The organism is Pantoea sp. AN62 (genome assembly GCF_050432985.1).
Lineage (GTDB): Bacteria > Pseudomonadota > Gammaproteobacteria > Enterobacterales > Enterobacteriaceae > Pantoea > Pantoea brenneri.
Map to the genome: position 1 here is coordinate 1 of NZ_JBNPYB010000016.1, position 57,671 is coordinate 57,671.

Genomic DNA, 57,671 nt, shown 5'->3' on the forward strand with positions numbered 1-57,671 from the left:
GGATATTACAGCCAGCTCAGACCCCATCAATATAATGGTGGTTTGACGCCGAATGAATCAGAAAGATTGTTCTGGAAAAACTCTAAAGCCGTGGCCAGTTTTTGTTGACCACTACAATACTGACTGATTCAAATCCAAAAGACACTGCAGGGTTCCTGTTCATGTGGACATTACCTGCATTCTTCTTACTCCTTACGGCATATGTGTCGTACACACACAAAAGAGCAAACGCCTCAACTATCGACCTGCTGAACGTCAATGACAACAGATTGTGGAGCCATGAATTTCAGGACATCAAAATGACCATTGATACGAATCGTGAGCTTTTGACGCTTGAAGCTGGTAAGCGCAAGAAAGCTTACAAGTTTAGTGACGTCAAAGGCTGGCGATATCACTTAGCCGTTGGAGGTGAAATCGTAGCTTTTCGATTTAGTCGGTATGGCAGGAGCTAAAGGTCAAAACAACCTTACCCGCCTTAAAAATTTCGAAAACTCAGGGTTCTTTATCCAAGTGAAAGATATTGAATGCCCGGAATGGCAGATCAAATTTCACCCCCGTAAAGGCCGGTTTCACCATAAACGCGGGATCCGTGATACGGAAATGCAATTAAAGCAGTGGCGTGAAATTTTTGATCAGACACTCAACAAAACCACAGCAACACAATAATTATCAATATCAAATAAGGGATTAAGAAATGAATAAAATTTCAACAATTGTAGTTCTGTCTTTGTCAGTTTTGCTCACTGGTTGCGACAGCAAACCCTCTTCTTCCGAAATCCAGAAAGCTATGCAGGACAACATTGACCATACAAACCAGCAAGCCAAGCAACGTTTCGGTGAGAACAGCAAAGACATGCTCACGACTCTGAACAAAGCTGAGAAGGTTTCCTGTAAGGAATCAGAGGCCAAAGGTACATACATCTGCAAAGTAAATACCGATATAACACTACCCTTCATGGGCGAAAAGCAAACCGTAGCTGAATTCAAATTTACGAAGAGTGATGGAAACTGGAAAGTATCACCTTAATTGAATCCAATAATTAACAAGCTCATTTTTCAACGAAATTTCAATGCACATATTTTATGCGCAAGTGTTAGCACCAGGGAACCATTCAAAAAAAAACCAGAAGCCTTTCAAAGGTCTGTTCGGTTTGTATAGGGCTTAGGTAATGATTTACAATCATACTATCGTAAGACAAATGAATGACGCTTATTATGAACAAAATGCAAATCGAAGAAATGCTTGTAAAAGAGGGGTTTATACCAAAAGAAGTCTCTGTGATACGTCAGCATGCTGAGAAAGACGGTTATCCTTATCCCTGGCTCCTTTCACAGTTAAAGAAAAGATTCATAGTTGCAATGATATTAATAGCAATCCTTCTCGCAGGACTCATTTATACCATTCGCAGTGGTACACAAGAAAACATTGTATCTTATTCGATAACTCTGTTAGCAGGCTTCACAATTCTGTATGCTTTTATTCCTTTGAAGCCTGCATACAAAGCATTTAAACTTTTGAGAAAACACTCTCATGTTTTATAAAATCGCTAATGAATATTTTCATTTATTTAATCGAAGAATCGCACTACCTCTTCCCCCTACAGCAATACATTCACCACTAAAGACATCTATATAATATTTAATTGGATTAGGCATGTTTTCCATCATCCATGGAAGATCTTCAGAAAACTTCAAATCTGAGGTTGAAATAACCCAAACAGATTTACCATCAAAAGACGATCTAACAGCCTCATGAAAACGTTCGTCCCAACCATGACCTGTTACCCTTGCATATTCTTTGGCAATTTCAACAGCTTTATTTTCCGATATCATTGCTGAACTCCATACCAAACATTATACATCAACCCTCCAACCACTACTGGCCCCAAAAGAATACCTGCGGTTTCATGCCGCAATAATGTATATGTAATTTCGTAAGTATTTCCAAGAGGGAATTTGAAGCCTTCAATGATATATCCTCTACTCATCCCTCTGGCTCTTAATAAGCCAATAGTTTCAGCAAGTGACTCTTCCAGATATCGTAATATATATGATTTATTATATGCGCTTTGTCTCATGAAAACCCTAAGTTCTCTTAATAAATAGAACTTAGGCGCAATTGCCATGTGTACCTGTTCATGATAAAGAGTTGAAAGCATCTGCAAATATGCGTCTTCTTTCGACATTGCACCGGGATAGTAGTTGCGTCCTACTTCTACGTCCCCCCAGGGTTTTGTGCGTCCCTGAACGACGTCACTATGCTTTGTGATTTTTATCTTAGGAGTATAACGCCAGCCTCCATTGCGAGGCAGGTTCATTTTCCTTCCAATATCGCTGCTGTACCTAGGCATTTTTACTCCCCTGAAAGGAGTTTTAAATGTATCACCAGGCTTCTTCTTTAAAAGAAGTGCGAGGACAGTATTAACGCCTATCAGAGTGATCGCGTCTGCTAAATCCTTAGCAGCAACGTCAAGATCTCCTTCGCTACGAGCTACGTTAGTCTTCGTTGCAAAATCAAACAACTTCTTAGCCGCTTCAAGCGCTACGCCTCCTACTGCTACCCAACCTACAATGAGAAGCACTAAATCAGCGATTTCACCAATCCCAAAAAAGTGCGCACCAGCCCAAACCATGATTACCCCCGCCATAGTTGCTAATGCTGAGGGGGTGACCATAGCAAGAAGCTGTTGACCTACGTCAGATGGTAAGAGCACTGCCGCTTTCGAGATGACTAGTTGTAGCCTTGACTGTATATCGCTAGGGATAACTTCCATTCTCTATCCTCAGTTATATGTTAAGCTGCCTGCAGAATAACTCTTGAATACTGCATTATCCAGTAGTTTTGTTTATCATGTTTGTTTGATCTGATTCAAGAAGAGATATCCACTTATCATTTAGTTTTTTAAACATTTATTAAAAGCTGACAGCATTAAAACAATGATTTAAATTAAAAACCCAACCCAACCCAACCCTCAATAATAAAAATATTAAAATTAGAGGGAAATGTAATGATAATTGATATTAAATATAAGAAGGCAAACAAAAGGCAGTCATAATAATTCTATACCATTCATTTTAGCAGTAGCCATTAAAGAATATCAGAATTTATTTGATTATAATATTCAGATACCGGAACAGAAAACATAGTGCGTTGCTGTCCGCTGAACTGACCTCAAGCCGGCACCGCACAGAACCTGTTCCGCAAAATGCGCTATGACCGCCGCCCTTGCTGAACGGCCCCGGTATGATCATGTTGATTTTGGTTAGGGTGGTGATCACCTGAACCTGTACAGCGCCACTTTTGTCACAGTTGCCGCTGTGGGCAGGATGCGGCACGACTACCTGGCTGATCAGCAATAAAGCAGAAGCGGCGTGGCGCAGGACAGTGTTCTGCTCTGCAGCATTCAGGCGCGGCAAAAACGTCACTCAAAGCGAAATAGCCGCGTTTTTGTCATCAAACGGTCACGTAACTCGCGCTCTGAGGATTCCGATCTATACTGAAAAGCGTGTGGGTAACGATAGGAGAGTTCATGACAGTAATCGAAAAAGACGATCCAACCGAAGCACCAGAGTCCGGCGATAAGCAACAAACACCGCCAGACAAGAAGTAACCCACTAAGGCCGCGCCAGACGCGGCCTTTTCTATAGCGGTTGCCGCTAAGCTCTGTCAGATGTCGCCCGATCGCCCGGCTCATCCCGCATAACCTCCCGTTCAGCCAGACAACATCCCGCATAACCTCCCGTTCAGCCAGACAACATCCTGCACGCTTTCAGGCAGTTACCTGTTGCAGCGAAATCCAGTCTGCCTCACAAAATAAGCACAACGCGACGCCAATTCATCAAACTGAAACAAAAATGTCACAGAAATTGCCTACTCTGGACTCCCCTGAAATTGATGGATAATTTTTATGGCGATCAAAGCGAAAAGCCTGAAGGATGCAGAAGCATTATTGCATTCAGGCATTAGCAAAGTGGAACTGGCGTACGACATTGGCAGCGACGATTTCTTTCGTCTGGCGAGCCACTGGTGCGACCGCGGCGCTCGCATCAGCAAAGGTCACCACCATTTTGTCGTTTCACTGAAAAGTTTTGCCATTCCCCCGAACGACTGATCCCTGCGGTCGGCTTGCCCCGGCTTCCTACGCCTGATTTAATGCCCTTTTGGCTTTGATTACGGCACCGCATGCGCTATCCCGACGTTCCGCTGCCGCCTCCTGCAGGCGGCTTTATCCTTTCTCAGCATCTGAGCGACAGCGATCCCTGGCTGGCGGTGAGCCGCTTTGATCCGCAACACTACAGTGATGCGCTTGCTGTTGCATGGGAACTACCGCTGCCCGATCGCCTGCAGCGGGCGGTAAATAAGCGCCGTGCCGAATATCTCGCCAGTCGGCTGCTGGCCCGCTGTGTGATGGCGCGTCTCGGTATTGATGATTTTATTCTGACCAACGCCGCCGATCGTTCGCCCTGCTGGCCCGCCGGCGTGCAGGCTTCGCTGTCGCACAGCGCAGGCGTAGTGGTGCTGGCAGCAACCCGTCAGCCCGGTGGTGTCGGCGTGGATGTCGAACAGTTGATGTCAGACGCAACGGCCAATGAAACCGCTGACCTGCTGATGAATCCTCAGGAGCAGCAACTGCTGCGGGCGCTGCCCATCAGCTTCAATGCTGCCGCCACCCTGCTGTTTTCTCTGAAAGAATCACTTTATAAGGCGCTGTGGCCCCAGTTGCATCAGCCGATGGATTTTCAGCAGGCGGCGCTGGAAACGGTCGATCTCCGGCGTCAGTGCGCCACTTTACAGCTCACTCATCATTTCAGCGATCGCTTCACAACAGGGACCCGCTTGCAGGCGCAGTTTTTGTGGCAGGACGATCAGGTGATTACCCTGCTGATGCAGCAGGCATAAAAAAACCGGCTAAGCAATGCGGCTTAGCCGGGGTAAACACATGACGACAGAAGAAGTTTCAGGATGGCAGAGAGCCTGCTCTCTGCTGAATTCCAGCATAACGTGGTAGCCGCGCAGGCCGCCAATATGCCTTTTTGCTAAGCTTTGCCAGCCTGCATCAAAGCCCGGTATCGGTGCGTTCTACCGAGTCCAGCGTGGCCAGATCGCGTTCGCTGCCGGTCAGTTCACTCAGTTGCCCTTCTCGCATCTCCAGCAGTCGATCGGCGTGAATAAAGTAGTGATCATCGTGGCTGATGGCGAATACCGTTTTGCCGGCCGCCTGCAACCACGGCAGCAGTTCACGATAGAAGATACGACGGAAATGCGGGTCCTGATCGGCGGCCCATTCATCCAGCAGCAGCACATCCCGCTCTTCAGCCACCGCCAGCAGCAGTGCCAGCCGTTTGCTCTGCCCTTTGGAGAGCTGCAGATTCAGCACTTTATTACCTTCGATCTTCAGTTTGTCCTGCATCTTCAGCCGTTCCAGCCACTGCTGCACTAACGCCGGGTTCGCCGGAATGCCTTCGTGGCTAATCAGCCGATCAAACAGATGCACATCAGTGAATACCGCCGAGAAGTGTTTACGCCAGTGATCGAGCCCGTCAGCGTCAATCGGTTGACCATCCAGCAGCAGACTGCCGGACTGCGGCTGATACAAGCCGGTCAGCAGCATCGCCAGGGTAGATTTACCGCTGCCATTGCCGCCAATCAGAAACACCAGTTCACCGCGGCGCAGGGTCAGGTTGATCGGGCCGACCTTAAAGCCATTTTCACCGTAGTGAAAACAGACATCCCGCAGCTCCAGCGTCTGCCAGTCAGCTTTGGACGGAGAAGCGTGGAATTCGGGCTGATAAGGTGCCAGATCAAAGGCATTGAGTTTGCGGAATGCCACCTGCGCGCTGAGCAAGGTGGGCAAAGCGCCGACTGCCGACAGCAGCGGCGTGCGCAGAAACAGCAGCGTCAGGGAAAAAGTCGCAGCCACCGCCGTGTTGGCCCAGCCGAGGCTGTTGGCCATAAAAAAGACCATGCCGATGGCGCCCAGCGTCATGATATTCGACCAGTTCACCGCACTGAGATGATAGGTATCGGCCCGCACAATATGGTGTCGCCAGGCGGTGGCATCTTCCTGATAGACGCTTTCATAGATCTGCCGGGCGCGCTCACGGTTAAGCTGCAACTCTTTGCGTCCGTCAATCACCGTCTGGTAGTCACGATAGAGGTGATCTTCGATTTCACGCAGCTTCGCCATGTGCTGATAAACGCGCGACACCAGCATCCAGCCACCCACCAGCGTCACGGCCAGCCAGCCGCTGGTCACCAGCAGCATTTTGGGTGACAGCCAGGCCAGATAGATCGCTGAACCCAGAGTGATGATGACGCCCTGAATCAGCTCCGGCAGACGCACAAAAGCCAGGGTAATGGCACGCACATCGCTGGTCAGACCCGCCAGCAGTTGCGCGCTGCCGAGTTGCTCAATCCGCTCCACCCGGGTATCAAGAATGCGTTTGATAAATTCACCGCGCATCCGCCAGACAAACTGATGGCCCAGCATCGTCAGCGCCAGCTGGGAGGCCAGCGTAACCGCCATCAGTACCACCAGCTGCAACAGAAACTGCGGCAGTACCGCATAGGAAGTATTGATCGCGACGATCATTTCGCGGTTGATAAAGGCGATCATGCCAATACCCAACACTGCGCTCAGCAGCGTCAGCGCAATAACCCCGATAAAAGGCCAGCGAAACTGGCGAAAAACAACGCTTAACAACGTCATGCAGGCAATCCAGCAGTCAAAAAACAGCCTGCAGTGTAATGTGATGCAAAATGATAGCAATAGTTATTCGCACTGCGCCGCGCACCGCATGGCGAATTAAAAGGCGCGGCGGAAAGTCAGGTTATAGCGCCACGCGCCGACCAGCGGGTGCACGCCCGGCTTGAGCGGCAGGATGCCGTGATAACGCAGGCGTGACGGCCCGCCCCACACCACAATATCGCCATGCTCCAGCAGCACCCGCTGGGTGGTGTCGCCACGTTCAAAACCGCCAAACTGGAATACCGCCGGTAACCCCAGCGAGACCGAGACGATAGGCTGACGCAGATCTTTCTCATCTTTGTCCTGATGCAGGGTCAGCTTCGCGCCAGGTTCATAGCGATTGAGCAGGCAGGCATCAGGGTTAAAGTCGGGAAAGCCCGCTTCACGCGCTGCGGCCTGCGCCAGACTGCGAAACAGCGGCGGCATCGGTGGCCACTTGCGCCCGTTGAGGTTGTCCTGCTGCTGATACTGATAACCGCGTGAATCCACTGACCAGCCGAAGTCGCCGCAGTTGGTCATCGCCACTGACATGCGGTGACCGCCCGGCGTAATGCGATGCGCAAACGGATTCTGGTCGGCGATGGCCAGAATCTGCTGATACAACGCTTCAGCCTCATCGCGCGCCCGGCGGCGCAGGATCACCGCGCCGTCAGCCAGCGGTTCCTGCCACGGTTGCTCTTCGCTAAACAGATCTAACATCAGGGTGCTCCTGTCGACTCGAGTTTAATCAAAAAGGCGGCAAACTGCGGTGACATCCAGCTCACAAAACCATCGCCTTCTTTACTGATCAGATAGACCGCCAGCTGCTGCTGGATTGCCAGCGCTTTGGCTTTTTCACTGCCCAGAACCATCAGGCCAGTATCCCAGCCGTCGGCCTCCAGCGCGGTGGTCGCGATCACGGTAGCCGAAACCAGTTTATGCTCAATCGGTCGGCCGGTAAGCGGGTCGATCACGTGAGAAACGCGCTTGCCGTCCAGTTCATAATAGTTGCGATAGCTGCCCGAGGTGCTGATGCCGTGTCCCTGTAGATCGACCCGCGCCTGCACCGCATTCTCACGGTCGGTCGGCTTCTGAATGGCGACCCGCCACGGCTGGTGCTGGGCGTTAAGCCCGCGGCTCAACACTGCCCCGCCAACCGACACCAGGTAATTATTAATCCCCAGCTGCTCCATCAGGCGCGCCAGATGATCGGTGGCAAAGCCCTCGCCTACCGTTGAGAGATCAACATACAAGCCAGGCAGATCCTTTTGCAGCCACTGGCCGCCCGCGCCCTGCACCACCCGCAGATGCTGCAGACCGGTCTGCGCTTTGGCCGCCGCAATTTCCGCCTCATCCGGCGTATGGCTCGGCTGTTTTGTCGGGCCAAAGCCCCACAGATTGACCAGCGGTCCGACGGTGATATCCATCGCCCCTCCGGTTTTAGCACCAATGCGCAAGGCGAGCGTGACGATGTCCGCCATATTCTCGCTGACCGGCTGCGGCGTCAGCGCACGGCTCTGATTAAAGCGCGACAGCACCGAATCGGGCTTCCAGGTAGAGAGTTCGGCGTCGTCACTGTCGAGCTGCTGCTGAATGCGCTGCTGCAGTGCAGCTTTGCGGCCACTGTCGACGTCGGCCAGGCTGACCCGCCAGACCGTGCCCATGGTTTTGCCTTCCAGCACCATTGATGACGTCGCCGCTGGCTTATCACAACCGGCTAACAACAGGATGGCAAACGGCAAAGACAGCAGATTAATCTGATATCTCATTAATCCTCACTTGTAAAAATTTATCTATTCCTGCTACAAAGCATAAATCGCTGGTAAAGAGCGTAAAAGAGGGTTGAATCCTTCAGTCAATGACGCCAGTATCAACCGGTCATCTACTATGCATCCGCCCGTAACCGGGCGATTTACGTTTAACGGTTTGGTTTAATTAAGGAGCAGCAGATGATCTACGTGATTCTTGCCATCGCCCTGGGTCTGTTCATTTACAGCAGCTACAAAGTCTGGCATCAGCGCCGCCATCGTCACATGGCGCTGTCACGGCCGCGCCATTAACCCGCAGCGCTGCACCTGAACGGGGCAATGACCCTCTCAGCGTGCGCGGCAAGTTTACCAGAAGCGGCGGCAGGGCCGTGGCTATCAGAGCGGTAAAGCTGGCATGAATTCTGCACTGTTGAAACAGTGTTTATCTCTGAGAGGTGCAGAATGAAAACGTCACAGAACCTGCAGGCAGCCTGGCATCAGTGGCTGAGCTTTTCAGCCTTTTCTCTGGCGGGCGTGGCATTTGAAGGTGCCCGATTTGGCAGTGTGGTCTCACCGGTCACGGCAGTTGCGAAAGCGAAAAAGTGGCGAACGGCAGATGAGATAAAGGAAAAGGATTAATGACTCAGGTGCGCAGCCAGCGCTGCGCACCTGCACAAATCAGAACTGGTAAACCAGACCCAGTGCCACCACGTCGTCGGTATTAATACCGGCCTGGTCGGTGAACTGGTTGTCATCCAGCAGGTTGATTTGGTAATCCACATAGGTGGACATGTTTTTGTTGAAGTAGTAAGTCGCGCCTACATCAATGTATTTCTTCAGGTTTTGTTTACCCCAGCCCTGCACATCGGTGCCGCGTGAGGTGACATACGCCAGTGATGGACGCAGGCCGAAGTCGAACTGATACTGTGCCACCAGCTCCCAGTTTTCCGCTTTATCCGCATAACCAAACACCGGCGAATCGCTGCTACCGAAGCGGGTTGCGTTGTAAGACTTGGTGTACATCGCTGCCAGATAGATGTTGTTGGCATCGTATTTCAGACCGCCGGTGTAGGCTTCTGCTTTGTCGCCACGACCGAGGATACCCGCCTGGTTGCCGTTCTGATCGTTGGTACGGTCAGACTGGAAAGCCGACGCACCGATACCAAAACCGGAACCGAGATCGTAAGTGGTGCTCAGACCCCAGCCGTCACCGTTCTGGCCCAGCACATCACGACCGTTTGGTGACTCATCACCATTGCCGTTTTTGCCCTGATACTGCACCGCAAAGTTCCAGCCATCGACCAGGCCGAAGAAGTTGCTGTTGCGGTAGGTCGCCATACCGTTGCCGCGCTGGAACATAAAGTTATCCGCGCCATAGGTATCACCACCGAACTCTGGCAGCACGTCGGTCCATGCGCCGATGTCATAAGCTACGCCGTAGTTACGACCGTAATCGAATGAACCTGCATCGCCAAACTTCACACCGGCAAAGCCGACGCGGGTATAGCTGTCAGCTGTACCTTCAGATTCTGCATTGTTCAGCGCCGCCTGATACTCCCACTGGCCGTAACCGGTCAGCTGATCGCTGACTTCGGTTTCGCCTTTAAAGCCAAAGCGGACGTAAGACTGATCGCCATCAGAACCATCGTTATCAGAGAAGTAGTGCAGACCATCGACTTTACCAAACAGGTCTAATTTGTTGCCGTCTTTATTGTAGATTTCAGCTGCGTTTGCTGATCCTGCTGCGACCAGCATCGCAGGGATCATCAGGGAGAGAACGCGACGTTTCATTTTATTACCCTCTGTAATGTGCCTTTATTATTTGCCACTGCGAACTGAATGATTAAAAATTCAGCCGGCAAGCCATTGTTGTTTTATAACGGGCAATAATCCATCACGAAAATGCTACTAAATTTCCAAAACTGTTTCATAGTTCGAAACAGTTATTTCTGAATGTAAGATTTGGGGAACTAATAACCAGCACATATCGATAAAAAATATGGCACAAAAAGCCAATCGAATTTCGCCTCGTTTGTTATCAACACGTTACATCGGAATGCTCTGAAGCACTGAATGATAAAACTTATGCGTCATCAGGTAATACAATAGATCCCGCTATCATCATTTATTTCATTATTACCTTCATTCACCCCGAATGAGATGTTTACCCTAATTTCCCGCCGGACATGTTTGTCCGGCATTTTTTTTGCCTGCGATCCGCCGTTGCGATTCGTTTTATGTAAACATGGTTTCCGGCGATTAATTAACTTTATTATTTTGCCGCACAGAAGGTTAATTTCCGCACTGCCTGCCGCTTATCTGGCGATATATCCGCCCACTTAATTTATCACCGTAACTAAGCACACTGCGATAATATCCGGACCGTGATTTTAGCGTTCGCGCATTGATTCTTTAACTTTATTCAGCGGTTTAAGCAGGTAATCCATCACCGATTTCTGACCCGTCTTAATTTCAACATTGGCCACCATACCGGGCACGATCGGGAATTTACGGCCGGCACGGTTCGTCAGTTCCGCTTTTTGGGTGCGAACATAGACCCGGTAGTAGTATTGATCCCGCTTAACCTCATCCTGCAGCGTATCCGGCGAGACGATTTCAACCTCACCCGGCAGATCGCCATAGATAGAGGAGTCGTAGGCGGTGATTTTGACGATTGCCGCCAGGCCGGGACGGATGTAAGCGATATCGCGCGGATTAATGCGGGTTTCAATCAGCAGCTGATCTTCCAGCGGCACAATCTCCATCAGCTTGCCGCCCGGCTCCAGTACCCCGCCCACCGTGGTCACCTGAATATCCTTAACGATGCCGCGCACCGGCGAATAGAGCGTGGCGCGCGTCAGCTGGTCCTCTTTCCCCGCCGCCACCTGCAGCTGCGCATCGAGTTCAGCATTGTTTTTCACCTGCTCTTCGTGGGCGCGCACCAGATAGTCATTGCGCGCCTCGTCAATTTTGCCGCGCAGGTCGCTGACCTGGCGACGCAAACGGATCACCTCGACCTGACCGGCCGCGCCTTTAGCGACCAGAGGCTCGGTCAGGCGCAGCTCATCCTGCACCAGCTTCAGCGACTGCTGCAGGTTGCTGATGGTTTCCGTCAGGTTGCGCCGCCGGGATTCATACAGCTGCCTTTCCCGCGTCACCAGCTGCGGCTCCTTCAGGGTTTCCGCGCTGAACTGCAGCGGCGTGCCTGACAGCTCCGCATCCAGCCGCTCCGAGGAGGCGCGCAGGGTGCGCACTTTCGCCTGCGCTTCACCGAAGTTGGACTGGAAGCGGGTTGGATCCAGCGTCGCCAGTATCTGCCCTTTCTCGACAATATCGCCTTCATGCACGTTGAGCTGTTTGACGATGCCGCCATCCAGGCTGTCAATAACCTGTGCGCGGCTGGAAGGGGTCACTTTGCCGGTGCCGACGGTTACCTCATCCAGAATGGCGAAGTGCGCCCAGATCAGGAATATCGCCAGCGCTGCCGTGCAAAGCCAGATAATGGCGGACGTACGGCGTTCATGTCGTGCCAGATCTTTATCAATCATCACCAGGCTCATGCAGCATCTCCTTTATTCGGCCCTGCCGCCGGTTGGGCGGCCGGAGTCGTGGCGCGGCGCAGGATCTCGTCACGCGGCCCATCGGCCACAATCCGGCCGTTATCCATCACCACAATGCGGTCGACCATCTTCAGCAGCGCCGGACGGTGCGTGACCAGTATCAGGGTGCGCCCGCTGATCCAGCCCTGAAGCTGACGGATCACATGCTCTTCCAGCTGCTCATCCATGGCGGCGGTCGGCTCATCCAGCAACACCACCTGCGGCTGACGCAGGATCATCCGGCTCAGCATCACCATCTGACGTTGCCCGCCGGACAGGCCGCGCCCGCCTTCATTAATAATACGATCCAGACTGGCCGCATCCTGCTGTACCAGCGATAGCGCGCCGCTGATGCGCAGCGCCTGTAACATCTCCTGTTCGCTGGCGTGCGGATTGCCCAGCATCAGGTTTTGCCGCAGCGTGCCAAAAAACAGTCGCGAATCGTGTGACAACCAGCCGAGCTGGCGGCGGAGATCGATCGGATCGATGCGTTCAATATCCACGCCATCAACAATCACCTTGCCCTGGCTCGCCATCGCCTGACCGGCGAGAATTTTGAGCAGGGTTGATTTTCCGGCACCGACTTTACCCAGAATGGCAATCTTCTCGCCCGGTTTGATCTGCAACTGCTGCACGTTGAGGACGTTCTTTTCATTCTCTTCGTCGTAGCTGTAATGCACGTTACGCAGATCGTACTGGCCAGTCAGCGTCGGACAGTGCGCCAGGGTCGCCGCGTCGGGCTGATCGAGCGGCTTCTTCAGCAGCTCATCCAGCCCTTTCATCGCCATTTTGGCATGCTGCCAGCGGGAAAAGACCATGGTGAGCTGCATCAGCGGCGCGATGGTGCGTGACGACAGCAGACTACAGGCGACCAGAGTGCCGGTGGTGATTTGCGAATCGAGAACCAGATAGACGCCGAACACCAGCATGCCGGCATAGGTGAGCTGCTGCACCGTGGCGGCCCAGCCGGTCAGCCGGGCGCCCCATAAGCGTTGCTGATTACTGATAGCGGCGCTGACCTCATGGGTCTGTTCCCACTGGCGCTGGAAATAGGGTTCCGCCTGCAGCGCTTTAATATCTTCAATACCTTCAATGGTTTCCACCAGCACCGCATTACGCAGCGCCCCTTCGCGCAGCCCCTCCTTCGCCAGCCGCGCCATCGGGATCTGCACCAGCATGCCAGGGATCACGATCAGCGGTATCGCCGCCAGCGGAATCAGCACCAGCCAGCCGCCGATAAATGACATGATGATCAGGAACAGGATAACAAACGGCAGATCGGCGGCCGCACCCACCGTGGTGGAGGTCAGCAGTTCACGTACCTGATCGATTTCACGCAGCTGCGAAATGAACGAACCGGTCGATTTGGGTCGTGCTTCATTGCGAATGCTCATCGCCCGGGCGAACAGCATGGCAGAGACTTTCAGGTCGATGCGCTTGCCCATTAAGTCGGAGACCTGGGTACGCATCAGGCGGATCAGATACTCAATCGCCGCCGCGATCAGCACCCCGACAAACAGCACCCACAGCGTGGCCTGCGACTGCGCCGGGATCACCCGATCGTAGACCTGCATTGAGAACAGAATGCCGGCCAGCGCCAGCACGTTGCTGATCACCGACGCCAGCGAAATCTCGGTGATGCGCCGGCCCATGCCGCGAAAGTTCTTCCAGAACCAGTGCGGTTCATACGGCTGGACGAATTCATCGATGCGCGCATCGCGGCCGCGCGCTGCGACGCCAATCACCCCGACCTCGCCCTGTGCGCGGGCCAGCAGTTCAGACAGCGCGCCTTCACGCACCACGTCGCCGCCTTCGCTTAGCCAGTAGCGTGCGCTGCCGTCCGGGTCGATTCCTTCCAGTACCGCCACGCTGCTGTTTTCCAGTACCAGCACTACCGGGGTGATCTCCTGACGCCAGCGCAGCTTATTTTGCGGCACCATGGTCAGATGCAGCCCGAGCAGCCCGGAGAGCCGTTCCAGCTGCTGCGCCACCGGCAGATGTTCAAACCAACGCATCTGCTGGCGCAGTGTTTTGCCGTCGGCAGGTTTACCGAACCGCGCAGCCACGCGCAGCATGGCGGCAATCCAGTTATCGGTATTCAGGTTTTGTGCGCTCATGGTTAATGCCTTTTAATGCGAAAGCTCGCTATTGCAGCGAAGGAAGGAGATCGCCGCTGCTGCGCTGACGATCGATACCCAGGATATCGAGCAGATTGTCGACCGCAGCGGCATAGCGCACGGTGGCATCCCAGCCATCGTAAAGCGCGGTGATGCGTGAACTGTCCGCCTGAAACACATCCTGTTCCACGCTCAGCAGATCGTTCAGGCTGCGCTTACTGAGCCGGTACTCATCGGCATAGACATTGCGGGTATGGTCGGCGCTTTCCAGCTGCACTTCACCGGCTGCCTGGCGTTGCTGCGCGCCAATCATGTCGGCATAGGCGGTGGAGGCATTCTGATTGATAGTGAGTTTGGCCTGCTGAACCGCCGCCTGCGCCGCTTCACGATCGCCCTCGGCGGACTGGGTTTTAGCATTGACCATGCCGCCCTGGTAGAGCGGCGCTTCAACCTGCAGCTGGACCTCATCGTCCCAGTAAGACTGGCGATCGTTTTCGTAGCGGGTCCGGCCAGCCTGAACTTTGATAGTTGGCCAGTGGCCGGACTGCGCCTGACGCACCCGCTCGCGCGCGGCTTCCTGCTTCGCCTGGGCGCTGCGCACCGCGGCGCTGTTGGCGTAAGCGATTTTATCGAGGGTGATCTGCTGATTGAGTAACGCCTGCGGCAGTTCAGGCAGGGCCGCCGGCACCACGCCGGTCAGCACCGTCAGCTGGGCTTTGGCTGAACGCAGCTGCGCCCGATACTGCTCCAGCGTGGCGTGCATCGCGGCAATACGGGTTTCCGCCTGTAACACGTCCGACTGCGAGTTGAGTCCGGCGTCGGCGCGCAGGCGGGCGATATCACGTACCCGCTCCAGTGAGGCGATATTGGTGTGGGCGGTTTCCGCCAGCGCCTGATAACGTTTGACTTCGAGATAGGCCTGCAGCGTATCTTCTGCCACGGTGGTCATTGAGTCGAACAGGCCAAACAGGTAGGCCTCTGACAAGGCGTGCTGCTCGTCGATAGCACCGCCGGTGCGGCCAAAATCGTACAGGAGCTGGCTGAGCATAATGCCGCCGGAGCCATTGTTATTCAGGCTGCCGGCGGAATCGGTCTGATGCGATCGGCCTGCCGCGCCCTGTAGGGAAATCTGCGGATACTAGGCACTTTTGGCGGCGTCGAGATCGCCTTCGCCAACGTGGATTTGAGCCGCCGCTTGCGAGATTTTCGGATTACGGGCGAAGGCGCGGAGAATGGCGTCACGCAGCGTTAAGGTGGCTATCTGTTCTTCGCTGGGGGCGGCACGCCAGTTAAATTCAGCTTTGGGCAAGGGGGCGGCAATGGCCGCAGGCAACACTACGCCATTCAGGGCGCATAACAAAAAGGTCAATCGCACTTTGTTCATTATGTTTACCAACAGGGGTTCTTATCAGCATGGTGTTTTCCCGGTGAACAAAGAGTGCAAAACGGTGCGCCGTTGCGGGCTTGCGCCTCATCAGACTGCGTCAATTAATTTATGGTTCGTAAGCCAGACGCTAAACGACCTTTAACATTATTAGATCATATCCCGCGCTTCTTCCTGCTAAATATCGATGAAATAATTAATTATTTTCTCAATCGCGCAAAATTTAATCGATGATGTTACGCCTGCCAATCCAGACGGGCTTAACAAACCCGTCCGGAAGGCAGTACGTTAACTAATGTGTTTCAGGTCAGACTAGCGGATGAACGGCGGGGTGTTGCCATAAGTGGTCGGCGAGCGTGTAAGGGGAATCGGTCACCAGATTGCTGTCGTGCGGCGCAGCAACAGCGGCAGACGCCTTCGCCGCCGGCAGCGTTTCGGCTGCCGCTGTCGGGCTGAGGTTATCCAGTAGCTGATCGACCGACAACAGATTCAGCGTGGCAGCAGCGTCAGTATGTGAGGCCACCGTCACGGTCTGGCTGGCACTGGCCAGATTGCCGGCACTGTCTTTGGCGCTCACCGTCATCTGATATTCACCATCATCCAGCGGCGCCAGCTGTCCGGCCAGGATGGTCAGCGCCCAGCCGCCGTCTGCTTTCACGCTGGCGCTGTAGTGCTGATCGCCGAGGGTTAACTGCACCAGGCTGCCTGGCTCAAGGTGGGTCGAACTGCCCTGAATCAGATGCCAGCTGTTAACATCCGCAGCGTCAATCACGTTGTCGTCGAACGGCGTATCCAGCGTCATGGTCGGACGCTGATGAGTAGCCACGGTGAACAGGCTGCTGTTGGTCTGGGTGTCGCTGTTGCCATACTCATCCCAGCGATGATAGGTGACGGCGACCGGTCCCTCCGGCAGCGCCTGCAGATCGCTGGCGCTCAGGGTCACCATCCCCTTCGCGTCCGGCTGGTAGGTTTTGCCATTGATCACCAGCTCGTTAGCGCCCTCAACATAGAGGCTGAGATCGTGCTGCGCTTCCTGATAGTTGAGGATCATATCGCCGCCGATATCCATTTCGACATAGATCGGGATAAAGCCGGTTTTGATGTTCAGCTCATGGCTGGCGTCGGTATAGTTGTTGGCACCGTCAATCGACCAGGCGCGGATCTCGCCGATATTAATAAAAGCCTGCACATCCGCCGCCGGGATCACCACCTGCCAGTGTCCATCCTCACTCAGCGTGGCGGCATAATCTTTCTCGTTGGCGCCGGTGATCACCAGCCGATGGCCTGGCATCACGGTCGACAGCGTGCCGCTCAGCCGTAAATCCTGCTGGGTTTCCGCCAGATTGATCACATCATCCGCCGTCACCTTATCAAAGCTAATCTGCGGCAGGCTGCTCAGGTGGGTGATCAGCGTCAGCGGGTGAGATTCAGTGGTGGTGTTGCCATTCGGATCAACCGCACTAACCATCAGACTGTAGACGCCATCCTGCTGCGCTTTGAGATCGCTCTCGTGAAAGGTGCCGGTCCATTTGCCGTCGCCGCCAACAATCGCCGTGGTGGTGATGCTGCCCAGCGTCAGAGTTACCCGTGAGCCAGCAGGCAGATGGGTGCCGCTGCCGCTGATGTCGACGCCATACACGCTCTCCTCAATGTTAACCGCGTTATCGCCGCTGATGGTGTCCACCGTCAGAGTCGGCTTAAGGCTGCGGTCGGCATAGAGACCAAAATCGACCGTGGTGTCGGTGCTGTTACCGGCTTTATCGGTGATGGTCAGCGTCAGGGTGTGATTGCCGTCCGGCAGCCCGTTCAGCACCTCGGCGGGCATCGAGGCGTTCCAGTAGCCCCACTGATTGACGGTGCTCTGCCAGCTCTGATCGTTGAAGGTCAGGGTGACGGTTGATCCCGCCTCCCCCACCGCCTGACCGCGCAGATGGACCGGGTTTTGCACTTCCCAGTTGGCGATCACCCCATCGCTGGCGATCGGTTCATACGGCCGCAGCGCGGCGGGCGGCTGAGTATCTGCGGCCGCGGTAACCGCCAGCGTCGTCAGCCCAATCGCCGGACTGAGCGCGCTGTCGTTGAGGAGATCGGCAGACGGCGTTGCGATGGTGGACGTCACTGCCGGGGCCAGGCTGCGCGCGGTGTTATCGGGAACGGCAAATTCACTCACCGCCGCCTGAAAAATGGATTCGAGCCGGACGGCACGAAACGTATCACGCTGGGACATAGGTAACCTCAATTCAGAACAGAAACGCAGGCGCAAACCATCAGATAAACTGATCGTTAAGGTTGGCGCAGTTATGTCAGGCAAGCGTAAGCTGCCCGTTTCCGCTGGTCGGAACCGGTTACCCGCAGGTAACAAGGATTAATGAATAGGCTGCTAAAAAAGCCGCTAAAGAATTTTAGATGTCAGATTTTCTGCATTAACCGGCGTGGCGCCGTTTGCTGCCCCTACCCTAATCTTTCACCCTGCTGATGAATAGTGGCGAAAATCTGGAAAATGGAATTATCACGGCCGGAAAATAAAAAATCAGCGGGCGCTCACACACCCGCTGATTCCATCAGGTTTACTGATATTTTAGCCGCACTACACGATATGCACCTGCAGGTTATGTTGCACCAGCACATCGCCCAGCGTGTTATCGCTGGTCAGCGCCGAATTGTGATAAACCTCGAAGGTTTGCCCCTGCACGGTACGCTCGCCGGTTACCGCCCAGATGCCGCCATTGCTGTTCGCCAGCGTCACCTGGCTGCCATCGGCACCCTTGATGATCAAATCATCACTTTGCTGGTCGGTAATGCTCAGTGCTTCATTCAGATCGAGTTTCACCGAGTTAGTCCCGGTTTTGCCGAGGTCGAGTACTTCAATGTGCTCGACTTTCAGACCCAGCGAGGTGAGATCCAGATTCAGATGCTCCCCGTTCAGCACCAGCGTATCGGTGCCTGCGCCGCCATCGATGTGCGTAAAGTTGAGATCACTGACCGTCACGGTATCAGCCCCACTGCTGCCGGTAACCGCTGCACCTTCCACCGTGCTGCCATCAGCCAGCGTGATCACCACGCCACCAATGGTGTAGCTGGCCTCCCCGGCTGGCGCAGCGGCGGCAACGGTTTCCGGTGCGGAAGCGCTTTCACTGCTGCTGGCCGGCGCGGTGATATCCGCGTCGGTGGTCAGGGTCGAGACCACCGCAGCATGGGTGACGTTTTCCTCACTGCTGTTGGTGTTGTGCTGCGTTTCACCGCCGGCACTGGCCACCGTGGCGCTGTCATCGGCCACCGGGAACAGTGCCACCGATTCGGTGGCGGCAGTCGTAATCGGCAACAATGACCCTAACAGCAGAGTATTGGTGGTCGAATAGCTGTTGCCTGCCACATCAGTGATGGTGATTTTTGCCAGCGTACCCAGCGACAGCAGCAGGCCGCCAACCGACAACAACGACGGCGCGAAGTTAGCGGAGTAACGCCCCAGCGCATCGGTGGTGGTATTGATCGTCGGTCCGTTGCTGCCGTTGGCGAGCAGCAGCGTGACGCTGACTTTCGATCCCTGCGCCGCATTCAGCGAGCCGCCCTGCACCGTCAGTCCGGTCAGCAACGACGTCACGATGCTGAGCACCGGATCGGCGCCCACCAGCGGTGAATTGTGTGACAGTGCGGTAAAGGAGCTGCTGCTGGTGACGGTATTGCCGCCAATATCAGCCACCGTTACGGTCAGCGGATGACTGCCATCAGAGATCCCTTTCAGGGTGGCTGACGGTACGCTGATGCTCCATGCCCCATTCGCGCCAATGGTGGTGGTGAGGATATTGCCCGCGAGGTTAACCGTTACCGTGCCGCCAGCGGCATTGGTGCTGGTGCCGCTGATGGTTTCGGCGGTATTGGCTTCGGCAATATTCAGGTAACCGTCACCGCCAAAATAGCTGCCCAGACTGACCGTCGGCGTGGTGTGACTGACTACGCCGAGTGCGGCCGAGCCGCTGCCGCTGCTGCCCGCGCCATTGGTGACGCTGGCGGTGACGGTGTACTGACCATCGGCAATTGCCGCCAGGCTGGCCGCCGGAATCGACAGGCTCCAGTTACCGTTGCTGTTCACCGTGGTGCTGTAGGTCTGTCCGCCCAGCGCCACGCGCACCACCGATCCTTCCGCATTGGTGGTACTGCCGCTAATGGTTTGCGCCGTTTTGACATCCACTGCGCTCAGCGCATTGTCACCAAACAGTGAGGTGATGGCGACCGTCGGCGCAGTATGCGCAATCACGCTCAGCGCACCGCTGCTGTTCGCCACGTTGCCATAGGCGTCGGTGCCGGTCACGGTCACAGTTTTGCTGCCGTCGGTGATTGCCGCCAGATCCGCTTTTGGTACGCTGATACTCCAGCTACCGCCGCTCACCACTTTAGTGGTGTAGGTCAGCCCGTTCAGCGTGGCGCTGACGGTTGAACCGGCCGCCAGGCTTGAGCTGCCGCTGATGGTCTGATTGGAGGCCAGATCCGCTGCGCTCAGCACGCCATCGCCAAACACCGTATTCACCGACAGCGTCGGCTGAATCAGCCCCAGCGAGACACCGGCACTGGTGCTGCTGGTGTTGCCCACCGGATCGGTGACCGAGGCGCTGACCGTGAAGTTGCCGCTCAGCAGCGTAGAGAGCACCGCTGGCGTTACCGTGGTCGAGAAGCTTCCGTCGGCGTTAACCAGCGCGGTGGCGGTGGTATTGCCAATCGCCAGCCGGACGCTGCTGCCCGCCGCCACGCCTGATACCGTACCGCTGATGGTCTGCGTCACCAGCGATTCTGCCAGGTTCAGCACGCCGTCACCAAACAACGGGTTAAGCGTCACTTTCGGCAGGTTGTGAATGCCGACCAGCGCGCCCGCCGAGGTGCTGCTGGTGTTGCCCGCGCTGTCTGTAACGCTGACACCGACGGTGAGATTGCCATCGGTAATGCCCTGCAACAGCGTTGGCGTCAGCGAAACGTTGAAGTTGCCACTGGCATCGGTGGTGGTGATGAACTGCTGCGATCCGACAGAGACCACCACACGCGAGCCCGGTTCTGCCCCGCCAACCACGCCGCCGATCACCTGGGTGACCAGCGCATCCGCCACGTTAAGCAGGCCGTCGCCAAACAGCGGATTAACGGTGATGGTGGGCAGCAGCGTATCGACCCGGATCCCGGCACTGGTGCTGGCGGTATTGCCCGCCGGATCGGTGACCGAGGCACCGACCGTCAGGTTGCCCTGCGCCAGCGTGCCCAGAATATCCGGCGTGACCGTCGCCGTGAAGGCACCGCCTGCGCCGACCGTGGTGGTGAGCTGGCTACTGCCAATGTTCAGCGTCACCACCGAGCCCTGCGCCACATTGTTGACCACACCGCTGATCACCTGGCCGGTGGCGATGTCCGCCAGGTTCAGCACGCCATCACCAAACAGTGAGGTCAGGCTGATCGACGGCGTCTGGGTGAAGATGCCAATGGTCGCGCTGTTAGAAGCGACGTTACCGGCCCGATCGGTGACGCTCACGCCCAGCGTCAGGTTGCCATCCAGCAGTGAACTAAGATCGCCGCCCGGCAGGTTAACGCTCCATGTGCCGCCCGCCTGCACCGTGGTGGTGTAGGTATGGCTGCCAAAGGTGACGGTGACCTGTGAACCGGCGGCGGCGTTCTGAATCACCCCGCCGACCACCTGACCGGTTGCCGCTTCAGCAATGTTAAGAAGATTATCGCCACCAAACAGCCCGGTCAGGGTACCAACGACCGGCACGGCATTGACAATCGCCGTCACGGTTTCCGGGACGCTACGGACGTTACCGGCCGCATCGGTCAGGGTGACGTTCAGCGCCAGATCGCCATCACTCAGCAGCCCCAGTACGGAAGGCGGTACCACAATCGCCCACTTACCATCCTGGCCCACGGCGGCTGACAGCGTGGTTCCGCCCAGCACTACCGAGACCGTCGCGCCAACCCCTGCCGAGGTGGCCACGCCGCTGATGGTTTGTGCCACCGTGGTATCGATGGCGCTCAGCGTTCCGTCGCCGAAGACCGAATCGACCACCAGGGTTAGCGCGCTGTTGACCAGTTTATTCACGGTCAGAGTGGCGTCAGTCTGGTTACCGCTGACGTCATTAACCCGCACGCCAAACACCAGCGCGCCATCATTCAGGCTCGACAGCACCTGTGGATCGACATCGAGACTCCAGCGGCCGTCAGCACCGACCACCGCCGTGGCAATCGGTGCGCCGTCACCGAGATAGAGACTGACGGTTTGCCCTTCAGCGCCCTGGGCACTGCCGGTCAATACCTGGCTGAGCAGCAGATCCGCCGCGTTGATCAGGTTGTCACCGAGGAAGGCGTCAATCAGGATCAGCGGTGCCGTGTTGTCCACCGTCACCGTTTCATTGACGGTGGTAACGTTGCCCGCCGCGTCGGACAGTTGCGCCGTAATCACCGGTGCAGCACCATCCTGCAGCGCCTGCATGTCGCTGGCCGGTACGGTAGTGGACCAGTTGCCGTTGCTCTGTACGATGGCGTTATAGCTTTTGTTATTGAAGGTGACGACCACCGTGCGCCCGACTTCGGCGCTATCGGCGGTGCCGCTGATCACCTGACTGGTGGCGCCTTCACTGCCGTTGACCCGATTGTCGCCAGCAAAGGTGTTGAGCGTCAGGGTCGGTGGCGTCAGATCGATCTGCACGCTGCCGCTGGTGGATACCGAGGTCGTGCCATTGTTAGCGATGACCGTAATGGCGACGCTGCCGTCAGCATTGCCGAAATCGCTGACCGGCAGGGCGACGGTCGACCAGTTACCGTTGGCGTTCAGGGTGGTGGAATAATTGATGTCATTAATCACCACCGTGACCGAGCCGCCCGCGCCAAGGTTAGCCGAGGTGCCGCTCACCACTACCCCGCCCGCCTGATCGGCGGTACTGATGATGTTATCGCCTGAAATAGTACCCAGCGTCACCAGCGGTCCTGGAGGTGGCGTGAGATTGACGTTTAAGGTCAGATCCTGGCTGGTAGTGTTGCCCGCCAGGTCGCTGACGCTTAACGCCAGGGTCGTCGTCGGCTGGCTGAAGGTGGCCATCTGTTCTGGCGTCAGGGTCAGGCTCCAGCTGCCGTTCGCGCCGACCACCGCCGTTCCGAGCGCCGTCGCGCCCAGCGAGACGCTGAGCACGGTGCCCGGTTCGGCACCGGCAGCCGTGCCGCTCAGCAGCTGCGGCTGGATGCTCTCGCTATAGCTGAGCGCGCCATCGCCGGCAAAGGTGCCGACAGTCAGCACCGGCGGCGTGGTATCAACCACCAGCGAACTGCTGATGGTGCTGCTGTTACCGGCCGCATCGGTTGCCGTCACGGTGACCGGATAGCTACCGTCAGTGAACACCGAGAGATCCGCGTTGCTCAGCGGCAGCGTCCAGTTGCCACTGGCATCGGCCAGCGTGTTGTACACCGCATCACCCATGGTGATCCGCACCGTCTGATTAGCACCGGTTTCGCCGGTGGTGCCGCTCAGGGTAAAGCCCGCTGCAACATCGGCGGCATTGATGTAGCCATCGAGGAACTGAGCATCAACGGTCGGCTGCGGTGCAGTGAGATCGGCGGTAAAGGCCAGCTCCGTGGTGCCGGTGTTACCCGCCGCGTCGACCACGTTAACCGTCAGAGTATGCGCGCCATCACCCAGTGAACTCAGCGCGTTGGCCGGAATGTTAACCACCCAGTTACCTGCACCATCCACCGCGCCGTTGTAGCGCGAACCGTTCAGATCGACGGTGATGCTCACGGCCTGATTATCACCAATGCTACCGGTGGAGCCGGTCAGCGTAACGCCCGCCGCCGCTTCACTGATATTCAGCACACTGTCAGCGCCAAATGCACCGTCGTTAAAGGTTGGGGTCGGGGCCGTGACCTCGGTCACCACGTTGAGCGCCGTGCTGTCGGTGTTACCGGCCAGATCGCTGGCGGTGACCGTGATGGTGTGGCTACCGCTGGTAAAAGTTGCCAGTTGCGCAGGCGTCAGCGTCAGCGACCAACTGCCATCGGTCTGTACTGTCGCGGTCAGCGGTTGATCGCCATTAAAACCTGAGATCAGCACGCTGACCGTCTGTCCGGCCGCGCTAAGCCCGGTCGAGCCGCTCAGCACCTGCTCGCTTGCCGCATCAGCCGCACTGAGCGCACCGTCGCCAAACGGCAGATTAAGGGTAACGTCCGGCAGGTTATTCACCGCGACCAGCACGTTGCCGCCCACGCTGGCGCTGTTGCCGTTAACATCGGTGACCGTCACCGTGACCGGCCAGTTACCATCCGGCAGCGACTGCAATACCGCCGGTGGCAGATCCAGCGTCCAGCGGCTATCGCCGTCGCTCAGGGTGGCGGAATAGACGGTGCCATTAACGGTAACCTGCACCGACGCCGGATTGGTGACGTTGATGGTGCCGCTCAGTGCACCGCCTGCCGCCGCCTCGTCAGCGTTGATACGGCCATCAGTGAATGGCGTATCCAGCGTAGGCGCAACAAGCGGCGTCGTGGCGGTGATAAAGCTCTGGGTCGCTTCCGTGCTGTTACCCGCCCGATCGGTGGTGGTCACGGTAAGAGTGTGCTGCCCGTTGCCGAGAATAGCGATGTATTCCGGCGTCAGGCTGGCGGTCCAGTTGCCATTTGCATCGACCGTGACCGACAACGGAATGTTGTCGTTTCCGATCGTCACGCTGACAGACTGGCCGTCGCCCACCGCGGTGGTACCGCTGATAACCTGCACCGTTGCCGCTTCGCTGCTGTTGATCACATTGTCACCAAACAGCGTGGTGGCGAAGGTCGGCGTTACCGGCGGCGTCAGCAGAATTTCAATCCCGGCTGTAGCCTGCGCTGGGTTACCGGCGGCATCAACGGTGGAGACCACCACCTCGGTCAGGCCGTCTGGCTCACTGCTCAGCGCGCCAGGTGCCAGATAGAGCGACCAGTTCCCGTCCTGGCCCACGGTGGTGCTGAAGGTCTGCTCACCGACCTGGATCGTGACGATGGTGCCTGGGGTCACACTGCTGCTGCCGTTCAGCGACAGCTCGCCGGCCGCATCGGCGGCGCTCACCAGCCCGTCGCTAAACGGCGCCGCCAGGCTGATGGTCGGCAGGGTATTAAAGGCGACATCCAGCGAGGTAGTGGTATCGGTGGTGACGTTGCCTGCTGGGTCGGTTACCGTCACGCTGATGGTTTGTGAGCCATCGGCTAACTGCTGGAGATCGGCGGCCGGAATGGTGACCGACCAGTTCCCGCCCGTTCCGGCGGTGGTGGTGTAGGTCACGTTGTTTAAGGTGACCGCCACCGGCAGACCTTCTGCGGTGTTACCGGTGATGGTCAGATCCTGCAACGACTCCGCCAGGTTCAGGCTGCTGCCGGCACTGAGCGCAATGTTCGTCACCACCGGCAAGGTGGTATTGACCGTGACATCATGGGTTGCCGTGGCCGGGTTGCCGGCCACATCGCTGGCGCGCACGCTGAAGGTCTGGGTGGAATCTGCCGGCAGGCCGTTGAAGGCCGTCGCGGGCACGGTCACCGTCCAGTTGCCGTTCGCGTCGAGCGTGGTGCTGTAATCGACATCGTTGAAAGTGACTGTGACCGCGGTGCCACCAGCCAGCTGGGTGCTGGTGCCGCTGACCACCACGTCGCCGGTCGCTTCAGTGGCGTTGATCACATCATCACCGGCCACCACGTTGACGCTGAGCGTCGGCTGGGCCTGATCGCTGGCGACCACCACCAGACTGCTGCTGCTGCTGGCCGGGTTACCGGCGACATCAGCGGACACCACCACCAGCGCCTGCTCACCATCCGGCAGAGTAGCGATATCGGCCGCCGGTACGGTCACCGTCCAGCCGCCACCGGCCGCGACCGTGCCACTGTAGTCGATATTATTCAGCGTGACCGTCACCACCTGTCCCTCGGCAAGGTTGGTGCTGGTGCCGCTGACGGTCAGATCCTGCCCTGCTTCAGCCTGATTGAGGTAGTTATCACCGCTGACAGGCCCGATGGTCAGGGTCGGCAGCGTCGCGCTGTCGGCATCACGGGTCAGCGTCTGGCTGATGCTGGTCTGGTTGCCTGCGGCATCGGTCAGCGAGACCCCGACCGGATAGCTGCCATCCGTCAGCCCCTGCAGCACGCTGGCGGGCAGCGTCACCTGCCAGCTGCCGTCTGACAGCACCTGGGTCTGGTAATCCACATTCTGGAAGCTGACGGTGACAATCTGTCCGGCATCAGCAACCGAGGCGGTACCGCTGACCGCCACATCCTGCAACAGCTCCAGTGAGTTGATGGTGTTGTCGCCGCCAATCGCATTCACGTTCAGCGCTGGCGGGGTGAAATCGACCGTGACGCTGCTGGCGAGTGAGCCACTGTTGCCTGCGGCATCACTGACGTTGACCTCCAGGGTATTAATACCGTCGCTCAGGGTCTGCAACTGGGCTGGCGTCAGGGTCACCGTCCAGTTGCCCTGGGCATCAACCACCGCTGAATAGCTCTCGCCGCCCAGCGTCACGCTCACCGTCTGGCCTGCGCCCAGTAATCCGGTGGTACCGCTCAGCGTCTGGCTGGAGTCAGCTTCATTGCGGCTCAGATAGCCATCGCCGAATGGCGTGTCAATGCTGACCGACAACGAGGCGGTCGCCAGATTGATCTCCCGCGTTTCGGTGACCGGGTTGCCCGCGGTATCACGCACGGTGACGGTGACGGTATAGAGACCGGCCGGAATATCCGTCAGTGCGCCCGCCGGCAGCGTCAGGCTCCAGTTGCCCTCTCCGTTGACGGTGGTGGTCCAGACCTGGTTATTCAGCGTCAGGGTAACCAGCTGCCCTTCACCGGCGTCGCTGCTGCCGCTCAGGATAACCGGTGCCGTACTTTCGGCGATGTTGATGATGTCATCACCCGCCACCGCATCAAGGGTTAACACCGGTGGCGTGCGATCCACCACGACACTGCCGTCGGTGCTGGCAGTGTTGCCTGCCGCATCCTGTACCGTCACGGTGTAGCCGACGGTCTGTTCCGGCAGATCCGCCAGGGCGACCGCCGGGACAGAAACCGTCCAGTTGCCATTGTCGTCGGCCGTCGTGGTATAGGTGTTGCCGTTCAGCACTACGCTGACACTCTGGCCGTCTCCGCTGGCACCGGTGGTCCCGCTGAGGGTTTGCGCACTGGTGATGTCGCTGCTGTTGAGCGTGCCGTCACCAAACGGACTGGTGATGGTCGGATCGGGCAGATTGGTGGCCAGTACGTTGAGCGTCGCCGCGCTGCTGAGCGTCGCGCCTCCGCTGTCGGTAGCGGTCACCGTCAGGGTGTAAGCACCATCCGCCAGACCGGCCAGCGCGTTGGCCGGTACGATCAGACTCCAGTTGCCGTTGGCCGCGACCTGCGCGGTGTAGCTGACATCGTTAAGCAATACCGTCACCGTGCCACCCTGCGGCACATTGACCGAGCTGCCGGTTACGATCAGCGGCTCAGCCAGTTCCTGGGCATTCAGGTAGTTATCGCCACTCAGTGCATTGAGCGCCAGGCCGGAGGCGTTGCTGTTAACGTCGAAGGCCAGGGTGTTGGTGGCGGTGTTGCCCGCCACGTCGCTGACGGCCACCGTGAAGCTGGCACTGCCGTCATTAAGCGCACTCAGCGCGCCCGCCGGTACGGTCAGGCTCCAGGCGCCGCTGGCCTGCACCGCGGCACTGTAGACGTTGCCGTCCAGCGTCACGGTCACCAGTTGCCCTGGCTCGACGTTGCTGACGGTGCCGGAGAGACGCTGATCGGTCAGCCGCTCTGCACCATCCACCACGTTGTTGCCGGCAAAGGTATCCAGCGTCAGGGTTGGCAGGCTGGCAGGATCGACTTTCAGCGCCAGACTGGTGTTACTACTGGTGCTGTTGCCGGCGGCATCGCTGGCGGTAACGGTCAGCGGATAGTTGCCGTTGCCCAGCCCGCTGTAGATAGTGGCGGGCAGATCGAGACTCCAGTTGCCGTTCGCGTCTGCCGTGGTGCTGGCGCTGCTGCCGTTGAAGCTGGCGACGATCAGGGCATTGGCTTCGCTGCTGCCGGTCAGCGCCAGCGGCTGCTGGCTCTCTGCGGCATTAATGATGCCACCTGACGGCGTATTCAGGCTCAGCGGCGGAGGCAGCGTATCAACCGCAACCGTCCCGCCCGCCTGGCTGCTGTTACCGGCCACATCGCTGACCACCACGGTATACGGTGTTTCACCCTGCGGTAACGCTGACAGCACTTCAGCCGGAATCGTCACCTGCCAGTTGCCGGCCTGATCGACCGTGCCGCTGTAGCTGACGCCATCCAGCGTCACGCTGACCGCCTGGCCATCGCCGCTGACGCCGGTCGTGCCGGTGATGGTGCCGCTGGTCGCCGCTTCCGCGCCATTAAGCACCCCGTCCCCGAACGCGTCGCCTGGGGTGGCAACCGGCAGCGCGGTGGCGATCACCGTCACCACCGTGTCGGTAGTCGCCAGTGGCGTACCGTCGGCATTCGTGACGGTGGTGGTCACGGTCAGCGGGCCGTCGGCGACATTAGTCAATGTGCCAGCCGGTAAGGACAGGTTCCAGCTACCGTCGGCCGCCACGGTGGTGGTGACGGTGGTGCCATTCGCGGTCACCTCTACGATGCTGCCTTGTGGCAGACCGCTGGTGCTGCCGCTGACCAGCACATCGCCAGTCAGTTCACTGGCGTTGAGGTAGTTATCGCCGGTGATCGGGGCCAGTGCAACGGAAGGCTGGGTATTATCCACGTTGAAGTTAAGCGGGCTGCTGCTGGTGTTGCCGACCGCATTGATCACGCTGACGTTCAGGGTCTGGCTGCCTTCCGCCAGACCGGCCAGCGCCCCAGCCGGCAGCACGATGCTCCAGCTGCCGCTGGCTTCGACCACGCCGCTGTAGTTGCTTCCATTGAGAGAGACGGTGACCTGCTGTCCTGCTTCCACGTTGGTGGAGGTGCCGCGCAGGGTAATCGGCTGCAGCTGTTCGGCAGCGCTGACAACGCCATCGCCGGAAAAGGCATCACTGTCTACGGTCAGCGTTGGCTGGAGTTCAGGTGCGTTCACCACATTCAGATCGATGGTCTGACTGGTCTGGTTGCCATTGGCGTCGGTGGCGGTGACGGTTACCGGGTTGCTGCCAGACGGCAGCCCGGTGAGATTGTCCGGCGCGATTTGCAACGACCACTGACCGTTGGCGCCAACGGTGGTGCTGTAGAGCGTATCGTTAAATTCAACTGTAACCCGATCGCCATTCTGACCGGTGCCGCTGATTACCAATGGCTGCGTCAGATCATTGACGCTCAGGGCGTTATCGCCGCTGATCGGATCGACCACCAGCAACGGTGCAGCGGTCGCAACGTTCAGCGTGCTGCTCTGGCTGCTGCTGTTGCCCGCCGTGTCGCTGACGGTCACCACTACCGGATAGCTGCTGCCGTTAGTCAGGCCCGCCAGGGCGGCTGGCGGCACGTCCAGTGACCAGTTACCGTCGGCATTGACCGTGCCGGTATAGGTCACGCCGTTCAGCGTCAGGCTGACCCGATCGCCTTCACTGCCGGTTCCGCTGAAGCTGATGCCCGCCGCCTGTTCTGCGCCGTTCAGCACCCCATCACCGGCCGGTGAATTGAGGCTGAAGTCCGGTGCGGCAGTATCGACGGTCAGCGGCAAGGCGCTGGTATTGCTGTTGCCACCGGCGCTGGTCACCGTGACGTTGAGATCGTAGCGGCCATCGGTCAGCGCCTGCAGATCGGCGCGGGGTACGGTGGCGGTCCAGCGGCCATCGTCAGCAACTATGGCATCGTAGGTGACGCCGTTCAGCAGCAGGCTCACGCTGCTGCCCGGGGCGACGGTGCCGCTGATCGGCAGATCGGCGTCAGCTTCTGCGCCGTTAATAATGCCATCGGTGGCAATCGGATTAACCACCAGCGTTGGTGTGCCGGTATCGACCGTCAGCGGCACCGTGGTGCTGGCGCTGTTGCCGGCCAGATCGGTGGTAGTGACGGTGATCGGATTGCTGCCCTGCGCCAGCGCTTGCAGCGCCGACGGCGGCAGAACCACGCTCCAGTCGCCATTCGCCGCCACCGTTGCCGGATAGCTGCTGCCGCCCACGCTGACGCTAACCGCCTGGCCCGGCGTCGTGGTGCCGGTCAGGGTTTGCGCCGCGCTGGCTTCTTCACTGTTGAGTATGCTGTCAGTAAACGGCGTATTGATGACCGGTGCGGTCAGCGGCGTGGTGGCGACCAGCAGCGTCTGGCTGCTGGAAACCTCGCCTGAGGTCACGGTTACCGTGGTGGTGCCCTGCGCCAGATTAGCCAGATCGCCGGCTGGCACGGTGATCGTCCAGGCCCCGGTTTCGTCGGTGGTACCGCTGTAAACGGTGCCGCCCGGCACCAGCGTAACGCTGACCACGCTACCGACGGCCAGGTTGGTTGAACTGCCGCTGAGGGTCAGATCGCTCTGCGCTTCGATCGCGTTGAGCTGATTATCCTCGGCGATTGGCGCAATCGACAGCAGCGGTGCGTTAGTGGTGATGACGGTGAACTGTCCGCTGGCAGGCTGCGCCGTGTTACCGGCGACATCGAGGATCGCCACGGTAAAGGTTTTCTCCCCGGCCGCGCCCAGCGATCCGGCCGGTAGCGTGACGCTCCAGACGCCATTTGCCTGGACCACACCATCGTAAGACTGACCGTTAATCGCCAGCACTACCGGCTGCCCGGCCGGTACGCCGGTGACGGTGCCGGTAACCTGAATATCACTCAGCTGTTCGGCACTATCGACCTGATTATCCGCCGTGACCGGATCAATGGTCAGCGCCGGTGGGGTCGCCGCCAGCACGGTAACATCCGACAGCACGCTGCTGCTGTTGCCGTACGTATCGCTGATCGACACGTTAACCGGATAGATAGCGTCTGCCAGCTGGCTGATTACCGCAGCCGGCACCGTGACGCTCCAGTTGCCGCTGGTATCGACCGTCGCGGTATAAACCGTGCCGTTAAAGTCGACCGACACCGCATCGCCTGCGCTGCCGCCACGGCCATCGATGGTCAGATCCTGACTGTGCTCAGCGATGTTGATATAGCCGTCGCTGGCTGGGGTTGAGACTTCGAGCAGCGGTGGCGTGGTGGCAAAGGTCACTAAATCCGTCGTCTGGCTGACGTTGCCATCACTGTCGGTGGCCACCACCGTCACTGCCTGGGCACCGTTCGGCACCAGAGCCAGATCGGCAGCAGGAACAGTGATACTCCAGCTCCCCTCCTGCGCCACCACGGCGCTGTAGGTCTGGCCGTTGAGCGAGACGCGAATAATATCGCCTTCATCACCGCTGCCGCTGACGCTCAGCGGCTGCTGCGCATCGGCAACGTTAATCACGCCATCATCGGTGAGTGGGTTGACGGTTAAAGCTGGCACCGCGGTAGCTACCCGCAGTTCGGTCGAGAGGTCACTGCTGTTACCGGCCGGATCGGTGACGGTAACGCTCACCGGATAGGTCTGGTTAGTGAGTGCGCCGAGATCGGACACCGGCACCGACGCGGTCCAGTTACCGTTGCCATCCACCGTGGCGGTGTAGGTTTTGTCGTTCAATACCACCGACACCGTATCGCCCGCCGTGCCGGTACCGCTGAACAGCAGCGGCTGCGTCAGATCACCGTTGCTGAGCACACCGTCACCGCCCGGTGCCGCCACCGTTGCCTCAGGCAACTGGGTACTGACTGCCAGCGGCTGGGTTTGCGTAATGATATTGCCGCTGGCATCGGTCAGGCTGACGTCGAGACGGTAGCTGCTGCCATCCGCCAGCGCCTGCAGCGCGTCAGACGGCACGGTCACCGTCCAGTTGCCGGAGCCATCCACGGTGGTGGTGTAAGTCTGGTCATTCAGCGTGACCGAAACCAATTCCCCCGGCGCAGCGCCGGATCCGCTGACCGGCAGCCCGGCCGCCACTTCACTGCTGTTGAGAATGCCATCGCCACCGGCCACCGGTGCCACAATCAGGTTCGGCAACCGGGTATCGACGCTGAAGTCCAGCGTGTCTCCAACGCGGTTGCCTGCTTCATCAATCACCGTGATATTGAGGCTGTTGCTCCCCTGTGGTAGCAGGGCGAGATCGCTGGCAGGCAAGGCCAGGCTCCAGCTGCCGTCAGGATTGACCGTGGCACTGTAGGTTTTACCGTTCAGTTCCAGTTCGACCTGTTGACCCGCCGCCGCTTTGCCGGTGCTGCCGCCGATCGCCAGATCGCTGCTGGTGTCGGCGCGGTTGAGAATGCCATCCGTGAGCGCGCTGTCGTTAAGCGTGATCTGTGGCTGATTGCTGACCACCACGTTGAGCTGCGCCGAATCGGTCAGCGGGGTGTTATTGGCATCGATGGCGGTCACCGACACTGCCTTGACGCCGTCAGTAATATCGGTCAGATCGCTGGCCGGAACGGTGACGCTCCAGAATCCGTTGCTGCCGACCACGCCGCTGTAGGTGCTGCCGTTAAAGGCCACCAGCACCGACTGTCCTGCGGCGACGCCAACTGCTGAACCGGAGATCACCAGATCGTTGCCAGCCTCCTGCTGGTTGAGGAAGCCATCGCCGCTCAACGGTTCGCTGATGGTCAGAACGCCCGGCTCACCTGGCGCGGGTGTAATGTTGATCTCGCGGCTGTCAGTGGCAGCGGTCCCTGCCGCGTTGCTGACGCTCACCGTAAGTGTGGTGCTGCCCGCGGCCAGCGCGCTGAGCGCCGCAGACGGAATCAGAGCGCTCCAGTTCCCCTCAGGCCCGACCTGTGTAGTGTACGTTGCGCCAGCCAGCGTGATGGTGACCGTCTGGCCCGCTTCGACATTACTGGTGCTGCCGGTCAGGGTCTGATCGACCGCTTTTTCGCTGTTATCCAGCAGATCGTCTGCGGCAAAAACGTTGACCGTAATCGCTGGTACGCCAGGTTCAGGCGAAGCTTCTACCGCGATACCGCGGCTTTCACTGGCCCCGGTACCTGCCACGCTGGAGACCGTAGCGCTGATGGTGGCGCTGCCGGCAGGCAGTGCGGCCAGTGCGCTGGCTGGCAGGGTCAGGCTCCAGTTACCGTCCGTATCTACCGCGGCGCTGAAGGTCTGATCGCCAACGGTGACGGTGACAATCTGACCGGCTTCAACGTTAGTGGTGCTGCCGCTCAGCAACTGGTCGCTGGCTTTTTCGTCATTGCTCAGCACATCATCGACCGCGAACGGATTGATGGTCAGAACCGGTGCATTCGGCACGGTGACCGGGGCTTCAACCGTGATCGGCAGGCTGTCACTGGCGGTGATGCCTGCTGCGTTGCTGACCGTGACCGACAAGGTGGTGGAACCGCTCGCCAGCGCGCCAAGCGCATCGGCCGGAATGCTGATATTCCAGCTGCCATCGTCACCGACGGTGCCGCTGTAGGACTCTCCGCCCAGCGTCACGGTAACGATCTGGCCCGCTTCGACATTGGTGGTGGTACCGGACACCGCCTGCGCGTCCAGCTTCTCTTCGTTGCTTAACAGGTTATCGTCGGTAAACGCCGCCACGCTCAGGGTCGGCGTACCCGGCGCGGTCACCGGGGCTTCTACCGCGATATCACGGGTTTCGCTCACCGTGGTGCCGGCCAGATCGCTGACCGATACGCTCAACGTAACGCTGCCAGCGGCTAAGGCTGCCAGCGTTGAGGCCGGAATGGTGACGCTCCAGCTGCCGTCTGCGGCCACGGTGGTGCTGAACGTCTCACCGCCGAGCGTTACCGTGATCGGCTGACCGGTTTCAATGTTGCTGGTGGTGCCGCTCAGCAGCTGATCGCCAGTTTTCTCACTGTTGCTGAGAATATCATCCCCGGCAAACGGGTTGATAGCGACGGTTGGCTCGCCCGGTAAGGTGACCGGTGCCGTGACGCTGATGGGCAGCGTGTCGTTGAGCGTGGTGCCGGCAGCGTTGCTGACCGATACCGTGATGGTGGTCTCGCCAGCGGCCAGCGCCGTCAGTGCCGCGGACGGCACCGTCAGGCTCCAGCCACCGTCAGCATCGACGCTGGCGCTGTAAACCTGGCCGCCAAGCGTCACGGTGACGACCTGCCCCGCTTCGATGTTGCTGGTGGTGCCGCTCAGGACCTGATCAACGCCTTTTTCTTCGTTGCTGAGCAGGTTATCACCGGCGAAATCGTTGATGGTCAGGGTCGGGATGGCCGGACCGGTGCCCGCTGCCTCAACCGCGATATCGCGTGTTTCATTGACGGTGGTTCCCGCCAGGTTCGTGACGGCCACAGTAATGGCATTCGAACCGGCGGGGAGATTGCCCAGCGCCGCCGCCGGGATAATCACCTGCCAGTTGCCATCGACATCGATGATGCCGATATAGTTCTGCCCGCCGAGGTTCACAATCACCTCTGAACCCGCTTCGACATTGGTGGTGCTGCCGCTGAGCGTCTGGGCGGTGCCCTTTTCAGCATTGCTAAGGATGTCATCTCCGGCAAACTGACCAATCGAGATGGACGGTTCGCCCGGCTGGACAACCGGGGCGTCAACGATGATCGGCAGCGCGCTGGTCGCGGTGTCGCCGGCCGCATTACTGACCGATACGGTGATGGTGGTTTCACCGGCTGCCAGCGCCGTTAGCGCGGCGGCAGGCACGGTAAGGCTCCAGCTGCCATCTGCGCCCACGCTGGTGCTGTAAGTCTGACCGCCCAGCGTCACCGTGACGGTTTGTCCGGCCTCAATGTTGCTGGTGCTGCCACTCAGCGTTTGATCGGTGGTTTTTTCGACATTGCTTAGCTGGTTATCGCCGGCGAAATCAGCCAGCGTCACGCCGGGCGCGCCGGGCGTCACCGGAGTTTCCACGTTGATATCGCGGTTTTCGCTGGCTTCAACGCCGGCCTGATTGGTGACGACAACCGAAATAGCGAGGCTACCCGCAGCCAGCCCATTCAGTGCCTGGGCCGGTACGCTAATACTCCAGCTACCATCGGCACCCACCGCAGTGCTGTAGGTCTGATCGCCGAGCGTGATGGTAACTACCTGCCCCGCTTCCACGTTGCTGGTGCTGCCGCTCAGGGTCTGGTCACTGTTTTTTTCGTCATTGCTCAGGATATCGTCGCCGGCAAACGGGTTGATGGCGATAACTGGCGCGCCTGGCTGGGTGAGCGGCGCGTCAACGCTGATCGCCAGGCTGTCGGTGGCTGGCGTGCCTGCCGCGTTGGCCACGCTGACGGTAATGGTGGTGCTGCCCGACGCCAGTGCCGCTAACGCTTCAGCTGGCACGGTGATATTCCAGCTGCCATCGGCTGCTACGCTGCCGCTGTAGTTCTGGCCGCCGAGCGTTACGGTGACAACCTGACCGGCTTCGACGTTGGTGGTGGTGCCGCTCAGGGTCTGGTCGGCGGTTTTTTCGGCGTTACTCAGTACGTTATCACCGGTAAACGGGTCGATCTCCACCCCCGGCATACCCGGCTCGGTGACCGGGGCCTGAACCTGAATCGGACGGCTTTCGCTGGCCTGGGTACCCGCCTGATTGCTGACGGTGGCGGTAATCGTCTGCGCGCCCTGCGTCAGTGCCGCAAGCGTGGCGGGAGGCAAAGTGATGCTCCAGCTTCCGTCGGCACCGACCGTGGCGTTGAAACTTTGGCTGCCCAGCGTAATGGTGACGATCTGGCCCGCCTGAACATTGCTGGTACTTCCGCTCAGCGTCTGGTCAGTGGTTTTCTCACTGCCGCTCAGCACGTCGTCACCGGCAAACGGGTTGATGGTGATTGTCGGGGCATCCGGCGTGGTATCGGGTTGCTGGACGGTGATCCCCAGACTGGCCGCGGCGGCGGTGCCGGCGGCGTTACTCACGCTGACTGAAATGGTGGTGCTGCCTGCCGCCAGCGCCGCCAGGGCACTGGCCGGAATACTGACGCTCCAGCTGCCATCGGCACCGACGCTGGCATTGTAGGTCTGGCCGCCGAGGGTGATGGTTACAATCTGACCTGCTTCAACGTTGCTGGTGGTGCCGCTCAGCAGTTGGGCGGTTGATTTCTCCGCGTTATCCAGCACGTCGTCGCCGGCAAATGGATTAAGAGTAATGGTCGGCGCGCCAGCCGTCGGGGGATTACCCGGCGTGCCGGGATCGACACCGTTGTTGTTATCACCACCGCCGCCGCCACCACCACCACCGCCACCCCCTGCGCCAATCGCCAGACCGGCCAGGCCCAGCACGCCGAGACCGCCGGCAGTAATCACACCCATTGACGAGTTGGTGTTATCCGCCAGCAACAGCGGCTCTACGCTGTCGAGCGATTCATAGGTCGGTGTCACCGCGTTAGAGGCCAGTTCGGCCCCTTCTGCCGTTTGCGGAAACAGGGCGTGTTCCGGTGGATTAACCCCATCATCAAAAACCAGTTCGCTGTGTTCGCCTTCGGCATCATCAAAGAAAAATTTCTGATAGTGGACAGTACTGCCATCACGCATATGCAGAACAAGATCGTTTCCCTGGCGTTCGTACTGCGCCACCATTGCGCGCGTGCCGCTAATGCGGACCACGCTGGGTTCGGTGAGGTTAATGGTTTGTGATGAACCGCCTGTACTCTGCGAGATAAGCGTGCCATTTTCGCGCGAAATGATATCGACCCGGCCCTGCGTGAGTTCTGCCATTTGTAACCTCTACTCCACCAGATTGGCTAATATACTGAATCTAAAAACATAAAATATTTTCATGCTTATAGTATTCACACATTCCTTCACCTTCTGTCAGACAGAAAGTGTCTTAGCCTGGTGTATCTAAAGGCAGTAAAGCCAGGTGACGCTACACACCGGGGAAAATTCCCGGCGTGGCGCTATTTTTATTGGATTATTTGTGTGTAGTTATACGCAAAACGCAGCGGTTTCGCCTGCTTAATCTTTAACGCAAGGGAGATAAAAATCAATTTTAATGTGCAGATTTTATTATGTTTTAACATTCTTTCTATAAGCAACACTTGCAATAAGGCTTTCAGCAAAGTTGCTTTATCGTTGTTTTTACATGTCAATTTGTTGCAGGAAGTTTCTATGATTGGGTTAAAAAGGTTAAAAAATAACCTCCACCTGAACTTTAGAGCGGAAAAAAGAATTTCTTAATTAAGCGATTCAGCCATCATTTATCGCTGGCCCTGATCGCCATTTTCGCTGACAAGTGGTTGAAAAATGGCGATCAAATTTGGCTTAAGTCACGTTACGTGCTGCGAGATTAGCCAGGAAAGTTCTGGAAAAAATCCGCGCACCGCTAAAAGTCGGTAAACTCGCGGTTTTGTTACGCATCTGCCGCTGCACCACACCGGTAATAAATGGCGCGGCGGGTGCCAGTTTTCATGGCCGCAATGCTACACTTTTTCGCTTTGCCACTGATGAATCTGACCTATGACTGCACTGGACGCTGCACAGCAAAATAAACCCGATAGCCGCCTGAACTGGGGCACCCGCACGGTGTTTTTAATCAATGGTTTAGGCATGTCAGCCTGGGCACCGCTGGTGCCGTTTGCGCGCGACCGCCTGCAGCTTAACGGTGCCTCACTGGGCGCGTTACTGCTCTGTCTGGGCATTGGTTCGCTGGCGGCGATGCCGATCACCGGCACATTAGTTGCGCGATTTGGCTGCCGGCGGGTGATGTGTCTTTCGACAGTGCTGGTGCTGGCAATGATGCCGCTGCTGGCCACGGCTGATTCCCATCTGGTAATGGCCGCAGCTCTGATGTGTTTTGGTGCCGGTCTGGGCATGCTGGATGTGGCAATGAACTACCAGGCAGTTCAGGTCGAAAAAGCGGCCGGCAAGCCGATGATGTCTGGCTTTCACGGTTTTTTCAGCCTCGGTGGCATTCTGGGCGCTGGCGCGGTGAGTCTGCTGTTAAGCCTGAGTTTTACGCCGCTGAGCGCCGTGATGGTGATCATGGCGGTGATGCTGCTGCTGTTACTGTGGCGTCTGCCCGGCTTAATGAACCAGCGTTTGCATCAGCCCGATCAGCCCTGGCTGGTGATCCCACGTGGCTGGGTCGCCTTTCTGGGTGCGCTCTGCTTTATCCTGTTTTTGGCGGAAGGAGCGGTGCTGGACTGGGGCGCGCTGCTGCTGTTGCAGAACCCGGCCATGTCGCCGACCCATGCCGGTCTGGGCTATGCACTGTTCTCAACGGCGATGACGCTGGGCCGGTTTGGCGGCGATAAAATCATTCACCGCTTCGGTCGTTATCCGGTGATGCTGACTGGCGCGCTGACGGCCGCTGCGGGCATGAGCCTGGCAGTGTGGCTGCCGTGGCCGGAGATGGCGCTACTGGCTTTTCTGCTGGTCGGTTTCGGTTTATCGAATACCGTGCCGATGTTATTCAATGCGGCGGGGAATCAACAGGATATGCCGGCAAACCTGGCGATTTCTGCCATGACAACGCTGGGATATGCGGGTATTCTCTCAGGTCCGGCCTTAATCGGATTCATATCACAATGGATCAGCCTCAGCGGCGCATTTTTATTAATCGCGCTGTTGCTGTTAGCTGTGGCCGCCAGTGCGCGAAAAGTTGCGCGATAATTCAGGTATCAGACACGCTATGTTGCCTTATAAGTTTCCCCTGACATCCGGCAATGTCACCCGCTTCTTTGTGGTTTTCAATCTGGTGCTGCTGCTGGCGCTGGGCTTTATGGTGCATAACTCGGTCAATGCCTGGCTGACCAGCAAACGTTACGCCATGACCGATCTGGCGCGCGACGTGCAGAAACGCATCGACGCCTATCGTTTTGCCACCTGGCAGATTTATGAAAACCTTTCAACCAGCGCCGCGGGTGCCGCACCCAGCGCCAATCTGCAAGAGACGCGACTGCGTCCTGACGTCTATTATCTGGAAAAAACCCGCCGCAAAACCGAGGCGTTAATTTTTGGATCGCATGACAGCAGCACGCTGGACATGACCATGCGGATGTCGAACTATCTCGACACGCTGTGGGGCGCCGAAAATCCGACCTGGTCGATGTACTTTCTGAATGGTCAGGATAACAGCCTGATCATGATCTCTACCCTGCCGCTGAAAGATATGGCGACCCGCTATAAAGAGAGCGCCATCAGTTCCATGGTGGATGCCCGTCGTGCGGAGATGCTGCAGCAGGCTAATGCGCTGGATGAACGCGAAAGTTTCTCGGCGCTGCGCCATCTCGCCTTTCAAAACGATCACTACTTTACCCTGCGTACCACCTTTAATCAGCCCGGCCATCTGGCGACGGTGGTGGCCTTTGATCTGCCGGTCAACGATCTGATCCCACAAAACATGCCACTGGAAAACTTCCAGCTGCTGCAGGACAGCTCGGTGAGTACCACCACCACGGATCAGCAGGAGACGGAAGATACCCAGATTTCGCTGGTGAATCCGAATGTGGAAATCGCCGCGACGCTGCCGAGCACCTCGCTGCAGCTGGTCTATCGGGTACCGATTAGCCGGCTGATTATCGATACCCTGCATAACCTGCTGTGGCCACTGCTGATCAATCTGCTGCTTTTCCTGCTGTCGCTGGCCGGCATGGTGCTGCTGCGCCAGCAGTCACTGCGTCCCAGCGAGAACCAGAGCGCTGAACTGGACTCGTTGCGGGTTCTGAATGAAGAGATTGTGGCCAGCCTGCCGGTCGGCCTGCTGGTCTACGACTTTGCCAGTAACCGTACCCTGCTGAGTAATAAGATCGCAGAACACCTTCTGCCACACCTTAATTTGCAGAAGATCATTAATATGTCCGACCAGCATCAGGGCGTGCTGCAGGCGACCATCAATAACGAAGTGTATGAGATCCGCCACGCCCGCAGCGTGTTGTCGCCACATACTCAGCTGTTTATGATGCGCGACCAGGATCGTGAGCTGCTGGTCAACAAGAAGCTGCAAAAAGCGCAGCAGGTACTGGATCGTAATCACCAGATGCGTCAGCAGCTGCTGCATAACCTTGGCCATGCCCTGAATCAGCCGCTGGAGAAAATCGTGGCCCAGCTGGTGCAGCTCAGCCAGCGTGACAGCGATGAAACGGTGCTGGACGTGCTGGATGAGAGCCAGGGTCTGGCGCGACTGGTTGACGATATTGTGCTGCTTAACCGACTGGAGGCGCACGACTGGTCACCGGATGCGACGGTGTTCAGCCTGCAGGAACTGCTGGATGAGATTGCGCTGGAAAGCCTGCCACTGATGCGCCGTAAAGGGCTGTCGCTGGTGGTGAATAACCATCTGGCGAACGACGAGATGCGGTTTGGCGATCGCCGGGCACTGCGTAAAGTATTGATTACCCTGATGCACTATGCGCTGACCACCACGCGCTGGGGCAAAATCACGCTGGAGGTCAAAGCGGCCGATAAGCAGGCCGACCGGCTGATGATTGAACTGGTCGATACCGGTGCCGGCCTGACGGTCGATGAACTGGCGAATGTCGACTTCCCATTCCTCGGTGATACCAGCCAGGATCGCTATGGTCAGGCGTCAGGTATGGCGTTCTTCCTGTGTAAACAGCTGTGCAAGCAGATGGGCGGCAGCCTGGATATCGTGGCAAAAGCCGATATCGGCACCCGCTACAACATGCAGTTGCCGCTGGTGCTGGAACAGAAAACTGAAGAGGAAGAGGAAAAAATTCTTGATGGCGTCACCGCACTGGTGGAGATCGCTGTGGAAGACGTGCACAAGATCGTCTGCCGCCATCTGGAAAACTGGGGTGCGCGTTGTCTGACACCAGACGAGCGTATTTCCGGTCAGGATCACGATGTGCTGATAACCGATGATCCCACCAAACTGAGCGGCTGGTCACTGCTGCTGGCCGGGGATGAACCCGGTCATCACGCGCTGAATGACCAGCAGTATCGGGTTAATTTCAATCTCAGTAATGCGCTGCTCGATGCATTGCTGGCGCTGATTGAGAAGCAACTGTCACACGATGTGATGGAAGATGACGCTGAAGAAGAAGCGGCCACGCCATTGATGAGCGGCGGCTATTTCCAGCTGTTTACTGAGACAGTACCGGTTGATGTAAAGAGACTGTATACTGAGTCGGCGGAAAAGGACTACGCCTCGCTTGCTCAGACAGCGCATCGCCTTAAGGGCGTGTTTGCCATGCTTAATCTGACTCCCGGCAAACAGCTTTGTGAAGAGTTAGAACACCACATTAAAGCGTGTGACGATTCAAACATTACAAATACCACCAGTGATATTGACGCTTACGTCAATCAACTGCTGCAGCAAGGTAACCAATAAGATGAATAACTTAAACGTAATTATTGCCGATGACCATCCAATTGTTCTTTTCGGTATCCGAAAATCTCTGGAACAAATTGAATGGGTTAACGTTGTAGGTGAGTTCGAAGACTCAACAGCACTGATCAACAATCTGTCTAAGCTGGATGCGAATGTCCTGATCACCGATCTCTCTATGCCCGGTGAGAAGTATGGCGATGGCATCACGCTGATTAAATATATTAAACGTCACTATCCGGATCTGTCGATTATCGTTCTGACCATGAACAATAACCCGGCAATTCTGAGTTCGGTACTGGATCTCGATATTGAAGGGATTGTACTGAAGCAAGGCGCGCCAACCGACCTGCCGAAAGCGCTGGCCGCGTTGCAGAAAGGCAAAAAGTATACGCCGGAAAGCGTAGCGAAACTGCTGGAGAAGATCAGCGCTGGCGGTTACGGCGACAAACGCCTGTCACCGAAAGAGAGCGAAGTGCTGCGTCTGTTCGCTGAAGGCTTCCTGGTTACCGAAATTGCCAAGAAACTGAACCGCAGTATTAAGACCATCAGTAGCCAGAAGAAATCAGCCATGATGAAACTGGGCGTGGATAACGATATCGCGCTGCTGAACTACCTGTCGTCTGTCAGCCAGACTCAGGTCGAAAAAGACTAGTATCACGAGGCGGTGCCAGCGGCACCGCCTTTACTTCTGCCCTCTGCTCTATCCTGCCCGCGTTTTACGTACCCGCTCCGCATAGATCGCCAGCGTTACCTTCAGCACATCCAGCGTCACCGGCTTCGACAGACAGTTATCCATGCCTGCATCCATACAACGCTGCTTCTCTTCAGCCAGCGCATTCGCGGTAACGCCAACCACCGGGAACAGATGTCCCAACTGACGAAGCCGCTGCGTCAGTCGGTAACCATCCATGTTCGGCATATTGACGTCGGTCAGCACGATATCAATCTCATTGCGGCTCAGAACGTTGAGCGCATCGACGCCATCCTGCGCCGTTTTGACCTGATACCCCAGCGTACCGAGCTGTTCTGACAGCAGCATGCGGTTGATTGGGTGATCGTCCACAATCAGTACCATGATGTCATCGTTATGCACTTTCTCTTCCACCGGTCCGGCCAGCAGCAGCGCGTCTGCCGCGTCGCTATCCAGCGCGATGCGATAGATGCGCGCCAGCAGCGTCGGTACTTCGTGCAGCGTGGCGGTAGAATGGATCCAGCGTCCCGGCTGGCGTTCACGCGGCATATCGACATGCGATCCGTCAAAGGTCACCAGCGCCCGCAGCGGCAAGTCAATATCCAGTTCGTGGTCGGTCATCACCACATCGTCCGGACCGGGCTTGCCGTGGTACTCAGCCACCTGAATGCCCTGCTGACGTAACTGGCGCGCAATAAATTCCGCCAGGTATTCGTTGCACATCGCCAGCCAGATTTTCTTATCCTGCATTCCTTCCAGCAACGGCAGCGCAGGCTGCTGTCCTTTGTAGATCGGGATACGCACGATGAACTGACTGCCCATGCCCGGCTCAGAGTCGACCTCAATATCGCCGTCCATCATGTTGATCAGCTTTTCACAAATCGCCAGCCCCAGTCCGGTACCCTGGAAATTACGCTGCACGCCGTTGCCCACCTGGAAGAACGGATCAAACAGCCGCGGCAGCTCTTTGGCCGGAATGCCGACGCCGGTATCACGAACGCGGAACGCCAGATAACCCTCGGCAACGTAGGCATGCAGGATGATGCAGCCGGTATGGGTGAACTTGATTGCGTTGTTCAGCAGATTCGAGATCACCTGCTGCAGACGCAACGGATCGCCATCCAGCACCTGCGGCACGTCATGTTCGATGAAGCAGTAGAGCGTCAGCCTTTTTTTCACCACCAGCGACAGATAGTTGCCGACGATATGGGTAACAATTTCACGCGGGGCAAACGGGCGTGGCTCAATCTTCAGCTGTTCCGACTCAATTTTAGAGAAGTCGAGAATATCGCTGATGATTTTCAGCAGCAGGCTGGAGGAGTTATTCATCGCGGTTACCAGCGAATCAATGCCGCTTGGCAACTGCTTGGTCTGCAACAGGTCGAGGTTACCGATAATGCCATACAGCGGCGTACGCAGTTCGTGACTGACGGTGGCGAGGAACATCGATTTCGACTGGCTGGCCTGCTCGGCGGCGTGCGCCATCTCCTGCAGCGACTGTTCCATTCGGACGCGCGCCGAGACATCCACCAGCACGCAAATCGCCACATTCTCATTGCGATAGCGTGAGTGAACAAAGCTGATTTGCAGGTTGGTGTTACTGCCGGTCAGCACATCGACAAAATTCACCTGCTGACCGCCAATGATTTCGTTCAGCCGCTGACGATCTTCCTGGGTCAGCAGCGTCAGATAGTTGTGCGCCAGTTCATTACTCAGGATATTGGTGCCGTCGCTGGTGCGTAAAATACAGATACCGACCGGTGCTGAGGCGACAATCTTGCGGTTAAATTGCTCATGCTCTTCCAGCCGGTGCGCATTCTCTTCGGCGGGCAGAAACATCCGCCGCTCAAACAGCCAGGCGAGCGTAAACAGCATGACGGCACTGAAGATATTCAGCAGCAGCGCATTAATCATCATCAGTTTTAACTGATCGACCACCACGTCAGTGGGAATCGACCAGACGATGTTGAGATCGGACGGCGGCAGCGGTTTTTTCAGGACCAGTTGACGATAGCCGTTGAGGTAGCCAAACCAGGTTTTATCGTCAGGCAGATCATCCAGCGAAAAACCGAGACCGCCACGGCGTGAATTGATCAGCGGACGGTAATTTTCATCAGTAATGGAGGCGATAACCGGCAGGCTGCCGGGCTGAATAAACTCATCCAGACGGATATTTTGCTCAACGCCCAGCAGCGCCTGCAATTTGTTGGCGACATAAACCGGCACCACCATATAGAAGGTGCCCACGCCTGGCTGCGTGGTGCTGTTAATCCAGTACATCGGATTACGGCGTTCTTCTTCATTGCTGTTGCGGTAACGCAGCACGTTTTCGCGCAGGGATTTCAGACTGCGTTCGCGATCGGCATTGCTGCTGCCGATAGTAAAGTCGGCCAGGCACTGATTTTCACCGCCGATAAAGAACACCCGATTCAGCTCGTACGACGAAGCGAAGTTACTTTTCCAGTAATTAATGTAGTAACTGAGCGAATCCAGCGAGTTACGCCAGGTATTGCTCATCGAGGTACAGTCTCCGTCGGAAAACAGCGGGGTAAACTGCGGCTGGGTCGATTTGCCCGGCATCATGCCGGTCAGCACATCCAGCCCGCTGCTGGCATTGGTCAGACGGTTCTCGGTGATATATTTCAGCTCTCGCATCATGTCGGCTGAATGCCGGACATACCACTCGATTGAGCCGTAATTGCTGGCGAACTCCTGGCGGACCTGGGTCTCTTTTTCATGCAACACGCTGATGATGTAAAAGGCGGTCAGCACGGCGCCCAGCGTCCAGATTAGCAGCGCCAGCGCGCGAAAAAGATAGCGCGAGATGCGAAGCGTGGTGCGGAAAGAGACAGGATATTTCAAGTGGAACTCGCAGTTGGCAAGGTTAGTCGCATCGTCATTTTTTAATGCCCATACACTAGCTTTATCGGGCAAAAAAAGCCAGTCGGACGCGGGCTTAGCACCCGGTTTGGGAATCTTTTAACGGCGCGTTGCTATCGTTTCTGAAGCCGCACCCGGCACGAAGACGGCGAGCAACATCACACTTTGCGGCGATCCCTGAAACAGCCAGCCCGGTTTTCAGACCGCAATACCCGATATTCCCCATTACTGCCGCCATTAAAGCGCCAGCGCACAACCGCCAACCCGGAAAGGCCCGCTCTACCCGTCTCCCTACCCATCACAATCAGCAGCCACCATAACCGCCAGCGCACAATCTTCTACCAAGAAAGGCCCGCTCTGTCCGAAGAGCAAAGCGTCCGCGCCACGGAAGACGCGGCCGATCCGCAGGGAAGCGGGTTTCTTTAGCGATCGGGCAGTGCGGGCCTTTCGCCGCCCCCCTCTCACCGCCGCTCCACTTTCCACTTCACCACCCGTCACCTTTCCCACCACAATCAGCAGACACCACAGCCGCCAGCGCACAATCGCCTACCAGGAAAGGCCCGCTCTGCCCGAAAAGCAAAGCGTCCGCGCCACGGAAGGCGCGGCCGATCCGCAGGGAAGCGGGTTTCCTTGGCGATCGGGCAGTGCGGGCCTTTCGCCGCACCCCACTCACCGCAGCGCCCCTTAATGCTTTACAACCTCGTCCGATCACCCAAAAAAAACGGCAGGCCGGGTTTCCCCTGACCTGCCGTTTCGACAACGTACTCAGCTAGCGCCCGAAGAATTACTCTTCGTCGTCTGCCGCCGCGTCATCTTCATCATCGATATCCGCTTCTGGCGCGATCTCTTCGTCATCAAGCTCCGCTTCTGGCGCGATATCATCCTCGCCTTCAGCTACGCTACCGTCGATTGAATCCAGCTCTTCTTCTTCAACCGGTTCAGCAACCCGTTGCAGCCCGACCACGTTTTCATCTTCAGCCGTACGAATCAGAATCACACCCTGGGTATTACGACCCACGACGCTGACTTCTGAAACGCGCGTACGTACCAGCGTACCGGCATCGGTGATCATCATGATCTGATCGCCATCGACAACCTGCACCGCACCAATCACTGGGCCGTTACGATCGGTAACCTTGATTGAGATAACACCCTGCGTCGCACGCGACTTGGTTGGGTATTCGCTGTTAGCAGTACGTTTGCCGTAACCATTCTGCGTCACGGTGAGGATTGCACCCTCTTCACGCGGCACAATCAACGACACCACGCGATCGCCTTCGGCCAGCTTGATGCCGCGCACACCGGATGCGGTACGGCCCATCGCACGGACCGCGGTTTCCGCGAAGCGCACCACTTTACCGGCAGCCGAGAACAGCATGGCTTCGTCGTTGCCGTTGGTCAGCGCCACGCCGATCAGCTCGTCGTCGTCACGCAGATTGACGGCGATAATACCGGCACTGCGCGGACGGCTGAACTCTTTCAGCGCGGTCTTCTTCACGGTACCGCTGGCGGTCGCCATGAAGATGTTGAAGCCTTCGGTGTACTCGCGTACCGGCAGAATCGCGGTAATGCGTTCGTTAGCTTCCAGCGGCAGCAGGTTGACGATCGGACGTCCACGTGCGCCACGGCTCGCTTCCGGCAGCTGGTAAACCTTCATCCAGTAGAGACGGCCACGGCTTGAGAAGCAGAGGATCGTGTCATGGGTGTTAGCAACCAGCAGACGATCAATGAAGTCTTCTTCTTTGATACGCGCGGCCGACTTGCCTTTACCACCACGACGCTGCGCTTCGTAATCGGTCAGAGGCTGATACTTCACGTAGCCCTGATGCGACAGCGTCACGACCACATCTTCCTGATTGATCAGGTCTTCGATATTGATGTCGGCAGTATTGGCGGTGATCTCGGTACGACGCTCATCACCAAACTGATCGCGCATCAGTTCCAGCTCTTCGCGAATCACTTCCATCAGACGCTCGGCGCTTGACAGGATATGCAGCAATTCAGCGATCTGATCCAGCAGCGCTTTATACTCATCCAGCAGTTTTTCATGCTCAAGGCCGGTCAGTTTCTGCAGACGCAGATCCAGAATCGCCTGAGCCTGCTGCTCGGTCAGATAGTACTGGCCGTCACGAATACCGAACTGCGCATCCAGCCACTCCGGACGTGCGGCGTCATCACCGGCACGCTCCAGCATCGCGGAAACGTTACCCAGATCCCATGCCTGTGCCACCAGACCCGCTTTCGCTTCCGCCGGGCTTGGTGCACGACGAATCAGCTCAATGATCGGATCGATGTTAGCCAGCGCAATCGCCAGACCTTCAAGGATATGCGCACGGTCACGGGCTTTACGCAGTTCGAAAATGGTACGGCGGGTCACCACTTCACGACGATGGCGGACAAAGGCTTCCAGAATCTCCTTCAGCGCCATAATCTTTGGCTGGCCCTGATGCAGTGCCACCATGTTGATGCCGAACGAGGTCTGCAGCTGAGTCAGTGAATAGAGATTGTTCAGCACCACTTCGCCGACCGCATCACGCTTGATCTCAATCACGATGCGCATGCCGTCTTTATCGGATTCATCACGCAGCGCGCTGATGCCTTCGACACGCTTCTCTTTCACCAGCTCGGCGATTTTCTCAATCAGACGCGCCTTGTTAACCTGGTAAGGCAGCTCATGAATGATGATGGTCTCACGGCCGGTTTTGGCGTCCGCTTCGACTTCGCCACGTGCACGGATATAAATTTTGCCGCGCCCGGTACGGTAAGCTTCTTCAATGCCACGACGACCATTGATGATGGCAGCGGTCGGGAAATCAGGTCCCGGAATATGCTCCATCAGCCCTTCAATGCTGATGTTCTCATCTTCAATGTAAGCCAGGCAGCCGTTGATCACTTCACGCAGGTTATGCGGCGGGATATTGGTTGCCATACCCACGGCGATACCGGAGGAACCGTTAACCAGCAGGTTTGGAATTTTGGTCGGCAGAACTTCAGGGATCTGCTCAGTGCCGTCGTAGTTAGGGACAAAATCGACGGTCTCTTTTTCCAGGTCAGCTAACAGATCGTGGGCGATTCTGGACATGCGGACTTCGGTATAACGCATCGCCGCAGCGGAGTCGCCGTCGATGGAGCCGAAGTTGCCTTGACCGTCCACCAGCATGTAACGCAGGGAGAAAGGCTGGGCCATACGTACAATGGTGTCGTAAACGGCGGAATCACCATGCGGGTGATATTTACCGATAACGTCACCGACGACGCGGGCAGATTTTTTATAGGGTTTGTTCCAGTCGTTACCCAGTTCGCTCATCGCAAAGAGTACGCGACGATGCACCGGCTTCAGGCCGTCACGCACATCGGGTAAAGCTCGGCCAACGATGACCGACATGGCGTAATCGAGGTAAGAATTCTTTAACTCTTCTTCGATATTGACCGGTGTAATTTCTCTCGCAAGGTCGCTCATGGAGCCGCTATCCCTCTACTTAATCCCGGATTTTAAAGGTGCGAAAGTATATCACACTGCAATGCTCTGGTGAACGTTAACCACCGATTTCAGCTGCTTTTCCTTACGCCTGAAAGGTGTGCCATAACCGGTTAAGCGTTTATACTGATGGCACATTTTGTCAGGAGTTACGATTCAATGAATGCACAACCGCAGAATCATCAGCAGAACGTCGATGCGCAGGAAATTGCCAAATTTGAGGCCGTTGCCTCGCGCTGGTGGGATCTGGAGGGTGAATTTAAACCGCTGCACCGGATTAACCCGCTGCGACTGGGCTATATCGCCCAGCGCAGTAACGGTCTGTTTGGTAAAAAAGTGCTCGACGTCGGCTGTGGCGGCGGCATCTTAGCCGAAAGCATGGCGCGTGAAGGCGCTATCGTCACCGGGCTGGATATGGGTGCTGAACCGCTGGCCGTAGCGCGTCTGCATGCTCAGGAGAGCGGCGTAACGCTCGACTATGTCCAGCAGACGGTAGAAGCTCACGCCGAACAGTATGCTGGCCACTACGATGTGGTGACCTGCATGGAGATGCTGGAGCACGTGCCCGATCCGCGCTCGGTGGTTCACGCCTGCGCGCAACTGGTGAAACCTGGCGGCGAAGTCTTTTTCTCTACCCTGAACCGCAATCCAAAAGCCTGGCTGCTGGCGGTGTTTGGCGCTGAATATGTGCTGCGCATGGTGCCGCGCGGGATCCATGACGTGAAAAAATTCATTCGTCCATCTGAACTGCTGGGCTGGGTAGATGAAACCGCGCTGCGTGAACGTCACATCATCGGCCTGCACTACAACCCGCTGACCAATCGCTTCAAGCTGGCACCGGGCACCGACGTCAATTATATGGTGCATACCCACCGCGCCGTTTAAGCGCCCTGCCCGCCGGCAATCCGGCGGGCGACGTGCTGCGCTTGTTGGCCGGATGGCTCAGCTCCTCGCTGCGCCTGCCCGGCTCCCGCTGGCCTCTGCTTCCTCCTTTATTATGCTTATCGGGCTGAACTGCCAGCCATGCCTCTGGCTGTTGACAGGCACTAAGCTTGTCGGATGAGCCACACCCAACCGGCCAGACTGGCGCTGCAGAAACCGATCGGCATCATTCTGTTGTCTGCCAACGGGTTAGGCTGGGCACATACTGAGCGGTTCAGATTTTCTCTTTTCCCGCATTTCCTGCCACACAACCGCTAGCGGGTTTTGGCGGTTTTTCACCCTTTCCAGGACCTGGCGCAAAGGATTGAATAAGAAATACGCGTCCGATCAAATTAAGAAAAAAAAGTAGGATCGGGTTGACATGATGGCGGGCCTTATAAGACGCGGGCCAGGAAATATCGCAGAAATTACAACCCCTCCTGACATCATTTTTTCCTCTTGTTAAGCGGCAGTAAAATACTAAAATATGCCTCCATATTGTTATGGCTTTTGCCAACACCCCCTAGATGTTGTGTTTATCCACAAATTATTCACAATGAATATGCTGTGTATAAACCGGGATTTCTTTTAATTTTTGGATACTCACGCAAAGGTAAAAACGCGACATGAACCAAAGTCTGCTCGTTACTAAACGCGATGGCCGCCAGGAGCGCATTGATCTCGACAAAATTCACCGTGTACTGGACTGGGCAGCCGAAGGGCTGAACAACGTCTCGGTATCGCAGGTGGAGCTGCGCTCCCACATTCAGTTCTATGATGGCATCAGAACATCTGACATTCATGAGACCATCATCAAGGCCGCAGCAGACCTCATCTCTCGCGAAGCCCCGGATTATCAGTACCTCGCCGCACGCCTGGCTATCTTCCATCTGCGCAAAAAAGCCTACGGCCAGTTTGAGCCGCCGAAGCTGTATGACCAGGTGGTTAAAATGGTCGGCATGGGCAAATATGACCGCCACCTGCTGGAAGATTACAGCGAAGAAGAATTTGCTCAGATGGACGAGTTCCTCGACCACTGGCGTGACATGAACTTCTCGTATGCCGCAGTGAAGCAGCTGGAAGGCAAATATCTGGTGCAGAACCGCGTCTCGGGTGAAATCTACGAGAGCGCGCAGTTCCTCTATATTCTGGTCGCCGCCTGCCTGTTCTCGGGCTATCCGCGCGACACGCGTATGGATTACATCAAGCGTTTCTATGATGCGATCTCAACCTTCAAGATCTCGCTGCCGACGCCTATCATGTCCGGCGTGCGGACGCCAACGCGTCAGTTCAGCTCCTGCGTCCTGATTGAGTGCGGCGACAGCCTCGACTCTATCAACGCCACCTCCAGCGCGATTGTGAAATATGTCTCTCAGCGTGCCGGCATCGGCATTAATGCCGGTCGTATCCGTGCGCTGGGCAGCCCAATCCGCGGTGGTGAAGCATTCCATACCGGCTGTATCCCGTTCTATAAGCACTTCCAGACGGCGGTCAAGTCCTGCTCACAGGGCGGCGTTCGTGGCGGCGCAGCAACGCTGTTCTACCCGATGTGGCATCTGGAAATCGAAAGCCTGCTGGTGCTGAAAAACAACCGTGGCGTTGAAGGCAACCGCGTACGTCACATGGACTACGGCGTACAGCTCAACAAGCTGATGTATCAGCGCCTGCTGAAAGGGGAAGATATCACCCTGTTCAGCCCGTCTGATGTGCCGGGCCTGTATGATGCGTTCTTCGCCGATCAGGATGAGTTTGAACGCCTCTACACCAAATATGAGCAGGACCAGAGCATCCGCAAGCAGCGGGTTAAAGCAGTCGATCTGTTCTCACTGATGATGCAGGAGCGTGCCTCTACCGGCCGCATCTACATTCAGAACGTCGATCACTGCAACACCCACAGCCCGTTTGACGCCAGCATTGCGCCGGTTCGCCAGTCTAACCTGTGCCTTGAGATCGCGCTGCCGACCAAACCGCTGGAAGACGTTAACGACGAAAACGGTGAAATCGCCCTGTGTACGCTGTCGGCGTTCAACCTTGGCGCGATTGACAGCCTCGACGATCTGGAAGAGCTGGCTACCCTGGCAGTACGTGCACTTGATGCGCTGCTCGATTATCAGGACTACCCGATCCCGGCCGCCAAACGTGGCGCGATGGGCCGTCGTACCCTGGGTATCGGCGTGATTAACTTCGCTTACTACCTGGCGAAACACGGTGTGCGTTACTCCGATGGCAGCGCCAATGGCCTGACCCATAAAACCTTTGAAGCCATTCAGTATTACCTGCTGAAAGCCTCAAACGCGCTGGCTAAAGAGCAAGGTGCCTGCCCGTGGTTCAACGAAACCACCTATTCGCAGGGCATCCTGCCAATCGACACCTACAAGAAAGATCTCGACACCATCAGCAACGAGCCGCTGCATCTGGACTGGGAAAGCCTGCGTGAAGAGATCAAAACTCACGGCCTGCGCAACTCAACGCTCTCTGCACTGATGCCGTCTGAGACCTCGTCGCAGATCTCCAATGCCACCAACGGCATTGAACCGCCGCGCGGTCACATCAGCATTAAAGCCTCGAAAGATGGCATTCTGCGTCAGGTGGTGCCGGAGTATGAGCGTCTGAAAGATCAGTACGAACTGCTGTGGGAAATGCCGAACAACGACGGCTACCTGCAACTGGTGGGTCTGATGCAGAAGTTTATCGACCAGGCGATCTCGTCTAACACCAACTACGATCCGTCGCGCTTTGCCAACGGTAAAGTGCCGATGAAACAGTTGCTGAAAGATCTGCTGACCGCTTACAAATTTGGCGTGAAAACGCTCTACTACCAGAACACCCGTGACGGTGCTGAAGATGCGCAGGACGATCTGGCACCTTCTATCCAGGATGATGGCTGCGAAAGCGGCGCATGTAAGATCTAACGGGCGGGCGGGAGAAACTCCCGCCCCACTCCTTTCACGGGGCGGCTTCGCTTCGTTCACTTTTGGACATTTTTTATGGCTTACTCCACTTTCTCACAGAACAAAAATGACCAGCTGAAAGAGCCGATGTTTTTCGGTCAGTCGGTAAACGTGGCGCGCTTCGACCAGCAGAAATATGACATCTTTGAAAAGCTGATCGAAAAGCAGCTCTCCTTCTTCTGGCGTCCGGAAGAGGTCGATGTCTCACGCGATCGCATCGACTATCAGGCGCTGCCGGACCACGAAAAACACATCTTCATCAGCAACCTGAAATACCAGACCCTGCTGGACTCGATTCAGGGCCGTAGCCCGAACGTGGCGCTGCTGCCGCTGATCTCCATTCCTGAACTGGAAACCTGGATCGAAACCTGGGCATTTTCCGAGACTATCCACTCGCGCTCCTACACCCACATCATCCGCAACATCGTTAACGATCCGGCGGTGGTGTTTGACGATATCGTCACCAATGAGCAGATTCTGGCCCGTGCCCAGGATATCTCACGCTATTACGACGATCTGATTGAGATGACCAACTACTGGCATCTGCTGGGCGAAGGCACCCATCAGGTCAACGGCAAATCGGTCACCGTCAGCCTGCGCGCCCTGAAGAAGCAGCTCTATATCTGCCTGATGAGCGTTAATGCGCTGGAAGCGATCCGCTTCTACGTCAGCTTCGCCTGTTCATTCGCCTTCGCTGAGCGCGAACTGATGGAAGGCAATGCGAAAATCATCCGCCTGATCGCCCGTGACGAAGCGCTGCACCTGACCGGCACTCAGCACATGCTGAACCTGCTGCGCAGTGGTGAAGACGATCCGGAGATGAAAGAGATTGCGGCGGAGTGCCGTGAAGAGTGCTTCGAACTGTTTAAGAAAGCCGCTCTGCAGGAAAAAGAGTGGGCGGAATATCTGTTCAGCGGCGGTTCAATGATCGGCCTGAACAAAGATATTCTCTGCCAGTACATTGAGTACATCACCAATATCCGCATGCAGGCGGTCGGGCTTGATCTGCCGTTCCAGACGCGCTCTAACCCGATCCCATGGATCAACTCATGGCTGGTCTCTGACAACGTGCAGGTCGCGCCGCAGGAAGTGGAAGTCAGCTCCTATCTGGTCGGTCAGATCGATTCAGAAGTGGGCGAGAACGACTTCGACGACTTCCAGCTGTAATCATGAGCCGTGCCGTTGTTATTTTGCGCAGCTCCGGTGCCCGACTGGAGAGCGCAGACGATCACCCTAATCTGCTGACCCTGCTGGAAGCTAACAACCTGTGCGTGGAGTTTCAGTGTCGGGAAGGCTACTGTGGCTCCTGCCGGATGCGTTTGCTGAAAGGCGAAGTGCACTACCCGCAGAGGCCGCTGGCGTTTGTTCAGCAGGACGAGATCCTGCCCTGCTGTTGCAAAGCCAAAGGCGAGATCGAGCTTGAGTTATAACTGAAGCGGCGTTCCCCGGACTTACAGCCACCTGGGTTAAGTTGGTCAGCATTCTGAAACAAAACGGGCGCCTCAGGTGCCCGTTTTGTTTTCACTGAAATCACTGCCTGACCGTTTCAATCACATCAATCCAGCCGTGACCGGTAGTGACTTCACTGCCGTGCAGCCAGCGTCGCAACATATTCATCGCCATCATCGCCACCACCTTTTGCCGCGTCTCCAGATTATGCCGGCCGGTACTGAACTTCACGCGCTGGCCCCAGCTGCCTGCGGGCGTATGCAACGCCACCGCAATCTCCTCCTGCTGCAGGTCGCCAACCGAGAGCGCCAGCGTCGCCTGTTGCTGCGTCGCCAGTTCACGGCTTCGCGCCACCTGTTGCGTCAGCGTTTCCTGCTGCGGCGGCAGAATCTGTGCGCCACGCAGCGGCACGCCGGCTGCGGCCAGCTGCCAGTTAAGCAAGCCGGCGGTGTACTGCTCACTGAGCGTCAGCTGATAATCACGCTGCTGTAGCTCGCGGGCCAGCAGTGCCGGCAATCCCGCGGTGCCTTCATAAAGGGTGCACTCCGCCAGCTGCAGCCGCACCTGCTGCCACACCTGCTCCATCGCCACCCGCTGACTGGCCGGACCGGTCAGTTTGATCTCGATGATCGGCATTGAGGAGCGGTAACCCATCACCACGCCCTCCGGTAAGCTCAGCGGTTCGAGTTCCGCCGCGAGGTCGCTTTCGCCACGACCAAAAGTGGTCAGGCGCAGACAGATTGGCGGCTCGGGCGAGGAAAATCGGGCTTTCAGACGCGGAATGATCTGCTGCTCAACCATCACTTTAAATTCAGACGGCACGCCAGGGGTGAAGAACATCCAGCAGCGGTTCAACTGCAGGGCGAAGCCGCAGGCGGTGCCGACCGGATTATCAATCAGCTCGGCATTGGCCGGGATCTCCGCCTGTTTGCGGTTGCTGGCCGCCATCACCCGGCCGCGACTGGCGAACCAGGCTTCCATTTGCGTCAGCCACGCCTGTTGCAACTCCAGCTCAACACCGCAGGCCTGCGCCGCAGCCAGCGCGCTGAGATCGTCACTGGTCGGTCCCAGCCCACCATTAACAATCAGCACATCCGCCTGCTGGCTGCGCGCCTGTAGCGTGCTCACCAGCGATTCAAGGGCATCGCCAACCGTGGTGCGGCTGGTCATCGGTAAACCGTGCTGGAACAAAATATCGGCCAGCCAGGCCGCATTGGTATCGACGATTTGGCCGTGCAGCACCTCATCCCCGGTTGAAAGCATCTCTACTCTGATCACGTTGGTTCTCCTTATGCCGGTCGCTTTACTGTAGGAAGTCCGCAGATGAAACACAATCAGCATCGCTGACCGCTGACCACCAACGGCGCTGACGGTCTGACCGCGAGGGAGTCGCACGCTGGCGGCACGGCGGGGAGATAGCTGATAGCGGGAGTCGACAAGGCACGGCGGAAACGGCAACAAAAACGGCGGGGATCGCCCGCCGTTTTTATCATCAGTATGCTGTTACGGTGCCGTCAGAGGTAATCAGCGACGCGCCAGCAGCAGGCCGAGTACCAGACCGGCAGTCGCGCCGATACCGATGCCCTGCCACGGTTTCTCATGCACGTAATCATCGGCACGGTAGGCCGCTTGTTTAGCACGATAGTAATAGCTGTCGGACGCCTGGCTGACACGGGCTTTAACGTCATGCAGCGCCTGTTCCGCTTTGGTTTTAAGCTCGATATATTTTTGATCCGCCGGATCACCTGATGACTTCAACACTTCTTCCAGCGTTTCGGTCAGCAGCGTAATATCATCATCCAGGTTGGTTTCGAATTGATCAGTCTGATTTACCATCATTTCCTCCGTGTGAATTGCAAAGCAGTCCATTAACTATAGCCCCAATCTGGCGCTCTGCCGGTTTACCGCACCAGGAATCACCTGATAATTCATTTGCTAACGCCATCCAGACCAGCAGGATAACAGCTGTGCTTTCGCAAAGAAGTGTAAGACGCCGCGGCAAACACCGAATTTCGCTTCGCTTCTTTGATTAATCTGATAAATTTTCTCCGGACTGAATTTTCACGTCACCCGACTGTCGTACCCTCCTGTTGCCTGTGATTATCGGGCCATAAAAGTGCATTTCGCACGACAGTCACGACAAACTCGAACAGCTAAGGAATGATCTCTGGCATGAATCGAAGAATGTTTATGAAAGCGTCAATGGCCTTCTCCGCCGTCAGCGGCATGACCGGCCTGTCAACGCTGTTTGCGCAATCCGCCTGGGCAGAAGATGGCATTGCTGACGGAACCGCAGTACGCTTCGATTTCGACGTATTGAAGAAGAACGCGGCCGCCCTGGCGAAGCAACCCTGGAGTGGCGCGCCAGGCGCGTTGCCGCAGACGCTGGCGACACTGACCCCGCAGGCGTATAACGAAATTCAGTATGACGCTAACCATTCACTGTGGAACAACATTCCCGACCGTGAACTTGACGTTCAGTTCTTCCACGTCGGGATGGGCTTTAAACGCCGTATCCGCATGTTCTCAGTCGACGGCGAGAGCCGCCAGGCGCGTGAGATCCACTTCCGTCCTGAGCTGTTCAACTACAACAATGCCCACGTTGATACCAAACAGCTGGAAGGCAAAACCGATCTCGGCTTTGCCGGTTTCCGGGCGTTTAAAAAGCCGGAACTGGCGCGCCGTGATATCGTCTCCTTCCTTGGTGCCAGCTACTTCCGTGCCGTTGACGAAACGTTCCAGTACGGCTTATCCGCCCGTGGTGTCGCCATCAACACCTTCAGTAACGGTCAGGAAGAGTTCCCGGATTTCACCGCGTTCTGGTTTGAAACGCCGAAAGCGGAAGACACCACCTTTACCTGTTACGCGTTACTCGATGGGGCCAGCATTACCGGTGCCTATAAGTTCATCATCCACTGCGAAGATAAACGCGTGGTAATGGAAGTGGAAAACCACCTGTTTGCCCGTAAAGAGATCCGTCAGATTGGTATCTCGCCAATGACCAGTATGTTCAGCTGCGGCACCAATGAACGCCGCATGTGCAACACCTACCATCCTCAGATTCATGACTCCGATCGCCTGGCAATGTGGACCGGAAAAGGCGAATGGATTGCCCGTCCGCTGAATAATCCGCAGCGCCTGCAATTCAATGCTTATGAAGACGAGAACCCGCGCGGATTTGGTCTGTTGCAGCTTAATCACGACTTCAAAGATTATCAGGACGTGATTGGCTGGTATGACAAACGCCCGAGCCTGTGGGTTGAGCCGGTCGGTAAATGGGGTAAAGGCGCGATCAATCTGATGGAGATCCCGACCACCGGTGAGACGCTGGATAACATCGTCTGCTTCTGGCAGCCGGCTGAACCCGTGAAGGCAGGCAGCGAGCTGAACTTCTCCTACAAACTCTACTGGAGCGGTCTGCCGCCAGTTCGCAGCGGTCTGGCGCGCGTCGATGCTACCCGCACCGGTATGGGTGGTTTCCCGGAAGGCTGGGCACCTGGCGAACACTTCCCGGAAACCTGGAGCCGTCGCTTCGCCATCGACTTTATTGGTGGCGATCTGCAGGCTGCGGCGCCGAAAGGCATTGAACCGGTGATTACCGTTTCATCCGGCAGCGTGAAGCAGGTTGAGATCCTCTACGTGGAACCGCTGAAAGGCTACCGTATTCTGTTTGACTGGTATCCAAACAGCGATTCTACCCAGCCGGTGGATATGCGTCTGTTCCTGCGCAGCAAGGAGGAAACTCTGAGTGAAACCTGGCTTTATCAGTACTTCCCGCCCGCACCGGACCAGCGCAAATATGTTGATGACCGGCAGATGACGGTGGGTTGATGTAAACAGGCGAGGCTCAGGCCTCGCCTTTTCATACCGGTAAAGTCTGCACCGATTAGCGGTGAGATCGAACCTGCTCAGGGAACACGGTCAGATCGGAAAGACGCAAAAGCTGTCATCCATGACTGCTCGGCCCGCGCGATTACGCACCTCATCCCTGAGGTACGCCCTTAGCCGGGCCAACGCTTTGCGTTGTTCAAAAACGCTCCCGGCGTTTTTGTCCCTGCCGCGGGACGCTTTCCTCTTCTGACCTTGCTCCCTTCGCCTTAAACTTATCGATTGCTTCCAGACTCACCTTGATTTGGCTATGCCACTATTCCAGACTGAGATTTATTCGCCTTTTTTATGGCGCGTTCTTCAGCATATCGACGTGAGGGATCCCATCTTCCAGGTAGTTCTCCCCCACCGCGACAAAGCCATGCTGCCCATAGAAACTTTCCAGATGCGCCTGCGCGGAGAGAAACAGATCGCGGCCCGGCCAGTGCTGCTGACAACTATTGATTGCCTGCTCCATCAGACGATTACCCAGCCGCGCACCGCGCACGCTATCGGATACGATTACCCGGCCGATCTTTACCGGACTGGCCGCATCGGCCGGGGCCAGCAGCCGCGCATAGGCGACCAGCTGGTTGTCGTGCATTCCAAGCAGATGACGGTTGTCACCCTGTAGATCGTCGCCATCCACATCCAGATAGGCGCACTGCTGTTCCACCACA

At 57.1% G+C, this 57,671-nt stretch carries 31 protein-coding genes and 1 pseudogene (1 of these 32 running past the window's edge); 16 read left to right on the plus strand and 16 right to left on the minus strand.

The window, feature by feature from the left end:
- The first annotated feature begins 161 nt into the window (after positions 1–161).
- The 4 genes from FHW04_RS18260 (at position 162) to FHW04_RS18275 (ending at position 1,542) form a co-directional block, all read left to right on the plus strand.
- The gene (locus FHW04_RS18260) at positions 162–452 is read left to right on the plus strand and encodes a DUF4755 domain-containing protein (RefSeq protein WP_089561993.1); all 291 of its coding nucleotides are present in this window, start codon (positions 162–164) and stop codon (positions 450–452) included.
- Positions 439–666: a DUF4755 domain-containing protein gene (locus tag FHW04_RS18265; protein WP_089561992.1), complete on the plus strand. Its 228-nt coding sequence runs from the start codon at positions 439–441 to the stop codon at positions 664–666. The genes FHW04_RS18260 and FHW04_RS18265 overlap by 14 nt, the downstream gene beginning before the upstream one ends.
- A 28-nt stretch (positions 667–694) precedes the next feature.
- Entirely contained in the window at positions 695–1,027 is a 333-nt protein-coding gene (locus FHW04_RS18270) for a hypothetical protein (RefSeq protein ID WP_089561991.1), read from the plus strand.
- A gap of 188 nt (positions 1,028–1,215) precedes the next feature.
- Positions 1,216–1,542, plus strand: coding sequence for a hypothetical protein (locus FHW04_RS18275; RefSeq protein WP_128088277.1), 327 nt, complete (start codon positions 1,216–1,218; stop codon positions 1,540–1,542).
- Between the two features lie 18 nt (positions 1,543–1,560).
- On the opposite strand, the gene FHW04_RS18280 is transcribed toward FHW04_RS18275, so the two are convergent.
- Together FHW04_RS18280 and FHW04_RS18285 are read right to left on the minus strand one after the other, a co-directional pair.
- Entirely contained in the window at positions 1,561–1,833 is a 273-nt protein-coding gene (locus FHW04_RS18280; RefSeq protein WP_128088276.1) for a hypothetical protein, read from the minus strand.
- Complete coding sequence (locus tag FHW04_RS18285; protein WP_089561989.1) at positions 1,830–2,774, minus strand: hypothetical protein; 945 nt, start codon at positions 2,772–2,774, stop codon at positions 1,830–1,832. The genes FHW04_RS18280 and FHW04_RS18285 overlap by 4 nt, the downstream gene beginning before the upstream one ends.
- Positions 2,775–3,908: 1,134 nt before the next feature.
- On the opposite strand from FHW04_RS18285, the gene FHW04_RS18290 reads away from it, so the two are divergent.
- Positions 3,909–4,112, plus strand: coding sequence for a hypothetical protein (locus FHW04_RS18290; protein WP_031377240.1), 204 nt, complete (start codon positions 3,909–3,911; stop codon positions 4,110–4,112).
- A gap of 71 nt (positions 4,113–4,183) precedes the next feature.
- On the plus strand, positions 4,184–4,900 hold the full coding sequence (locus tag FHW04_RS18295; RefSeq protein WP_089561987.1) for a 4'-phosphopantetheinyl transferase family protein: 717 nt from the start codon (positions 4,184–4,186) through the stop codon (positions 4,898–4,900).
- A gap of 157 nt (positions 4,901–5,057) precedes the next feature.
- Here the strand turns inward: FHW04_RS18295 and FHW04_RS18300 are convergent, their stop codons facing one another.
- From FHW04_RS18300 to apbE, 3 genes are all read right to left on the minus strand, one after another.
- Positions 5,058–6,710 carry a multidrug ABC transporter permease/ATP-binding protein gene (locus FHW04_RS18300; protein ID WP_069728979.1) on the minus strand — a complete coding sequence of 551 codons (1,653 nt, stop codon included), beginning with the start codon at positions 6,708–6,710 and terminating at the stop codon, positions 5,058–5,060.
- A 96-nt stretch (positions 6,711–6,806) separates the two neighbouring features.
- On the minus strand, positions 6,807–7,448 hold the full coding sequence (gene alkB / locus FHW04_RS18305) for a DNA oxidative demethylase AlkB (protein WP_031377243.1): 642 nt from the start codon (positions 7,446–7,448) through the stop codon (positions 6,807–6,809).
- On the minus strand, positions 7,448–8,497 hold the full coding sequence (apbE, locus tag FHW04_RS18310) for an FAD:protein FMN transferase ApbE (RefSeq protein ID WP_089561986.1): 1,050 nt from the start codon (positions 8,495–8,497) through the stop codon (positions 7,448–7,450). The genes alkB and apbE overlap by 1 nt, the downstream gene beginning before the upstream one ends.
- A gap of 180 nt (positions 8,498–8,677) precedes the next feature.
- Between apbE and FHW04_RS18315 the strand changes: the two genes are divergently transcribed.
- A complete protein-coding gene (locus FHW04_RS18315) occupies positions 8,678–8,788 on the plus strand; it encodes a response regulator (RefSeq protein WP_193387668.1) in 111 nt (36 codons plus the stop codon).
- 150 nt (positions 8,789–8,938) lie between these two features.
- Positions 8,939–9,115, plus strand: coding sequence for a hypothetical protein (locus FHW04_RS18320; protein ID WP_162836812.1), 177 nt, complete (start codon positions 8,939–8,941; stop codon positions 9,113–9,115).
- A 39-nt stretch (positions 9,116–9,154) separates the two neighbouring features.
- Here the strand turns inward: FHW04_RS18320 and ompC are convergent, their stop codons facing one another.
- From ompC to FHW04_RS18350, 6 genes and pseudogenes are all read right to left on the minus strand, one after another.
- The gene (ompC, locus tag FHW04_RS18325; protein WP_089561985.1) at positions 9,155–10,267 is read right to left on the minus strand and encodes a porin OmpC; all 1,113 of its coding nucleotides are present in this window, start codon (positions 10,265–10,267) and stop codon (positions 9,155–9,157) included.
- 599 nt (positions 10,268–10,866) lie between these two features.
- On the minus strand, positions 10,867–12,036 hold the full coding sequence (locus FHW04_RS18330; RefSeq protein ID WP_031377246.1) for an HlyD family efflux transporter periplasmic adaptor subunit: 1,170 nt from the start codon (positions 12,034–12,036) through the stop codon (positions 10,867–10,869).
- Positions 12,033–14,192, minus strand: a complete 2,160-nt coding sequence (locus FHW04_RS18335) for a type I secretion system permease/ATPase (protein WP_069728982.1) — start codon at positions 14,190–14,192, stop codon at positions 12,033–12,035. Before FHW04_RS18335 ends, FHW04_RS18330 begins: the two co-directional genes overlap by 4 nt.
- A 28-nt stretch (positions 14,193–14,220) precedes the next feature.
- Positions 14,221–15,576, minus strand: a pseudogene (locus FHW04_RS18340) (TolC family outer membrane protein).
- A 307-nt stretch (positions 15,577–15,883) separates the two neighbouring features.
- Positions 15,884–17,803, minus strand: a complete 1,920-nt coding sequence (locus FHW04_RS18345) for an Ig-like domain-containing protein (RefSeq protein ID WP_089561984.1) — start codon at positions 17,801–17,803, stop codon at positions 15,884–15,886.
- A 360-nt stretch (positions 17,804–18,163) separates the two neighbouring features.
- On the minus strand, positions 18,164–36,178 hold the full coding sequence (locus tag FHW04_RS18350) for an Ig-like domain-containing protein (protein WP_179420053.1): 18,015 nt from the start codon (positions 36,176–36,178) through the stop codon (positions 18,164–18,166).
- A gap of 741 nt (positions 36,179–36,919) precedes the next feature.
- Here FHW04_RS18350 and FHW04_RS18355 point away from each other — a divergent pair.
- Genes FHW04_RS18355 through rcsB form a run of 3 tightly spaced genes read left to right on the plus strand, consistent with a single transcriptional unit; the run spans position 36,920 to position 41,406 of the window.
- Positions 36,920–38,074: an MFS transporter gene (locus tag FHW04_RS18355; RefSeq protein WP_031376600.1), complete on the plus strand. Its 1,155-nt coding sequence runs from the start codon at positions 36,920–36,922 to the stop codon at positions 38,072–38,074.
- A 22-nt stretch (positions 38,075–38,096) separates the two neighbouring features.
- On the plus strand, positions 38,097–40,754 hold the full coding sequence (gene rcsD, locus FHW04_RS18360) for a phosphotransferase RcsD (RefSeq protein WP_089561994.1): 2,658 nt from the start codon (positions 38,097–38,099) through the stop codon (positions 40,752–40,754).
- A gap of 1 nt (position 40,755) precedes the next feature.
- A complete protein-coding gene (rcsB, locus tag FHW04_RS18365) occupies positions 40,756–41,406 on the plus strand; it encodes a response regulator transcription factor RcsB (RefSeq protein WP_031376602.1) in 651 nt (216 codons plus the stop codon).
- Positions 41,407–41,454: 48 nt separating this feature from the next.
- On the opposite strand, the gene rcsC is transcribed toward rcsB, so the two are convergent.
- Positions 41,455–44,307: a two-component system sensor histidine kinase RcsC gene (rcsC, locus tag FHW04_RS18370; protein ID WP_031376603.1), complete on the minus strand. Its 2,853-nt coding sequence runs from the start codon at positions 44,305–44,307 to the stop codon at positions 41,455–41,457.
- An 802-nt stretch (positions 44,308–45,109) separates the two neighbouring features.
- Positions 45,110–47,785, minus strand: coding sequence for a DNA topoisomerase (ATP-hydrolyzing) subunit A (gene gyrA, locus FHW04_RS18375; RefSeq protein WP_031376220.1), 2,676 nt, complete (start codon positions 47,783–47,785; stop codon positions 45,110–45,112).
- Positions 47,786–47,962: 177 nt separating this feature from the next.
- On the opposite strand from gyrA, the gene ubiG reads away from it, so the two are divergent.
- From ubiG to yfaE, 4 genes are all read left to right on the plus strand, one after another.
- A complete protein-coding gene (gene ubiG, locus FHW04_RS18380; RefSeq protein WP_089561982.1) occupies positions 47,963–48,688 on the plus strand; it encodes a bifunctional 2-polyprenyl-6-hydroxyphenol methylase/3-demethylubiquinol 3-O-methyltransferase UbiG in 726 nt (241 codons plus the stop codon).
- A gap of 662 nt (positions 48,689–49,350) precedes the next feature.
- Entirely contained in the window at positions 49,351–51,636 is a 2,286-nt protein-coding gene (nrdA, locus tag FHW04_RS18385) for a class 1a ribonucleoside-diphosphate reductase subunit alpha (protein ID WP_069728985.1), read from the plus strand.
- Between the two features lie 75 nt (positions 51,637–51,711).
- A complete protein-coding gene (gene nrdB / locus FHW04_RS18390; protein ID WP_031376222.1) occupies positions 51,712–52,842 on the plus strand; it encodes a class Ia ribonucleoside-diphosphate reductase subunit beta in 1,131 nt (376 codons plus the stop codon).
- A 2-nt stretch (positions 52,843–52,844) separates the two neighbouring features.
- Positions 52,845–53,105, plus strand: a complete 261-nt coding sequence (yfaE, locus tag FHW04_RS18395; protein WP_031376223.1) for a class I ribonucleotide reductase maintenance protein YfaE — start codon at positions 52,845–52,847, stop codon at positions 53,103–53,105.
- Between the two features lie 100 nt (positions 53,106–53,205).
- On the opposite strand, the gene FHW04_RS18400 is transcribed toward yfaE, so the two are convergent.
- Complete coding sequence (locus FHW04_RS18400) at positions 53,206–54,402, minus strand: nicotinamide mononucleotide deamidase-related protein YfaY (RefSeq protein WP_089561981.1); 1,197 nt, start codon at positions 54,400–54,402, stop codon at positions 53,206–53,208.
- A 246-nt stretch (positions 54,403–54,648) separates the two neighbouring features.
- Positions 54,649–54,960: a stress response protein ElaB gene (gene elaB, locus FHW04_RS18405; protein WP_031376225.1), complete on the minus strand. Its 312-nt coding sequence runs from the start codon at positions 54,958–54,960 to the stop codon at positions 54,649–54,651.
- Between the two features lie 336 nt (positions 54,961–55,296).
- Between elaB and FHW04_RS18410 the strand changes: the two genes are divergently transcribed.
- Positions 55,297–56,955: a glucan biosynthesis protein D gene (locus tag FHW04_RS18410; RefSeq protein ID WP_069728987.1), complete on the plus strand. Its 1,659-nt coding sequence runs from the start codon at positions 55,297–55,299 to the stop codon at positions 56,953–56,955.
- A gap of 343 nt (positions 56,956–57,298) precedes the next feature.
- Here the strand turns inward: FHW04_RS18410 and FHW04_RS18415 are convergent, their stop codons facing one another.
- Positions 57,299–57,671, minus strand: partial view of a GNAT family N-acetyltransferase gene (locus tag FHW04_RS18415; protein WP_069728988.1) — the 3' portion only. Its footprint extends 86 nt past the window's final position; the window shows 373 of its 459 coding nt (coding positions 87–459); its start codon lies off the right edge, out of view — the gene reads right to left on this strand; the stop codon is at positions 57,299–57,301.

Bases quoted from the DNA above. Each gene is read 5' to 3' on its own strand.
- FHW04_RS18260 (WP_089561993.1), top strand. From the start codon at position 162: ATGTGGACATTACCTGCATTCTTCTTACTCCTTACGGCATATGTGTCG.
- FHW04_RS18265 (WP_089561992.1), top strand. From the start codon at position 439: ATGGCAGGAGCTAAAGGTCAAAACAACCTTACCCGCCTTAAAAATTTC.
- FHW04_RS18270 (WP_089561991.1), top strand. From the start codon at position 695: ATGAATAAAATTTCAACAATTGTAGTTCTGTCTTTGTCAGTTTTGCTC.
- FHW04_RS18275 (WP_128088277.1), top strand. From the start codon at position 1,216: ATGAACAAAATGCAAATCGAAGAAATGCTTGTAAAAGAGGGGTTTATA.
- FHW04_RS18280 (WP_128088276.1), bottom strand. From the start codon at position 1,833: ATGATATCGGAAAATAAAGCTGTTGAAATTGCCAAAGAATATGCAAGG.
- FHW04_RS18285 (WP_089561989.1), bottom strand. From the start codon at position 2,774: ATGGAAGTTATCCCTAGCGATATACAGTCAAGGCTACAACTAGTCATC.
- FHW04_RS18290 (WP_031377240.1), top strand. From the start codon at position 3,909: ATGGCGATCAAAGCGAAAAGCCTGAAGGATGCAGAAGCATTATTGCAT.
- FHW04_RS18295 (WP_089561987.1), top strand. From the start codon at position 4,184: ATGCGCTATCCCGACGTTCCGCTGCCGCCTCCTGCAGGCGGCTTTATC.
- FHW04_RS18300 (WP_069728979.1), bottom strand. From the start codon at position 6,710: ATGACGTTGTTAAGCGTTGTTTTTCGCCAGTTTCGCTGGCCTTTTATC.
- alkB (WP_031377243.1), bottom strand. From the start codon at position 7,448: ATGTTAGATCTGTTTAGCGAAGAGCAACCGTGGCAGGAACCGCTGGCT.
- apbE (WP_089561986.1), bottom strand. From the start codon at position 8,497: ATGAGATATCAGATTAATCTGCTGTCTTTGCCGTTTGCCATCCTGTTG.
- FHW04_RS18315 (WP_193387668.1), top strand. From the start codon at position 8,678: ATGATCTACGTGATTCTTGCCATCGCCCTGGGTCTGTTCATTTACAGC.
- FHW04_RS18320 (WP_162836812.1), top strand. From the start codon at position 8,939: ATGAAAACGTCACAGAACCTGCAGGCAGCCTGGCATCAGTGGCTGAGC.
- ompC (WP_089561985.1), bottom strand. From the start codon at position 10,267: ATGAAACGTCGCGTTCTCTCCCTGATGATCCCTGCGATGCTGGTCGCA.
- FHW04_RS18330 (WP_031377246.1), bottom strand. From the start codon at position 12,036: ATGAGCCTGGTGATGATTGATAAAGATCTGGCACGACATGAACGCCGT.
- FHW04_RS18335 (WP_069728982.1), bottom strand. From the start codon at position 14,192: ATGAGCGCACAAAACCTGAATACCGATAACTGGATTGCCGCCATGCTG.
- FHW04_RS18345 (WP_089561984.1), bottom strand. From the start codon at position 17,803: ATGTCCCAGCGTGATACGTTTCGTGCCGTCCGGCTCGAATCCATTTTT.
- FHW04_RS18350 (WP_179420053.1), bottom strand. From the start codon at position 36,178: ATGGCAGAACTCACGCAGGGCCGGGTCGATATCATTTCGCGCGAAAAT.
- FHW04_RS18355 (WP_031376600.1), top strand. From the start codon at position 36,920: ATGACTGCACTGGACGCTGCACAGCAAAATAAACCCGATAGCCGCCTG.
- rcsB (WP_031376602.1), top strand. From the start codon at position 40,756: ATGAATAACTTAAACGTAATTATTGCCGATGACCATCCAATTGTTCTT.
- gyrA (WP_031376220.1), bottom strand. From the start codon at position 47,785: ATGAGCGACCTTGCGAGAGAAATTACACCGGTCAATATCGAAGAAGAG.
- ubiG (WP_089561982.1), top strand. From the start codon at position 47,963: ATGAATGCACAACCGCAGAATCATCAGCAGAACGTCGATGCGCAGGAA.
- nrdA (WP_069728985.1), top strand. From the start codon at position 49,351: ATGAACCAAAGTCTGCTCGTTACTAAACGCGATGGCCGCCAGGAGCGC.
- nrdB (WP_031376222.1), top strand. From the start codon at position 51,712: ATGGCTTACTCCACTTTCTCACAGAACAAAAATGACCAGCTGAAAGAG.
- yfaE (WP_031376223.1), top strand. From the start codon at position 52,845: ATGAGCCGTGCCGTTGTTATTTTGCGCAGCTCCGGTGCCCGACTGGAG.
- elaB (WP_031376225.1), bottom strand. From the start codon at position 54,960: ATGGTAAATCAGACTGATCAATTCGAAACCAACCTGGATGATGATATT.
- FHW04_RS18410 (WP_069728987.1), top strand. From the start codon at position 55,297: ATGAATCGAAGAATGTTTATGAAAGCGTCAATGGCCTTCTCCGCCGTC.